Origin of the sequence: Rhizobium fabae, from assembly GCF_003985135.1 — a bacterium.
Taxonomy (GTDB): Bacteria; Pseudomonadota; Alphaproteobacteria; order Rhizobiales; family Rhizobiaceae; genus Rhizobium; species Rhizobium pisi.
This window is the reverse complement of the sequence record NZ_ML133645.1, coordinates 535084-589410: the sequence shown is the minus strand read 5'-3', so window position 1 is coordinate 589410 and position 54327 is coordinate 535084. Positions and strand designations below refer to the sequence as shown.

The 54327-nt window shown below is 60.7% G+C and carries 62 protein-coding genes and 1 tRNA gene (2 of these 63 cut by a window edge); 37 read left to right on the top strand and 26 right to left on the bottom strand.

Going from position 1 to position 54327, the window contains the following annotated elements:
• Positions 1-539 carry the final stretch of a tyrosine-type recombinase/integrase gene (locus tag EFB14_RS03050; protein ID WP_126822577.1) on the top strand. The gene continues 727 nt to the left of window position 1, outside the view, so the window shows 539 of its 1266 coding nt (coding positions 728-1266); the start codon falls outside the window, past its left edge; the stop codon is at positions 537-539.
• On the opposite strand, the gene EFB14_RS03045 is transcribed toward EFB14_RS03050, so the two are convergent.
• Positions 536-955 (bottom strand): Arc family DNA-binding protein, encoded by a 420-nt coding sequence (locus EFB14_RS03045; RefSeq protein ID WP_164737482.1) that lies wholly within the window; start codon positions 953-955, stop codon positions 536-538. The genes EFB14_RS03050 and EFB14_RS03045 overlap by 4 nt on opposite strands.
• A gap of 344 nt (positions 956-1299) precedes the next feature.
• Here EFB14_RS03045 and EFB14_RS03035 point away from each other — a divergent pair, with 344 nt between their 5' ends.
• From EFB14_RS03035 to EFB14_RS03020, 4 genes are all read left to right on the top strand, one after another.
• A complete protein-coding gene (locus EFB14_RS03035) occupies positions 1300-1488 on the top strand; it encodes a hypothetical protein (RefSeq protein ID WP_126822571.1) in 189 nt (62 codons plus the stop codon).
• A complete protein-coding gene (locus EFB14_RS03030) occupies positions 1485-1949 on the top strand; it encodes a hypothetical protein (RefSeq protein WP_126822569.1) in 465 nt (154 codons plus the stop codon). Before EFB14_RS03035 ends, EFB14_RS03030 begins: the two co-directional genes overlap by 4 nt.
• A gap of 92 nt (positions 1950-2041) precedes the next feature.
• Positions 2042-2356: a DUF6074 family protein gene (locus tag EFB14_RS03025; protein ID WP_126822567.1), complete on the top strand. Its 315-nt coding sequence runs from the start codon at positions 2042-2044 to the stop codon at positions 2354-2356.
• Entirely contained in the window at positions 2353-2676 is a 324-nt protein-coding gene (locus EFB14_RS03020; protein WP_126822565.1) for a hypothetical protein, read from the top strand. The genes EFB14_RS03025 and EFB14_RS03020 overlap by 4 nt, the downstream gene beginning before the upstream one ends.
• On the opposite strand, the gene EFB14_RS03015 is transcribed toward EFB14_RS03020, so the two are convergent.
• Positions 2673-3173: a hypothetical protein gene (locus EFB14_RS03015; RefSeq protein WP_126822563.1), complete on the bottom strand. Its 501-nt coding sequence runs from the start codon at positions 3171-3173 to the stop codon at positions 2673-2675. The genes EFB14_RS03020 and EFB14_RS03015 overlap by 4 nt on opposite strands.
• A gap of 78 nt (positions 3174-3251) precedes the next feature.
• Between EFB14_RS03015 and EFB14_RS03010 the strand changes: the two genes are divergently transcribed.
• The 9 genes from EFB14_RS03010 (at position 3252) to EFB14_RS02975 (ending at position 9672) form a co-directional block, all read left to right on the top strand.
• Positions 3252-3494: a hypothetical protein gene (locus EFB14_RS03010; RefSeq protein WP_126822561.1), complete on the top strand. Its 243-nt coding sequence runs from the start codon at positions 3252-3254 to the stop codon at positions 3492-3494.
• 29 nt (positions 3495-3523) lie between these two features.
• Positions 3524-3697: a hypothetical protein gene (locus tag EFB14_RS32800; protein ID WP_164737481.1), complete on the top strand. Its 174-nt coding sequence runs from the start codon at positions 3524-3526 to the stop codon at positions 3695-3697.
• On the top strand, positions 3690-4622 hold the full coding sequence (locus EFB14_RS03005) for a hypothetical protein (protein ID WP_245438196.1): 933 nt from the start codon (positions 3690-3692) through the stop codon (positions 4620-4622). The genes EFB14_RS32800 and EFB14_RS03005 overlap by 8 nt, the downstream gene beginning before the upstream one ends.
• Before the next feature lie 11 nt (positions 4623-4633).
• Positions 4634-4906: a hypothetical protein gene (locus EFB14_RS03000; RefSeq protein WP_126822559.1), complete on the top strand. Its 273-nt coding sequence runs from the start codon at positions 4634-4636 to the stop codon at positions 4904-4906.
• Between the two features lie 122 nt (positions 4907-5028).
• The gene (locus tag EFB14_RS02995) at positions 5029-5325 is read left to right on the top strand and encodes a hypothetical protein (protein ID WP_126822557.1); all 297 of its coding nucleotides are present in this window, start codon (positions 5029-5031) and stop codon (positions 5323-5325) included.
• 5 nt (positions 5326-5330) lie between these two features.
• Entirely contained in the window at positions 5331-8117 is a 2787-nt protein-coding gene (locus tag EFB14_RS02990) for a phage tail length tape measure family protein (RefSeq protein ID WP_126822555.1), read from the top strand.
• A 2-nt stretch (positions 8118-8119) separates the two neighbouring features.
• Positions 8120-8770 (top strand): DUF3102 domain-containing protein, encoded by a 651-nt coding sequence (locus EFB14_RS02985; protein ID WP_126822553.1) that lies wholly within the window; start codon positions 8120-8122, stop codon positions 8768-8770.
• A 168-nt stretch (positions 8771-8938) separates the two neighbouring features.
• Positions 8939-9379, top strand: coding sequence for a DUF5681 domain-containing protein (locus EFB14_RS02980; RefSeq protein WP_126822551.1), 441 nt, complete (start codon positions 8939-8941; stop codon positions 9377-9379).
• On the top strand, positions 9376-9672 hold the full coding sequence (locus EFB14_RS02975; protein ID WP_126822549.1) for a hypothetical protein: 297 nt from the start codon (positions 9376-9378) through the stop codon (positions 9670-9672). The genes EFB14_RS02980 and EFB14_RS02975 overlap by 4 nt, the downstream gene beginning before the upstream one ends.
• Positions 9673-9761: 89 nt before the next feature.
• Here EFB14_RS02975 and EFB14_RS02970 read toward each other — a convergent pair whose 3' ends face one another.
• From EFB14_RS02970 to EFB14_RS02945, 6 genes are all read right to left on the bottom strand, one after another.
• The gene (locus EFB14_RS02970) at positions 9762-10088 is read right to left on the bottom strand and encodes a hypothetical protein (RefSeq protein ID WP_126822547.1); all 327 of its coding nucleotides are present in this window, start codon (positions 10086-10088) and stop codon (positions 9762-9764) included.
• Positions 10089-10206: 118 nt separating this feature from the next.
• On the bottom strand, positions 10207-11037 hold the full coding sequence (locus EFB14_RS02965; RefSeq protein ID WP_126822545.1) for a hypothetical protein: 831 nt from the start codon (positions 11035-11037) through the stop codon (positions 10207-10209).
• Positions 11034-11996: a site-specific integrase gene (locus tag EFB14_RS02960; protein ID WP_126822543.1), complete on the bottom strand. Its 963-nt coding sequence runs from the start codon at positions 11994-11996 to the stop codon at positions 11034-11036. The genes EFB14_RS02965 and EFB14_RS02960 overlap by 4 nt, the downstream gene beginning before the upstream one ends.
• A 12-nt stretch (positions 11997-12008) precedes the next feature.
• A complete protein-coding gene (locus tag EFB14_RS02955) occupies positions 12009-12308 on the bottom strand; it encodes a hypothetical protein (protein WP_126822541.1) in 300 nt (99 codons plus the stop codon).
• 37 nt (positions 12309-12345) lie between these two features.
• Positions 12346-12906, bottom strand: a complete 561-nt coding sequence (locus tag EFB14_RS02950) for a hypothetical protein (RefSeq protein WP_126822539.1) — start codon at positions 12904-12906, stop codon at positions 12346-12348.
• Entirely contained in the window at positions 12903-13148 is a 246-nt protein-coding gene (locus EFB14_RS02945; RefSeq protein WP_126822537.1) for a helix-turn-helix domain-containing protein, read from the bottom strand. Before EFB14_RS02945 ends, EFB14_RS02950 begins: the two co-directional genes overlap by 4 nt.
• 128 nt (positions 13149-13276) lie before the next feature.
• Between EFB14_RS02945 and EFB14_RS32795 the strand changes: the two genes are divergently transcribed.
• The 3 genes from EFB14_RS32795 to EFB14_RS02935 all read left to right on the top strand — a co-directional run bounded on the left by EFB14_RS32795 (position 13277) and on the right by EFB14_RS02935 (position 14419).
• A complete protein-coding gene (locus EFB14_RS32795) occupies positions 13277-13438 on the top strand; it encodes a hypothetical protein (protein WP_164737480.1) in 162 nt (53 codons plus the stop codon).
• A 148-nt stretch (positions 13439-13586) separates the two neighbouring features.
• Positions 13587-13997: a hypothetical protein gene (locus EFB14_RS02940; protein WP_126822535.1), complete on the top strand. Its 411-nt coding sequence runs from the start codon at positions 13587-13589 to the stop codon at positions 13995-13997.
• Positions 13994-14419, top strand: a complete 426-nt coding sequence (locus tag EFB14_RS02935; RefSeq protein ID WP_126822533.1) for a hypothetical protein — start codon at positions 13994-13996, stop codon at positions 14417-14419. Before EFB14_RS02940 ends, EFB14_RS02935 begins: the two co-directional genes overlap by 4 nt.
• Here EFB14_RS02935 and EFB14_RS02930 read toward each other — a convergent pair.
• The 5 genes from EFB14_RS02930 to xylF all read right to left on the bottom strand — a co-directional run bounded on the left by EFB14_RS02930 (position 14402) and on the right by xylF (position 19252).
• Positions 14402-14791 (bottom strand): hypothetical protein, encoded by a 390-nt coding sequence (locus EFB14_RS02930; protein ID WP_126822531.1) that lies wholly within the window; start codon positions 14789-14791, stop codon positions 14402-14404. The genes EFB14_RS02935 and EFB14_RS02930 overlap by 18 nt on opposite strands.
• Before the next feature lie 154 nt (positions 14792-14945).
• A tRNA-Arg gene (locus tag EFB14_RS02925) sits at positions 14946-15022 on the bottom strand.
• Positions 15023-15837: 815 nt separating this feature from the next.
• Positions 15838-16620, bottom strand: coding sequence for an ATP-binding cassette domain-containing protein (locus tag EFB14_RS02920; protein WP_088672941.1), 783 nt, complete (start codon positions 16618-16620; stop codon positions 15838-15840).
• Positions 16621-16634: 14 nt separating this feature from the next.
• Positions 16635-17948 carry a sugar ABC transporter permease gene (locus tag EFB14_RS02915; RefSeq protein WP_126822529.1) on the bottom strand — a complete coding sequence of 438 codons (1314 nt, stop codon included), beginning with the start codon at positions 17946-17948 and terminating at the stop codon, positions 16635-16637.
• 263 nt (positions 17949-18211) lie between these two features.
• On the bottom strand, positions 18212-19252 hold the full coding sequence (xylF, locus tag EFB14_RS02910; protein WP_126822527.1) for a D-xylose ABC transporter substrate-binding protein: 1041 nt from the start codon (positions 19250-19252) through the stop codon (positions 18212-18214).
• 227 nt (positions 19253-19479) lie between these two features.
• On the opposite strand from xylF, the gene EFB14_RS02905 reads away from it, so the two are divergent.
• Complete coding sequence (locus tag EFB14_RS02905) at positions 19480-20703, top strand: ROK family transcriptional regulator (protein WP_126822525.1); 1224 nt, start codon at positions 19480-19482, stop codon at positions 20701-20703.
• A 284-nt stretch (positions 20704-20987) separates the two neighbouring features.
• On the opposite strand, the gene iolG is transcribed toward EFB14_RS02905, so the two are convergent.
• Positions 20988-21980 carry an inositol 2-dehydrogenase gene (gene iolG / locus EFB14_RS02900; RefSeq protein ID WP_126822524.1) on the bottom strand — a complete coding sequence of 331 codons (993 nt, stop codon included), beginning with the start codon at positions 21978-21980 and terminating at the stop codon, positions 20988-20990.
• Between the two features lie 175 nt (positions 21981-22155).
• On the opposite strand from iolG, the gene EFB14_RS02895 reads away from it, so the two are divergent.
• A complete protein-coding gene (locus EFB14_RS02895; RefSeq protein ID WP_126822522.1) occupies positions 22156-22437 on the top strand; it encodes a hypothetical protein in 282 nt (93 codons plus the stop codon).
• On the opposite strand, the gene EFB14_RS02890 is transcribed toward EFB14_RS02895, so the two are convergent.
• The gene (locus EFB14_RS02890) at positions 22438-22905 is read right to left on the bottom strand and encodes a hypothetical protein (RefSeq protein WP_126822520.1); all 468 of its coding nucleotides are present in this window, start codon (positions 22903-22905) and stop codon (positions 22438-22440) included. It abuts the gene before it with no gap.
• Between the two features lie 60 nt (positions 22906-22965).
• On the bottom strand, positions 22966-23970 hold the full coding sequence (locus EFB14_RS02885; protein WP_126822518.1) for a LysR family transcriptional regulator: 1005 nt from the start codon (positions 23968-23970) through the stop codon (positions 22966-22968).
• 271 nt (positions 23971-24241) lie between these two features.
• Here EFB14_RS02885 and chvE point away from each other — a divergent pair, with 271 nt between their 5' ends.
• The 8 genes from chvE to EFB14_RS02845 all read left to right on the top strand — a co-directional run bounded on the left by chvE (position 24242) and on the right by EFB14_RS02845 (position 33342).
• Positions 24242-25306, top strand: a complete 1065-nt coding sequence (gene chvE / locus EFB14_RS02880) for a multiple monosaccharide ABC transporter substrate-binding protein (protein WP_125845346.1) — start codon at positions 24242-24244, stop codon at positions 25304-25306.
• 93 nt (positions 25307-25399) lie between these two features.
• Complete coding sequence (mmsA, locus tag EFB14_RS02875; RefSeq protein ID WP_125845347.1) at positions 25400-26938, top strand: multiple monosaccharide ABC transporter ATP-binding protein; 1539 nt, start codon at positions 25400-25402, stop codon at positions 26936-26938.
• The gene (gene mmsB, locus EFB14_RS02870) at positions 26935-28146 is read left to right on the top strand and encodes a multiple monosaccharide ABC transporter permease (RefSeq protein WP_126822516.1); all 1212 of its coding nucleotides are present in this window, start codon (positions 26935-26937) and stop codon (positions 28144-28146) included. Before mmsA ends, mmsB begins: the two co-directional genes overlap by 4 nt.
• Before the next feature lie 114 nt (positions 28147-28260).
• Positions 28261-29256: an AraD1 family protein gene (gene araD1 / locus EFB14_RS02865; RefSeq protein WP_126822514.1), complete on the top strand. Its 996-nt coding sequence runs from the start codon at positions 28261-28263 to the stop codon at positions 29254-29256.
• A gap of 68 nt (positions 29257-29324) precedes the next feature.
• Complete coding sequence (locus EFB14_RS02860; RefSeq protein WP_125845350.1) at positions 29325-30758, top strand: aldehyde dehydrogenase family protein; 1434 nt, start codon at positions 29325-29327, stop codon at positions 30756-30758.
• A 62-nt stretch (positions 30759-30820) separates the two neighbouring features.
• Positions 30821-32560, top strand: coding sequence for an L-arabinonate dehydratase (araD, locus tag EFB14_RS02855; RefSeq protein ID WP_126822512.1), 1740 nt, complete (start codon positions 30821-30823; stop codon positions 32558-32560).
• A 132-nt stretch (positions 32561-32692) separates the two neighbouring features.
• Complete coding sequence (locus EFB14_RS02850; protein WP_126822510.1) at positions 32693-32935, top strand: type II toxin-antitoxin system Phd/YefM family antitoxin; 243 nt, start codon at positions 32693-32695, stop codon at positions 32933-32935.
• The gene (locus EFB14_RS02845) at positions 32932-33342 is read left to right on the top strand and encodes a type II toxin-antitoxin system VapC family toxin (protein WP_126822508.1); all 411 of its coding nucleotides are present in this window, start codon (positions 32932-32934) and stop codon (positions 33340-33342) included. The genes EFB14_RS02850 and EFB14_RS02845 overlap by 4 nt, the downstream gene beginning before the upstream one ends.
• Positions 33343-33370: 28 nt before the next feature.
• On the opposite strand, the gene EFB14_RS02840 is transcribed toward EFB14_RS02845, so the two are convergent.
• From EFB14_RS02840 to EFB14_RS02830, 3 genes are read right to left on the bottom strand one after another with little or no spacing between them, the layout of a single operon-like run.
• Entirely contained in the window at positions 33371-34195 is an 825-nt protein-coding gene (locus tag EFB14_RS02840) for a transglutaminase family protein (protein ID WP_126822506.1), read from the bottom strand.
• A 12-nt stretch (positions 34196-34207) separates the two neighbouring features.
• Positions 34208-35149 carry an alpha-E domain-containing protein gene (locus EFB14_RS02835; RefSeq protein WP_126822504.1) on the bottom strand — a complete coding sequence of 314 codons (942 nt, stop codon included), beginning with the start codon at positions 35147-35149 and terminating at the stop codon, positions 34208-34210.
• A complete protein-coding gene (locus EFB14_RS02830) occupies positions 35149-36558 on the bottom strand; it encodes a circularly permuted type 2 ATP-grasp protein (RefSeq protein ID WP_126822502.1) in 1410 nt (469 codons plus the stop codon). Before EFB14_RS02830 ends, EFB14_RS02835 begins: the two co-directional genes overlap by 1 nt.
• Positions 36559-36859: 301 nt before the next feature.
• On the opposite strand from EFB14_RS02830, the gene EFB14_RS02825 reads away from it, so the two are divergent.
• A complete protein-coding gene (locus tag EFB14_RS02825) occupies positions 36860-37762 on the top strand; it encodes a DMT family transporter (RefSeq protein ID WP_126822500.1) in 903 nt (300 codons plus the stop codon).
• A gap of 55 nt (positions 37763-37817) precedes the next feature.
• On the opposite strand, the gene EFB14_RS02820 is transcribed toward EFB14_RS02825, so the two are convergent.
• From EFB14_RS02820 to EFB14_RS02810, 3 genes are all read right to left on the bottom strand, one after another.
• Positions 37818-39557 (bottom strand): DEAD/DEAH box helicase, encoded by a 1740-nt coding sequence (locus EFB14_RS02820; protein ID WP_126822621.1) that lies wholly within the window; start codon positions 39555-39557, stop codon positions 37818-37820.
• 257 nt (positions 39558-39814) lie between these two features.
• A complete protein-coding gene (locus EFB14_RS02815; RefSeq protein WP_126822498.1) occupies positions 39815-40918 on the bottom strand; it encodes a DNA alkylation repair protein in 1104 nt (367 codons plus the stop codon).
• Positions 40919-40989: 71 nt separating this feature from the next.
• On the bottom strand, positions 40990-41307 hold the full coding sequence (locus tag EFB14_RS02810) for a hypothetical protein (RefSeq protein ID WP_125847527.1): 318 nt from the start codon (positions 41305-41307) through the stop codon (positions 40990-40992).
• Positions 41308-41644: 337 nt separating this feature from the next.
• On the opposite strand from EFB14_RS02810, the gene EFB14_RS02805 reads away from it, so the two are divergent.
• On the top strand, positions 41645-45064 hold the full coding sequence (locus EFB14_RS02805; RefSeq protein ID WP_126822496.1) for a response regulator: 3420 nt from the start codon (positions 41645-41647) through the stop codon (positions 45062-45064).
• A gap of 25 nt (positions 45065-45089) precedes the next feature.
• Here EFB14_RS02805 and mnmC2 read toward each other — a convergent pair whose 3' ends face one another.
• Complete coding sequence (gene mnmC2, locus EFB14_RS02800; protein ID WP_126822494.1) at positions 45090-45818, bottom strand: tRNA (5-methylaminomethyl-2-thiouridine)(34)-methyltransferase MnmC2; 729 nt, start codon at positions 45816-45818, stop codon at positions 45090-45092.
• On the opposite strand from mnmC2, the gene EFB14_RS02795 reads away from it, so the two are divergent.
• The 8 genes from EFB14_RS02795 (at position 45817) to EFB14_RS02760 (ending at position 51312) form a co-directional block, all read left to right on the top strand.
• Positions 45817-46995: an NAD(P)/FAD-dependent oxidoreductase gene (locus EFB14_RS02795; protein WP_126822492.1), complete on the top strand. Its 1179-nt coding sequence runs from the start codon at positions 45817-45819 to the stop codon at positions 46993-46995. The genes mnmC2 and EFB14_RS02795 overlap by 2 nt on opposite strands.
• Before the next feature lie 114 nt (positions 46996-47109).
• Positions 47110-47817: a DUF1045 domain-containing protein gene (locus EFB14_RS02790; protein ID WP_126822490.1), complete on the top strand. Its 708-nt coding sequence runs from the start codon at positions 47110-47112 to the stop codon at positions 47815-47817.
• 113 nt (positions 47818-47930) lie between these two features.
• Positions 47931-48854, top strand: a complete 924-nt coding sequence (gene puuE / locus EFB14_RS02785) for an allantoinase PuuE (RefSeq protein ID WP_126822488.1) — start codon at positions 47931-47933, stop codon at positions 48852-48854.
• The gene (gene uraD / locus EFB14_RS02780; RefSeq protein ID WP_126822486.1) at positions 48854-49354 is read left to right on the top strand and encodes a 2-oxo-4-hydroxy-4-carboxy-5-ureidoimidazoline decarboxylase; all 501 of its coding nucleotides are present in this window, start codon (positions 48854-48856) and stop codon (positions 49352-49354) included. The genes puuE and uraD overlap by 1 nt, the downstream gene beginning before the upstream one ends.
• Positions 49351-49713 carry a HepT-like ribonuclease domain-containing protein gene (locus tag EFB14_RS02775; RefSeq protein WP_125847514.1) on the top strand — a complete coding sequence of 121 codons (363 nt, stop codon included), beginning with the start codon at positions 49351-49353 and terminating at the stop codon, positions 49711-49713. The genes uraD and EFB14_RS02775 overlap by 4 nt, the downstream gene beginning before the upstream one ends.
• A 4-nt stretch (positions 49714-49717) precedes the next feature.
• The gene (locus tag EFB14_RS02770) at positions 49718-50218 is read left to right on the top strand and encodes an ureidoglycolate lyase (RefSeq protein ID WP_126822484.1); all 501 of its coding nucleotides are present in this window, start codon (positions 49718-49720) and stop codon (positions 50216-50218) included.
• Entirely contained in the window at positions 50215-50571 is a 357-nt protein-coding gene (uraH, locus tag EFB14_RS02765) for a hydroxyisourate hydrolase (RefSeq protein WP_125847510.1), read from the top strand. The genes EFB14_RS02770 and uraH overlap by 4 nt, the downstream gene beginning before the upstream one ends.
• On the top strand, positions 50572-51312 hold the full coding sequence (locus EFB14_RS02760) for a metallophosphoesterase family protein (protein ID WP_126822482.1): 741 nt from the start codon (positions 50572-50574) through the stop codon (positions 51310-51312).
• A 50-nt stretch (positions 51313-51362) separates the two neighbouring features.
• Here the strand turns inward: EFB14_RS02760 and EFB14_RS02755 are convergent, their stop codons facing one another.
• The 3 genes from EFB14_RS02755 to puuD form a co-directional block, all read right to left on the bottom strand.
• A complete protein-coding gene (locus EFB14_RS02755) occupies positions 51363-52505 on the bottom strand; it encodes an alpha-hydroxy acid oxidase (protein ID WP_126822480.1) in 1143 nt (380 codons plus the stop codon).
• A 226-nt stretch (positions 52506-52731) separates the two neighbouring features.
• Positions 52732-54042, bottom strand: coding sequence for a guanine deaminase (gene guaD / locus EFB14_RS02745; RefSeq protein ID WP_126822478.1), 1311 nt, complete (start codon positions 54040-54042; stop codon positions 52732-52734).
• Positions 54039-54327 carry the final stretch of a urate hydroxylase PuuD gene (puuD, locus tag EFB14_RS02740; RefSeq protein ID WP_126822476.1) on the bottom strand. The gene runs 950 nt beyond the window's last position, so the window shows 289 of its 1239 coding nt (coding positions 951-1239); its start codon lies off the right edge, out of view; its stop codon occupies positions 54039-54041. Before puuD ends, guaD begins: the two co-directional genes overlap by 4 nt.

Here is a 54327-nt window from a genome sequence, read left to right as displayed (position 1 = left end):
CAGATGACGAGCTGTGGCAGGGTGTTGTGGGGACAAGGCTATTCCTGCTTACCGGCTTCCGACTGAGCGAGATCGCCGGTCTAATGTGGTCGGAAGTCGATGAGGGTGGCAGTTGCTTCCGGCTCGACGATTCGAAGGAAGATGCATCGGTCCGTCCAGTTGGGCGGCCGGTCTTCGAGGCACTGGCGAAGGTGCCGAGGCGAGCCGGCAATCCATATGTTTTGCCTGGACCGCGGAGCGAGGATGGACATTACACCTCACTCGACGAGGCCATCGGGCGCTTAACGGCGAGGGCGGGCTTGGAGGGGGTGACGTCGCATACCCTCAGGCATTCTTACGCCAGCGTGGCCGGCGATCTGGGATTCACCGAAATAACCATCGCCGCACTCCTCGGTCATGCGGCCGGCAATGTCACCCAACGATATATCCACCACCTCGATAGCGTTCTTATCGCAGCGGCGAACAAGGTATCAGCCGAGGTGTATCGAATGCTGACTGGCAAGACAGCAACCGTTATCGACTTGCCGCGGCGGGCTTAGTCATCGAATGGATCTCCGGGCGCAGCTTCGACGTCAAAAGGTCGATCCTGTGCCCGCTCGTAATCCTCAATGTCCCACTCTTCAACACGTCTTGCTACCTTTTCGGCAAAGCCCGCTGTGACCGCGATTTTGTCGTTGGCGATCTCGCGGAGCGTACTCTCGATCATGTCTGTGATCTCATCGACTTGGGCCTCCAGATCACTACCACGCTTAAGCGCCGCAACCTTCTCGGCAAGGCTATCTACCCGATCTTGAAAGGTTGCCGGCGCCGGGAAGAACTGCTCCAGACAGTAGACGACGGCCTCGTTCATCGACATCCCGGCCCGATCGGCCTTTTCCTTAATGCGTTCGCGCATGCCTGGCGGCAATCTCACGATGAATTTGTCTTGGTCCTTGACCAGCTGTTTCTTAGCCACTGCCGCCCCACAGAAAAGATATGGCATTAGTGCCATACATTCGTATTGACTTAACCACCTTTATCTCCAATATGCCAGATATGGCACTAATGCCATATGAAATTGTGGAGACCGTAAATGATTTCAGAAAGACCGCGGCTGCGTCGCTCAGAAGTTCCCGGTTATCTCATGGAAAAGCACGGAATACCGATCGCTCTTGCTACCTTAAACAAGATGGCGACGGTGGGAGGTGGCCCCGCAATGCGGTACGCCGGCCGAATTCCGCTTTACGATGTCGAAGATCTAGATCGATGGGCGGCTGGTCGTCTGTCGCGTCCAGTTGCTTCGACCTCAGAGAGGGCCGCATGACCGGTGCCGATCACCAGCACAGCGAAAGCGTCGTCCAGGCAGCACAGTGGCTCGCTGAGCAGAACCCGGCGCCCCAGCCGATCATCCCTCATATTCGCCAGCGGTTCGGCCTCAGCGCCTTGGAAGCGTGCGAGGCCGCGGCTCTGTCGAACCGTTACCGCGTGCTTAGAAAGGCTCACGGATGAGCAGCAGGTTCAAGCGCAAAGGCAAATCCAAGTTCTTGATGATCGACGGCTATGTGATGCGCTCTGCAGCCTGGGCGGCTCTGACAGCCAACGATAAGGCCGTGTACCTTGAACTGAAGTGGCGTCACGATGGCCTGAACAACGGCCGGATAGGACTCAGTGCAAGAGAAGCTGCAGCGGCGATCGGCGCAGCCAGCAAAGACACCGGAAATCGAAGCTTAGACAATCTCCGGGAAAAGGGTTTCATCGCCATTTCCAAGCTCAGCGGCTTCAACGTCAAGAGCCGAGTGTCCACCGAATGGCGGCTTACCGAATACGCGTGTTCTGTCACAGGCGAACTTCCGACGAAGGATTTCATGCGCTGGAACCCTCCTGAAGAAAAAACAACAGTCCGACCACAGGGACACACAGTCCGACCACAGGGACAATGGACACCCGAGAGGAGGGCAAAACGTGCGTGACGGTACGATCAATCGGACTGTGAGGCCGATTTTCAGGGAACAACAGTCCGACCACAGGGACACATATAGTATTACCATGGAGGTAGCGACCGATGCGTGACAACGATCTTCCTCTCTTCGCCTGGCAGCCTCCCTGCAAGCTGATCATCTTCCCGATGGAAGCTCGTATCGGCAAGATCCGCGACGTCGCCCTGAAGATGCTCGACAAAACGACCGATCGGCACGCCGACTGGTATCGCAAGCAGGTCACTGAGGCCCTGCTGTTGCATCTCGAAAAAATCGGGCTCCCGGAAGATGAGCAGGACGAACAGCTCGGCGCGTTCTGGACGAAAGTCGAGCAGGAGATCGTCCGTATGGCCTACGGCCGGTCCGGCGCCGGCAGCAACGATCCGCGGGGCGCCGCATGACGGATATGCTTTTCTCGCGCAGTGAGCTGCTGGCAGCCGACGGGCTCGGGCCGTGGCCTATCCTGATGCGTCCGGACGAGATCATCAACCTCAAGACCGCAGTGCACCGCACCGGCCGGGACGAGAAGACGCTCCGCGGTTGGTGCAAAGAATTCGGCATCGGTCGACAATCAAAGCCAGGCGCGCCGCTCGATATCTCCGCGCCGGCGCTGGAGATGGTGATCCACGGCGACATAGCGGCGCTGGAATATCTCCGCGAGGGAAAGCGAACGCATCCCAGAGTCCGGCGCTATTTCGATCACCTTGGTATTATAGCTTAGCAGGGACAGCACATCCCTGGAACGCCCCCGTTCCCGCTGCAGCAGCATGCCGCACATTGAGGGATTGCATCTCTCGATATATCGAATGGGAAATGCGTTAAATCGAGCCGCTCGACACCGGCGCCGTCGAAGATCTTCGAGAGTTCCGCATTAATTGCTGTGACGATATCGGCATCAAGACTAATGTTCGACTTCACCTTGCTGGCTGAGTAATCGATGGCATAGTGGGTCGGGATAATCTTGAGAGAACCAACTGTAAATTTGATATCGGCTTTGGCGAGACAGGTGTAAACGGCTTTCAGAACATCTTCCCATCGTACCGACAGAACGCCGAAGAAGCTGTTGGCGTCAGCTTCAAGAGTGACAGTGTGACCTTCACCACAGCACATATGCGCCTCCCAAAAAGTTGCATGCTGAACAGAATACATCTTCTGGGAAACTGGCGTTTTAGCAATTAGCTTTATGTAGCTAATCCGTTTAAAAAAACGCGCATACATCTCCGGACGCTTCCAATCCTCATAGCCTGAAATCCGTGTTCTTCTGCATCTCGAAACGGAGATCCAGGAGTAGCGGGAATGCCACTTATCGATAGCAGTCAGCGCCGGCAGAAAGATCCCATCGTCAACGTCATGTTGAACGGCGGCCGGGTGACCTCTGGCTTTCGCGCCGCTCTCTTTGCCGCATCGAGCCGCGCCGGCATCAGCGTCAACGAATATGTCATCCAGGCCGCGGGCGAGAAGCTTCTTGCCACGGGTAGCCAGTTTTCGGGCGTCTTCGAACCCGGCGACATTCCGTCGCCCGCGGCGATCGACGGCTAATCCCACCTCCCAAGCAAGGAATCCAAGCAATGAAGCCCTCGCACACCACGGAAGTAAAACCCGGCGTCAACGTCGACATGTCCAAGTTCGGCCGGCAGCCCGACACTCCGGTTACGGACATGAGCCACATTGACCGCAACCTTGCCCAGGCGCGCAGGAGCGTCCGCGGCGACCTGAAGCTCGGGGGCAAGAGCGATGATTAATCAGGATTCGAAGTTCCCCGGCAAAGCGCGTTCCGACAAGGGCGCATGGATCGGCCCATGGCAACCGCAATGGCGCGATCGTGGCGAGAGCGGACCTTTCACCACGCTGCGGCAGCTCTACGGCGATATTCAGGACGCGGCCAACGGGCTGAAGGCGAAGCGCGATCTGCTGAAGCAGACGGGCAAATTCACGCCCGCCGGCATCGCCGAGCAGCTGAAGGACGTCGCACGCGGCGAGACCATTCCGGCCATCCGAACGGCAGCTGCCGAGCAGGTGCGCAAGTATCGCCTCGAGATCGAATCCCGCCGGGCCGCGATGAAGGCGTTCGACCACGATCCGAAAGACATCGTCAGCGAGATGCGGCGGCAAGAAGCACGCGCCTGGTTGCGCTCCATGAAGCCGGATGAGCGCACGAAAGCCGTCCGCAATGCCTCTGATCCTCTGATCAAGGAGGCAGCGCTTAGCGTTCCAGTGGAACTTACGGGCCTGTTGCCATCGACCCGCGATGATCTCACCCGCCAATTGCTCGAAGAGCGCTATGGCGACGAGATCGAAGCCCTGAACGAGCTTGACGCGGCAGTGTCCACCGTGGAGCGAGCCGTCGATGGCGCCCGCGATGACGTCCGCGAAGCCCTTGGCATGGTCCCGCACGATTTCAACGCGGAGTTCCGCGACGTCGAGGACGAGATCGATCGTCTTGCAGCGCTTCGGGCGACCAAGTCTCAGCAGCCCAAAATCGACATGGATTCGATCATGTCGAGCGTGAAGGCCATGAATCTCGATGAGCAGTCTCAACTGCTGGAGGCCGTCAAGATTGAGCGCAAGCGCTCTGATGACCGCGCCTTCCGTGATGCGCTTGAGAGCGTTGGCGGCCCACTGTCAGGGGCCCTCGAAGCACATTTCAGGAAACATCATCCCGGTTGAAAGGACTGACCATGGACACGAACAGCATCGCACTTACCGACCTCGCCAGAGGCCTACTTATGGCCTCCTTGGCTGACGTCGCAACCACGACTCTGCCGGTGGCCGAAATCGCCAACCGGATTGATGCCCATTACGACCGCTTCCTCGAGAAGGTGGCGAACACCGAACGACGGGGCGAGAGCGGTGCAGGCGAGCGTGAAGCCTTTGAGGTCGCCCGCGCTTTCGCCCGTGAAATTCTCCGGATCTCGCGCACCGAGGCCAACGTTTCGGCCAAGGCGGCCTAACGAGATGCGACCCCCGTCGTTCCACGGTCAGTTTCCGGTTGCCGGCCGTGGCTTCCCAGCGGCGGGGGCGCTGCCTTTGAAATTTAATCAACCGGAAATCAAGCGACTCGGGGGCTGCTGACATGAATTCAACCCAGGCGATGGCCACGTTTCGCGACAGCGTCGAAGCCTTCGGCGATGCGGCGCAGGATCAACTTGCCCGATCGGGCGCCAGCTACAGGCTCGCTCGCTCGAACATGGAAAAGACCTACCGGGAGCGGAAAGCCGAAATCGAGAAGATGGTCGAGGCATACGGCCGCCGGCCTTGGATTACCGAGGAGCACCTGGCAGTGCGCCAAGTGGCTGACCACGCCTTGTCCACCCTCGATGCGATCTACCGCGCCACGCGGGAAGCGCTCGACACACTTCACAAAGGTTGATTGCAATGTCTGTAGGCGTCTCAATTGTCATCGATCCCTCGGGCGCACAGACGGGCGGCCGCGTGGTCAGACGTGAGCTTCAGGAGATCGGCGAGGCTGCTGTGAATGCGCAGCGGATGACGGATCAACTCGGCAAGGCGCAGAAGGAAATGGCCAAGTCGGCGCAATCGTCAGCGCAGGCGTTATTTCAACAGCAGGACGCGCTGCGAGCGAAGTACAATCCGACGTTCGCCGTCATCCAACGCTACAAGGCCGCCCAAACCGAGATCCGGGATGCGCATCGCCTCGGCGCCCTTTCGGTGAACGAGATGGCCACAGCACTCTCGCGTGAGCGTCAGGCCACCCTATCCGCCATCGATGCGATCAAATCCTACAGCACCGCGGTCAAATCAATTCCGAAGGCTCCCGCGACGATCGGCGCGTCGGCAAAGGTTGGCGCAAGCCACTTCGAAACAGCGAACATTGCCGCACAATTTCAAGACATCGCGGTCACGTCGGCGATGGGCATGTCGCCGCTGCAGATCGCTCTGCAGCAAGGTACGCAGCTATCTTCGGTCCTTGGTCCCATGGGCGCGACAGGCGCCGTGAAGGGGCTGGCCATTGCGTTCACGTCGTTGCTGAACCCGGTCTCTCTGGTGACCATGGGTCTGGTTGCCGGCACGGCTGCGCTCATCCAATATTTCACCAGCGCCGAGGATGGCACGAAGCGGGTCGACACACTGTTGAAGCAACACGCGGAGAATATCGAGGCTCTGAAAGACGCCTACGGTATTGCGGCAGAGGGCCTGAAACAGATGGCTGTCGACGGCCGCTCCACGATCGCGGCGAACGCCAAGGAAACACTGGAGAATACGCTCAGTGTCGTGGCGGATGCAGCTAAAGATACGCTGCACGAAGCTCTAAGCCTCCCCGCTTCCGACTTCGCCGGAAACGTGGACGTCTTCGATCAATTCGCCAAGGCAATCAATGACCTGCGAGAAGGAGTCAAGGCCGGCAAACCCGACCTTCTGGCCTACCAAGATGCGCTCTCCGCCATTGCAGTGAGCGGAAACGCTTGGGACTCGCAAAAGGCCCTGGCTAATAATCTCAGGATGATTGACGAGGAAGCCATCAAGGCTGCCAAGTCCCTACCTGCGATGATGGAGACCGCCGCTGTCAGCGCCGGCAAGGCCGCTTCCAACGTCGAGAATCTGTATCAGCGGCTGAAGAAGCTTGCAGATCAGAATGGCGCTGATATCAGCCAGGGAATCCGGCCCATCAACACGACGGCCGATCTCATTAAGGACATTACCGGGCGTGACAGTGATCTCTTCCGGTCCTCTGCTTTCAACCGTGCTGAAGAACTTCTTTTGTATAAGCGCGCCAGCAGAGGTCTCAGGGAGCTGCAAACCGAACTCGACAAAACAAAGTCACTGTTGAATGATGCGGCGAAAACAGCGCCATCCGACATTTTCGGCATTGGTGCATCTGCCGAGAAAACATCAGGTGTGCTCGAGGCCTCGGTAGGCTCCATCCGGAAGGTCTATGAGGCGCTGAGTGCCGGAACCACAGGCGCCAAAGCCGCAAACGACAGCATCGAGAAGATCAGGCAGAGCCTCTACGCGCTCGGCGGAGATCATCAACCGATCGACGTTTTCGTTGACAGCATCGTCAATGGGAGCTTACGCGTCCAGGATCTTGAGGCGTCCATCGCGAGCCTATCCCAGGCAATTTTGAACATCCCCAACAAGACGATCTCGATCGGCATCCAGCAGTATACCGTCCCTTCCTCGGGTGGCGGAACGAAGAACGTCAACGTCCTCGGTGGTGGCGTTCCCGATATGACGATGCAGCAGTACAACGTCAACGGCAAGAATCACACGGTCTATGGCGGCAATGGTACCCCCCAATCGCCATCGTTCCCTGGCATGGTATATCTCAACAGAGGGCAACTGCTGGCAATGTCGCCGCAAGAGTTCAATACGCGCGTTGGTGTGTACTCCGGCGAAACGTATTGGGATTATCAAGCGGTTTGGGGTTACCGCGCTGAAGGCGGGCCAGTCTCTGCCGGCGGCACCTATCTCGTCGGTGAGAAGGGTCCGGAGTTGCTTAAAATGCAGGGCGGCGGGCAGGTCACCAACGCAAATAGCACGGCGGCTCTGCTCTCGGGTGGTCGTGATACGCTCTCCCTGATCGAGGATCACCTATACAACGCGGTTCAGGAACTCAGGATTCACACCAACTATTTCGAAACCTATGAGAGCGATTTCACGGAAATGGTCGCCTGCCTGAAGTCGGTCGAATCCGGGATCAAATCGGCTGCGTCAGCAGCGCGCTCGACGGCCGGCAGTTCTTACGGCTCTTCGGGCAGCGGTGGAGCATCCAAGAGCGGCGGTTACGGCAGGTCAAGCGCCAATTCCAACTCGGCGATCGTCGATTACAACTCCCCCTATATGGGACCTGGGATCACCTTCACGAACGGAACCGGCGCCATCGGTTACGCCACCTATAATATCACTCCGAGCGTACTTGGCACACAACATAACCCAGGCTTCGCCTTGGGCGGCCAGATCCTGCCAGGTGAAGATCAGAAGGTCGAATTCTTCAAGCGCAACAAGGAACGTGTCCTGATCGTCGACGACAGCAAGGTGTCGGATCAGCGCAGCGCCGGCGGCTCGTCCGGTAGCGGCAAGTCGGAACGGCCGATCAATCTTCGCGTCAATTTCAACGGCGGCAATTTGGGCGATGCGCGCTCTCGTCAAGCGATGGCTGATGAGTTCCGTCGCGCCGTCCAGCAGGTAACGAGGAGCTGACAATGACCGAAGCGCTCGTTCGCGCCATCTGTGCCGAGTACGATGTAAAAATCGTCCCAGGCAACGTGTTTCCGCGGCCCGGAGAGACGCGTGCGGTTGCCACGATGTGCCAGATCCTGGCGAAGTACGGCGAAGGCCACTACCGGCTCGTCATGACGACGCTGAGCGAAACCCGCGACAATAATGCCCTGATCGAGCAGGCGAGCCTGTGGGCCGTCTCTGACCTCATCAGGGCATGTCCTGATTGGGTGGAGAAGCGCACGTCGGAATGGCTGGAATGGTGGGACCGAATCCCGCTCGGGCCGATCATGGCGACGATCAACCAACTCCGCGGCTTCAGCCATCAGCGTCATGCCCTTGCCGGCGCCATCTATTACCGGCTCACGGCCTTCGCACAAGAGTGCATGGCATCGCAGGACACGGCCGGCCACATCAAAACCAAGGTAGGCCGCGCTCGCTCGCATGCAGAGCGAGACAAAGCAATCGATCTCGGCAGGAAGCTCATCGCCATCAAGACAGAACTGCCGCATGGTCACTTCGGGCCATGGGTGGAAGAGAAGAGCGGGATCACCCGCGGCCAGGCGCGGCGCTATATGCGGCTCGCCAGGGAGGCAGCCCAGGAAGACGGACGGAGGGATCTCGGTGTCTTGTAGCGATAACCGGAATTCTCGACAGCTTGAAAGTCCCGCAAATACGGGCTTTTTACGGCTTTGCCGGTCATCTCCAATGATTGCAAATGACAGCATCCACGGTGGTTCGGGCTGGCCGGGATTCGCTGCACGTCCGCATCATATTCGGACGCAGGAACGGTCGAGGCTAATTTGACAACGGAAAAATATACCGGTCCTCGCGACCGAAAGGGCAGGTTCTCCAAGGGCAATCCGGGCAAGCCGAAGGGTGCCAGGTCACAAACCACACTTGCCATCGAGCAGCTGCTCGGCAAGGAGGCAACGAAGCTCACTCGCAAGGCCATCAAGGCAGCGCTAGCCGGCGACAGTTCGGCGCTTAAGCTCTGCATGGAGCGTATCGCGCCTGTCCGCAAAGGCCGCGTGGTGACGGTCGACAACTTCCCCAAGGTGGCGAGTGCGGCGGACGTGCCTGGCGCCCTTGCCGTGCTCCTGCAGTCGGTTGCTAAGGGCCATCTCACAACGGACGAGGCGGACGCCATCGCCAGCCTCTGCAGCCGCTACGTGTTCGCCCTCGAGGCCGTGGAGCATGAGGCGCGATTGAAGGCACTCGAGGAAAGGATCATCCGCAAATGAAGAATGCAGAACGCCGACTGGTCCGCCTAGAGCAGAAGGCGGCAGCGGACGTCGGCCACATCAGCTGGGATTGGGCGAACGATCCATACTATCTTGGCTTGCCGGTGGAGAAGCAGGAGCAAATGGGACTCATCATGGAAAAGATCCGTCCGCACCTCCCGCACAATCCGACGGCAGCGATGATGGGGCTCAGCCTGGAAGAGCTCGATGAACTGGAAAAGTTCTATATCGCCCGCTTCGGAATCGAAGAACTGTCGCGCGTGGCTCAAGAAGCAAAACTCTTGCCCGTCTGAATGGGAACACGGCGGCGGATGGGTCAAACTGCGGTGGGCGTTCAGCGGAATCACCCGCAGAACGGCATCTCCTGCTAGCCTCGGCGCCCCTATTTCACCCGCTTGTAGCAGGCGAGCAGGACTTCGTTCGCGAACTCAGCTATTTGCTTCCCCTGCATATCTTCAGTCGAAAAAGCTGGCCGTTCATAAGCTGCAATGATCAACTGCCTAAATGCCTTCTTCAATTCGTCGATCTCCTGCTGCTTGTCGACGACTTCCATCATGACAGACATATCGATGTCTCTCTGCCTTTGTGTCATGACGGCACGCGCAGCCTCGCCGGCTGATTTGCAGATGTCCTCTTCGGCGTTTGTTGTACTGGCCGAAAGAATGAGCGACGCCACGCCAAACGCGGCGGCACAAAAGCTGTATTTCATAATGGAATCCCCCCAACTCTCCACATGCCACGAGAATGATGTCTAACGGGGGTTGTGTCTATTACGCCATTTAGGCGATCTCCCTGGATCTCCCTGCTAGCGAGAAAGACCATTATCGTTAGGGTGATGGTCGGATTCGGCCAGCTAAGGCGTAATAGATTGGCGATGGAAAGAGCCGGAAGAAACGCATTTTGACGAGAATGAGATCGTAGCCTCCGCGCTTCACTCGGGAGGCCGAAATATGATGAAGACCGTGACTTTCCTTTGGGGGCACTACTTTTTCACCACCAATCCAGGGGCGGAATCTGCCGTCGGTTCGGCCAAAAATCAGGTCGAGCAGTAGTGGCTCGAATCCTTCAATGCCGTATGCCGCCACGGCGTAGGAGTGCCCAACCTTTGCGAGAAATTGGGCGAACACGTATGGATTGATAGCAGCTATTCGAAGGGCAACGTCCTGTTCCGGATTAACTCGTCGGAAGTCGTCGACGTTGGCTGCGGTGTAAAAATCCCACGGAAGCGGCTGCCAGAGGGGATGCCCCGAAATCATGCCAGGATGGTCCATCAGAAGCCCAACGAAATGTAGGGGGTAGAGATCTGATGGGAGCGTCGTCTCGGTGTTCATATATGGCTCTGTCGCACCGGGCTGGAAGTGGCTCTTGAAAACCGGCAGTTCTGTGGGCCGATCTTTGGGGTTCCGGGTCGGCAGTCCCAAAGTGTTTCTGATCGCCCCGAAGCTATGCTTCAAAACAACCTGTTCGATCTTGCCCGTGACTGTCGAGCAGTCATTGCAACTGGCCTCTGGTAGCACCAAGGCGTGTCCCGCTAAGCCAAAAGGGATGACATGTTCTTTGCCGAGCTTCTTCGTCTCCGATCCGCAGTAGATGCAGCGCCCGACCGCAGGAAAGGTGACGCGCGGCGTCGTAATCTTCAGACCGTCATTTCCACTCACAGAAAGCCATCCCCGGCATGGTCTTTGAAGCGATCGGCGCGACGGACATAGGTTTCCACCGTCCGCGGATCGCGATGCCTGGTCACTTCCATGATTCGAGAGATGCTTGCCCGGTTCTCTGCAGCTGACGTGACGAAGCCAGCCCGCAATGAGTGACCGGACAGGCGCTCGACATCGAGGCCGGCCGCGTCGGCGTATTTCTTCACGATCAGAGCGACCGACTGTGCGGTCAGCGGCTCATCCGTGAGATGGTCGCCGCGGTTGATCCGTCGGAAGATCGGGCCGGATGTGATCCCGGCGGCCGCAAGCCAATCCTTGAGCCTGTCCGCCGGTCTTAGCGCCTTTCCATTCAGGACGGCAACCGATTGGCCCTTGGCCTCCTGGTCAGTCTTGGACTTCGGCAGGAAGACGTCGACCCCATCGTCGGAGAACGTCAGATCCTCGACGGTAATGGCGACCAGTTCGGAACGACGGAAGGCACCGGCAAAACCCAGCAGGAGCAAAGCCCTATCCCGCCTGCCCTGCAGCGTCTCAGGCTCGATTCGGGCCATCAGCGCGTGAATGACATCGACGGTCGCCGGCGCCTTCTGGCGGGGCGCTGTGCCGACGGTGCGACGGATGCCTTTCAGGATGGCAGCCACGCCAGCATTGTCCGTCGGGTTTTCCTCCCCGGCGCCGCGATGGAAGAACCGAATAGCAGCGAGCTTGCGGGCGATCGTCGGAACCTTCTTGCCGGCAGAAGCCAATGACGATGCATAGTTCGCCACGGTCGCAGGGAGGGCCGGCAGCGAGCTTTTGCCTCTCTCCGCTGTCCAGCACCGAAAATCTTCCCAATCGTGTCTGTAGGCGCGCATGGTGTTTTCTGAGAGTGCCGCGCGGCCATAGTCCAGCGCGTCGGCGCTTAGATCGGTTGCAGCGCCTAAACCCGGCTGCGGAGTCACCAGTGTCAATGCAGACATATTCCCCTCCCGTCAGACTTTGTTGACCCAAAACATCCACCTCGGGATGAAACACGAGGCGCCAGTGAAGTTCTCGACGTAGCAGTTGGGCTGCATTCCGTAGCCCTTGGCGGCCATGCAGGCGCGATGATAGTCGGTCGCCCTGGTAATCGGCTCGATCTTCTTCTCGATGATCAGCATGCTGCACTCGCCGTTTTCCTGCTCTGCCCGCGACGACGACCAGCCGAAAATAAGTAGGAGCAGAGCCACGCCTGCAACCACGGTGACGATCAGCGCTAGCGACGCCTTCAAGACCAGTTTCACAGCTCGCATCCATTCCCCCGTTTGGTAGCGATAAGAGTTCTTCTCGTTACTGACGGCCGTCTTCAATAATCGCGTTCGCCAGCGAGCCTGTGATCGTATCGTGATAGAAGCCAAAATGCTGAATGCTGAACGGCCCATCCCACCGTCCGTTCGACAGGCCTGCCTGCTTTAAATACGTCAACAGGTCGTTGGGGGATTTGTAGCAGCTCAGCGTTCTCGTCCACAAATACAGTTCGCTCAGCGCGGAAACATTGGGTGAGGCGGTGGCGATTAGGTTGAACCGCGCAACACAGTCCTCAGAAGTCTGAGCAAGCGTCCATAAGGCAAACTCAGGTGTCGCCAAGACTTTGCTTAACCTGGCGGAGTCCGTGGTCGACAGCTCTTTATTGAGCCATTCCATTACCGGGGGCGAGTTTCGCGGGATGCGCTTATCGAAGCTTTCCCAATACGCGAGAGCAGCGTTTGCAAGTGATCGACGGTCTTCCTTGGGCATGGCGGCCCGCGCGTAGTGGGTTGCTTGGATCACAGCGGCGTCCAGGTCTGTAGTGCTCGACCATGCCGAAGACGAGGCTAGCACCGTCGCCAAAGTCAAAACGAGGCGTTTCATTTGACCATCCTCACACCCGGGCCGCCCTCGATCGCATGACCAGCTTCGAGGAACAGAATGCCTGCCTCTTCGAGGACCTTCGTTACGGTTGCGACGTTTCCGGCCGAGCTTCTCTCGGGCCCGATCTTCTCGTCTTCCATTCTGCGGACCGTCGTGAGCGATAGGCCGGTCTTCTCGACGAGCTCGCTCTGAGACCAGTTAAGGAGGGCTCTGGCGGCCCGGATCTGATTGGCTTGCAACATCGGTTCCTCTTGCTACTCCTCATGCATAAACATTTTTTGCTTACGCGTAAACATTTCATGTTGACGACGGTTAACTATTCTGGTTTATTAATAAACAGAAAATGTTCATAGGCAAAGGGAAAACGATCATGAGCCGCAAATACGAAGTCACTTTCCAGGGATCGCAGGGCCAGGTCGCCAAGATCAAAGACCAGCGCGACAACGTCACCGTCGTGAAGTTCGCCCGCCGCCGTCAGGCCAAGCTCTTCCCGGGCCAGTTCGCGGGCGTCCTCGTCAAGTCCAAAGCATGAAGGATCTGATCATGATCACCGCTCTTGCAATCATCATCATCGGGTTGGTTGCGGCCTTCCTCCTCAAGGACCTCTACCTCGCCTGATCTCCTTCGGCCTTGGCCTTCGGGCCAAGTTCGAAAGTGATCTCACAACCGGAGTAATGACCATGCTTGACAAACCCGTTCAGGCCGCCGGCGAAGCCATGCTTACCCGTCGCCAACTCATTGCCGCCTCGTCCGCTGCTGCTGCCGTCGGTGTCGCCGGCATGGCGCCGATCGCAGCTCATGCGGCCGCTGCAGATCCGATCCTGGATGCAGTCTCTGCTTTCCGGGCAGGTATGGCGGACTTCAACGCCAACGCGCCGCTCGATGATGCCGGTACAAATGCATACAGTGCGATTTCGTGGAAGCCGCCGCACGCAGTCCTGACAACCTGGACGGCGCCGGCCATCAGCCGGGACGGCGCCATGGCAGCCCTTCGCCTCGCGGTCGAAGAGGAGGATACGGGCGACAGCCCTCTCGTCGGCCCGATGATGCGCGCAGCTCTCGCATACCTCGAGCAGGAGGGCGCGCTATGACGAGAATCACCCGCCGGCGGCTCCTGGGTGGCGCGGCCGCGGCATCGCTTCCTGTGCCCTTGCCAGAGGCTGCAGCGGGCATGGATGATCTCGCGATCGTCCGGATGCTGATCGACGCCCACAAAGCCGCTATCGCCCGCTGGAGCGATCTGCCAGAGATATGGAGCGACCAGGCCGCCGTGGCTATGTGGGAAAAATTGAGCTGTGAAAAGAACGAGGCCGCAGAGATGCTGTGCTTCTATCGCCCGACTAGCCTGGAAGGCGTTCACGCAAAGGCCGAATACATGTTTGGCTGCGGTGACTTTGTCGACCAAGAAGCGAACGACGATTGGACGCGCGCGGAACTGATCAGCGGCTTTCTGCCCGCACGAGCTAATGACGCTCGGATGGTTCAGGAGGGTGTCTTAGGAACGCGCTCTTGACGCGAATTCATCAACCTCTCTGTGTAGTTGCGCGGCATCCGTTATCGAGACTGCAGTGCCGCCGCCAGCCGCTTTGACAAAAACGACAAAGTATAGTCGACCATTCACCAACATTTGCGCTGACGCTCCGTCCGTATCGGCGGCTTTCGCTCCCTTGGATCTTGCGTAGCCGCGAGCAGCTTCAAAATAGAGATCCTGGAAGACCCCATAGGTCTGGCCGGCATCAATCACCTTCTTGACTCTGCTTTCGACTGCCCTGTTCCGACGGCTTTCCCTCGATGCAAATACGTAGATGGCGTAACCAACGAGTCCTAACCAGGCTGGCGTGAAAAAGAACCCCACGACGGCCAACACGATGAATATTAAAACCATCAAAATTCCCCCACGCTCCGTAGCCGCAACGTGACAGGATGCACTCTGAAGTCAAGATCAGTTGAATCATCGCAAAAAGGCTGCGTGCTGCTTCCTATGTGCTTCCTGGAGAAAATTCTGCGGAGAAACGGAAGACTGAAAGCCCTGCGAAGTATGGCGCACCCGACAGGATTCGAACCTGTGACCTTTGGAATCGGAATCCAACACTCTATCCAGCTGAGCTACGGGTGCATGCTTGAGGCGGTTTGAATCGCCTGTCCGATGCGTGGTTCTTAGCCTAGCTTGCGGCTGGCTTCAATCGCGAAATTCTCAGAAATACGGGTGCTTGTGCTTTGGCGGGGATTTTTGTTCGTCGGGCCTAGCGGCCGAAGGGTTGGTGCGCCGTCCGGTTTGCGGGTTGGGGCGTGTCTTTCGCGGATTTGAGCGTGGGGCTTCGGCTCGATGTGGCTGGGAAAAGTGAATCCGGCAGCAGGCAGAAGAGCCGATTTTCGTCCGCTTAAAAACCTCTCTGCCACTAAAGATAAGAGAAATCAGTCAGTTATCATTGGCAAAGACGTTTTTAAGAAGGGCCAACATTTTAAAAAATGGATGGGAGGGCAGAGGAGCTTCGTCATTTTGCTTTTTTTTGAAAATGTTGGGGCTCCTTAAAAACGTCCTTCCAAACCTCGCTGGCAGCCGAAATTGATGGGTAGGACGCATTTCCATTGGCGTTTGTGCGGGTTTTCCGGCCTCGATTTCGTCAAAGGGAGCAAAAAGACGCCGCCGTCTTTGCGGGCGGGACGGCGGATGGCTTGGCGATGGGGCTTGCGGCGGGCGGATTTGCATGGCGCCGGAGCCGGGGGAGGGTGTTCTTGAGACGATCGAGGCCCCCTTTAAAAACGTCCTTCCAAACCTCCCTGACAGCCGGATCTATCGGGAGGCGGCCTTTGCCGTGGAAGTTGCGCGGGTTCTTCGGCTCCGGCCATCGGCAAAAAACGCAAAAAAAACTCCGCCGGCCTTGCGGGCGGCGGAGTGTGATTTCGTGGGCGCTGACCTTGGCGCGGCGGTCAGATCTGCATGGCGCCGGGGCCGGGGATGGCTTTGGGCGGGACTTTGCCGAGGATGATCATGCCGAGAACTTCGTCCTTGGTCACGTCCTCGGTGCGGGCGTGGCCGACGACCTGGCCGTTCTTCATCACCGAGACGCGGTCGGCGAGGTCGAAGACGTCGTGGATGTCGTGGCTGATCAGGAAGATGCCGATGCCTTCCTTCTTCAGCTGCTTGATCAGCTCGCCGACCTGCGCCGTTTCCTGGGGGCCGAGCGCTGCAGTCGGCTCGTCCATGATCAGGATGCGGGCGTTGAAGAGGATCGCACGGGCGATCGCCACCGACTGCCGCTGGCCGCCCGAGAGCGCCTTCACCGGCTCCTTGAAGCGCTTGAAGTTGGGGTTGAGGCGCCCCATCACTTCGCGGGCAGAGGCTTCCATCGCGACGTCGTCGAGCGTGCCCCAGCGGGTCTTCAGCTCGCGGCCGAGATAGAGGTTGGCGGCTGCGTCGACATTATCGGCGACGGCGAGCGTCTGATAGATCGTCTCGATGCCGTATTTCTTGGCATCGCGCGGATTGCGGATGTCGGCCGGCTCGCCGTTGATCAGGATATCGCCGCTATCGCGCTTGTAGGCGCCGGAGAGGATCTTGATCAGCGTCGATTTGCCGGCGCCATTGTGGCCGAGAAGGGCGACGACTTCGCCGGGGTAAAGATCGACCGAGGCATTGTCCACCGCATGGATGCCGCCGAAGGAGATCGAGATGTTTTTCAGTTCCACGAGGGGAGTGCGTTGATCAGCCATGTCTAGGGCTCCTCTCACTTGGCACGGGAGCGGTATACGGTGTCTAGCCAGACCGCGACGACGAGGACGGTGCCGACGACGACGCTCTGCAGCGGCGTATCGACATGTGCGAGCACCATGCCCGACTGCAGCGACTGCATGACGAGCGCGCCGAGCATGGCGCCGGCGATGGTGCCGGTGCCGCCTGCCAGCGACGTTCCGCCGATGACGGCGGCGGCGATGGTGTAGAGCTCGTCGAGCGTGCCCTGCGAGTTCGTCGCGGCATTGAGGCGGGCGGTGGAGATCGCCGCCGCGATGGCCGCCAGAACGCCCATCAGCGCGAAGATGCGCACGGTGACCCAGCGGGTCTTGATGCCGGCGAGTTCCGCCGCCTCAGGGTTGCCGCCGATCGCGAAGACATAGCGGCCGAAGCGCAGCCGTGTGGCGATGAAGGTCATGATGATGCCGACGATGATCGCGATCAGCACCGGCACGGCGATGCCATACGGGATATCCAGGCCGGTTTCGGGCCAGGGAATGTTGTTGGTCTCGGCATATTTCTTGGCGATGTTGATCGGCCAGTAATAGCTGTTGGCGATCGAGACGGCGCCGAGGATGAGTACGCAGCTCAGGATGGCGAGGAAATATTCAGCCCACATCGGCCGGCGCGGGAAGCCGAAGCGGCGGCGCTGGCGGCGCGAGCCGACGATGCTGGCGATGACGAAGAGACAGGCGGCGATACCGACCACCCAGCTCCAGGTGGCGCCGATCGAGCCCTCGGCACCGCCGCCCATGATGCGGAAGGTCTGGTCCATCGGGGCAACCGTCTGGCCGCTGGTGACGAGCCAGGTCGCACCGCGCCAGACGAGCAGGCCGCCGAGGGTGACGATGAAGGAGGGAACGTTGAGAAAGGCGATGATCATGCCCTGGAAGGTGCCGATCAGGCCGCCGGCGATGAGGCCGATCAGCAGCGTGATCACCCAGGTGAAGGGGCTGTCGAAACCGATATATTCCGGCAGGATCTTGGCCTGCGTCACGCCCATGATCATGCCGCAGAGGCCGAGCACGGAACCGACCGAAAGGTCGATGTTGCGGGTGACGATGATCAGCACCATGCCCGTCGTCATGATGGCGATGTCGGTCGTCTGAACCGAGAGGTTCCAGAGGTTGCGCGGGGTCAGGAACAGGCCGCCGGTGATGATGTGGAAACCGATCCAGATGATGATGAGCGCGCCGATCATGCCGAGCAGGCGCGTGTCGATCTCAGTGGCGCGGAAGAAGCGGGTCACCGGATTGGCTTCCGCCGTTCGCGGCCCGCTTGATGCTGTGGATTTTACCATTTCGGCCATGGGTTTGCCGTTCCCCCATTTTGTGTGGACGGACGCGCCGGCGTGCCCAGGGCTGCCATCGGCGTCATCAGTCTGTTCTTCAACTGACCATCGCGATGCTTCCGGAAACCGGTCGCGTGGCGTCGCGACGCTCTTCCGGCAGGGAATGAAAGTCCGCGATGGTGTGGCGAGGCGGAAAAAACGTCGTCTATGACGTTCTCATCCGCATCCGGCGCCGCAGCGGTGTTCCGCAGCGGCGCCGGTCATTTCAGTTCAGCCCTGGCTTACTTGCAGGCAGCGACCGTGCCGGCCTTGACGCCCTGGCAGGCTTCCGCCTTGGAAATCCAGCCGGCGTCGATGACGACGTTCAGATTTTCCTTGGTGATCGCAAGCGGCTTCAGGAAGACCGAGTTCATTTCCACGTGCTTTGGTCCGCCCTTGAAGGCCTGGGCACCGTCGATCTTGCTCATGTCCTTGCCGCCGGCGAGGTCGAGAGCGATTTCAGCGGCGCGCTTGCCGAGTTCGCGGCTGTCCTTCCAGACGGAAACCGTCTGCGTGCCGAGAGCGATGCGGTTGAGTGCTGCCTTGTCACCGTCCTGGCCGGAAACCGGAACGGAACCGGCGAGGCCCTGCGCGTCGAGCGCTGCGATCGCGCCGCCGGCAGTGCCGTCGTTCGAAGCAACAACGGCGTCAACCTTGTTGTTGTTGGCGGTCAGGAACTGCTCCATGTTGCGCTGAGCGTTCTCCGGCAGCCAGCCGTCGGTATAGGCTTCGCCGACATTCTTGATCTTGCCGGCGTCGATGGCAGCCTTCAGCACTTCCTGCTGGCCCGAGAACAGGAAGTCGGCGTTCGGGTCGGAGGACGAGCCCTTGATGAAGACGTAGTTGCCTTCCGGCTTGGCCTTGAAGACGCCCTGAGCCTGCAGGCGGCCGACTTCCTTGTTGTCGAAGGTGATGTAGAAGGCGGCCGGGTTTTCGATCAGGCGGTCGTAGCCGACGACCGGGATGCCTTCAGCAGCGGCCTTCTCGATGGCCGGGCCGATAGCGTCGGAGTCCTGGGCGAGAATGATGAGCGCGTTGGCGCCCTGCGAGATCAGCGATTCGACGTCGGTGAGCTGCTTTGCGGCTGAGGACTGTGCGTCAGCGGAAATATACTTGGCGCCCTTGGCCTCGAGAGCCTTCTTGATGGCGGCTTCATCAGTCTTCCAGCGCTCTTCCTGGAAATTCGACCAGGAAACGCCAACGACGAGGTCGGCAGCCATGGCAGCGGTATGCAGAGAAACGAGAACGGCAGCACCTGCCATCAGCTTATAAATAGACTTCATAATGTCCTCCCGAGTGAGTTGCGGCCGGCCCAGCCCATGCTTCCTCCGGCCACCGCGAAAAGCTGTCCAGAAAGGTTCGGATTTTTTTCTCGACAGTCGAGAAATTTAGTGTCAGAGATTTTTTCAACTGTCAACACTGCACTACCGGCTTATTCCCCTTGCGCAACGGAGGCCGGAGATGCAGTGGAAATCAAGGGAAGAGCGAGCAGGAGGAGAGGGCGGCATTCATGCTGACCAAGTCGAGCACGGAGCTGGTCCGGCAGAGAAACAGCGTGCTCGTGCTCTCCGTGCTGCGCCGCCATGGCGCACTCGCGCATACCGAAATATCCGATTTTACCGGGCTTTCCTCGGCCACCATTTCGGCCATCACCACCGAGCTGGAAAAAGCCCAGATCATTGAAAAATCCGAGCAGCAGGCGGCAAGCGGGCGCGGCCGGCCGCGCGTGCTTCTGCGCCAGCGGCGCGACTGCGGCTATCTCATCGTCGTCATCATCTCCTCAGATGCCGTGCAATATTCGCTTGTGGATTATGCCGGCAAGCTGATCGACCGTTTCAACGAGGAGCGGTCGCACGATCCTTCGGGTGCTGCCCGCTTCGTCGCGGCGGTGCGTGCCGGGCTTTTGCGCATTCTCGATCGCTCCAGGATCACCCAGGAAAAGGTGCTGTTGATTTCGATCAGCAGCAAGGGGCTGGTCAATTCCACAGAGCCGGTTCTCCTCTGGTCGCCGATCTTCGGTAGCGACCAGATCGATTTCGAATCGGCACTCCGGCCGGAATGGCAGGCCAAGGTGATCCTCGACAACGAGACGCTGCTGGTCGCCGCAGCACTCGGCGCGCGTGAGGAGATCGCCAAGGGCGCTGATTTCCGCTCGCTGGCAGCGCTTTCGCTCGGCCACAGCATCGGGCTCGGCATCGTCCGGCGCGGGGGCCAGACAGGCCAGGAGATCTCGGCGCCGAATTTCGGGCATATGCTGCATATGGCCAACGGCGGGCTCTGCCGTTGCGGCACGCGCGGCTGTATCGAGGCCTATGCCGGTTTCTACGCAATCCTGCGCAGCGCCTTCGAAGTGCCGCTCGATACGATCCCGGCAAAGTTCGTGCCGGTGGCCGAACTCGACAAGATCGCCGCGAAGGCGCGCCAGGGCCACCGCACCTCCGCCTTCGCCTTCCGCCAGGCGGGGCTGGCGCTGGGCAACGGCCTGTCGCGCATGCTCAGCCTGACCGAGCGCATGCCGATCGCCATCACCGGCCCGGGCACACGCTATTACGACCTTCTCCGGCAGGGGATCGAGGAGGGGCTCGGCCAATCGCATGTCGTGCGCATGGAAGGCATGCCCGAGATCCGGGTTGTCGCCGACGAGCAGATCCTGGTCTTCGACGGGCATCTGAACCGGGCTCTGTCGGTGATCGACCAGGATATTGTGATGTCGGGTGTGCAGAGCGCGGAGTGAGAGCTGGTGCCGACCGATTGGCGTTGATGATTGCCGCTTACCCCTCCCCAACCCCTCCCCACAAGGGGGAGGGGCTCACGTGTGGCACCGATTGCGCCAACATCAACCTTTCTGCGGATGAAACCGTGAGATGGAAAGCAGCGGGCGCGGCAGGTTAGTCCCTCCCCCTTGTGGGGAGGGTTGGGGAGGGGTCTTCGGTTCACACACTGCAGGTGTCACCAAACGCGAAATGGCCGGGCAGAGCCCGGCCATCTCATGCGTGGCTTCCGGTCGGGAGAGGGCCGTCAGCCAATCTTGATGAGCTTGCCTTCCCGGACGGACTGGACGGCGGCATCTGCGAGAGCGAGAGCAGCCAGACCATCGGCGCCTGAGGGAGAGATCTTCGTGCCCTTTTCGATCGCGGCGATGAAGGCTGCGATCTCGTTGGCATAGGCTTCGGTATAGCGGGTCATGAAGAAATCATGCAGCGGCGGGCGGGTGTAGCCGTCGGCGTTTGCGACTTCGATCGAGACCGGGCGCTGGTTTTCGGCCGAGACGACGCCCTTGGAGCCGTGCGCCTCAATGCGCTGGTCGTAGCCATAGGTGGCGCGGCGCGAGTTGGAGATGATGGCCTGCTTGCCCGACGCGGTCTGCAGGATCACCGAAACGCTGTCGTAATCGCCGGCTTCACCGATCGCCTTGTCGACGAGGACGGCAGCGGTCGCCAGCACCGAGACCGGCTCTTCGCCGAGCAGGAAGCGGGCCATGTCGAAATCGTGGATCGTCATGTCGCGGAAAATGCCGCCCGAACGCTTGATGTAATCGACCGGCGGAGCGCCGGGGTCGCGCGAGGTGATCGTCACCATTTCGACATCGCCGATCTTGCCATCGTCGATGACCTTGCGGACCGCCATGAAATGCGGGTCGAAGCGGCGGTTGAAGCCGACCATCAGCTTGGCGCCGGTCTCTTCGACAACCTTGATGCAGGCCTTGACGCGGGCAACATCGAGATCGATCGGCTTTTCGCAGAAGATCGCCTTGCCGGCGCGGGCGAAGCGCTCGATCAGGTCGGCATGCGTATCCGTCGGCGTGCAGATGACGACGGCGTCGATATCCTTGGCCGCTTCGATCGCCTCGATGGTGCGGACTTCACAGCCATAGGCGGAAGCGATGGCTTCGGCCGCCTGCGGGAAGGCGTCCGCGACCGCGACGAGCGTCGCATTGGCGTCACCGCTGACGGCCTTCGCATGAACTTTGCCGATGCGGCCGGCGCCGAGAAGACCAAATCTCACAGTCATTTCAACCTCCCTTGAATTCGGAACAAATAAACCGAATTGCCAAAAATCTGGAATTTTCATTCCATCTTCTCTGCGCGGCGTCAAGCCCGCGGCTCTTTCACAATTGCAAGATTCGAACTAAAGACAAGCGCGACACATGCAAGAGCAGTGTGACATATGCGACCACGGGATAAAGATGCAACTGATCGATCCGAACCATCCGGCATATCGCCGCCTCTGGGTGCGTGCTGCCATCGTTGGCGTCTGCTTCGGCTGGGCCGTGGTCGAGCTCGTCACCGGCGATCCCTTCTGGGCGGTGCTTGCCGGCGGGGCGGGCGCCTATTCCTTCTATATGCTGTTCTGGACCTTCAATCCGCAGCCTCAGGTCACCGAGCCGGTCACGCAGTCTGACGCCGGGGATGAGGATGAGCCCGCGGCGACCGCCGAGAAGCCCGCAAAGGACGGACAGGCGGAATAATCAGCGGCCGATTCGCCGCAGCGCTTCGTCGATCAGCAGATTGGCCAGCGTCATCCGCTTCGTCGCATTGTCGCGGAACGGCGGGGCGACGCGATCGGGATGATTGACCCTGGCAAAGGCGCGGCGCTTCTCGCCGAGCGTCAGCGGTGTGTCGGCAGCGGAGATCGCGAGCTCGGCTGCGACCTCTGCCGGGGCGGTGTGCGCGAGATGGTCCGGCATGACCGGCTCGGGCTCAGGCGGAGGCGCCGGCTCCGGCGCGATCACGGCGGCATCGAGTTCCAGATTGTCGAAATAGGCCTGGCCGACGCGCTGCGAGGCGGCGGAAACACCCTCCATGACATCGAAAGCGAGCCCGGTGGCAAGGCCGGAGACGCGGTGGGCGGCCGGCGCCTCGGCGCCTTCCTCCATCTCGTCCTCAGCCTTCAGCCGCTCAAGGACCGATTGAAATACCGACTGTCCGAACAGCATGCGCCTTCCTTTCGACGCAGGCATTAGAAGCCGGCAAGATGGCGCAGGGCTTGCCGGGCTTCAGCCGGCCTGCTTCAGGCTCTCTTCGAGGATGATGTCGTAGAGCAGCCTTGCGCTCGGCGGTAGCGCCCGTTCTCTCGCGGTGATCAGACTGTAAGGCTTGACGTTGATGTCAAAATCGATCGGCAGCATGCGGACATCCGAGGCATTCGAACTTTGGCTGGCCAGGAACTGGGCGACGTCGATGGCAATGGGAGCAATGGCATCGGTTTCGCAGACGATGGCGCAGGTGAGAAGCAGCGAGGAGGTGTTGACGATGTTTTCGGGCAGAGCCACGCCGCGCGACAGGAAGATGTCCTCGATCGTGCGGCGCAGCAGCGTGCCCGGCGGCTGGAACACCCAGTCGTAGTCCTTGAGGTCGACAAGGCTGCTTACCTTCTGCTTCAAAAGCGGATGGCGGCTGTGCACGATCAGGCAGGCCCGCTCGATGCCGATCTCTGTCACCTCGAAGAGGCGCGGGTTGAGATCGTCGGGAATGCGGCCGATGATGAAATCGTGGCGGGCGGCGAGCAGTTCGCGGGCCAGCACGTTGCTGGTCTCCACCTGGATGTTGATCTCGATGCCGGGATAGGCCTTGCGGACCCTGTTGATCGCCGGCACCACGAGGCTCATGGCCGGCGCGGTGACCGCGCCGATGAAGACCGAGCCGCCCTTGCCGCTCTTGAGTTCGCCAATCTCCCGGCTCGCCTCGCGCAGCTCCAGGAGGATCTTCCGAGCCCGTCTGGCAAGGGCCGCGCCGAAGGTCGTCAGCACCACGCCGCGGGCGACGCGTTCATAGAGTGGCGTCTTCGTGATCGATTCCATTTCGGACAGCATGCGCGATGCGGCGGGCTGCGAGATGTTGAGGACTTCCGCAGCTGCGGAAATCTGTCCGCTATCTTCGATTGCGACGATCATGCGCAGGTGATTCAGCTTAAGTCCCGCACGTAAAAGGCTGTCATCGGCAAAACTATCGGTGTGGATATCCACCTGATCCATCGAAATGGGCTCTGAAACAATCGTCATGGTTGCAGCCTCCCCACTGCGTTCCATCAAAAGTAATACTTTTTAACGATATACCAAAATTGTTATGCACATTACCAGTTATTCTATTTGACAGTTATAGGAATCCATACCAGTTTGCCGCCGTGTGCTGGTTGGCACTCAACACGTGTGAGATCGTGGAGGAGACCTACTTCGTTTCTCACCATCTGAAGTAACTATCCAATACGGAACCTGCCACAGTTTCGGGGCGGGCGATTTTTCGTCCGCTGCTCTATTAACAAGGGAGAGAGAAATGAAATCCATTATCTCATTGATGGCCGCGGCTGCTTTCGGCGTCGCTTCGTTCGTTGCACCGGCTCTGGCCGCGGATAAGGGCACCGTCGGCATTGCCATGCCGACCAAGGCTTCTGCCCGCTGGATCGACGACGGCAACAACATCGTCAAGCAGCTCCAGGCTGCCGGTTACGGCACTGACCTGCAGTATGGCGACGACGACATTCCGAACCAGCTTTCGCAGATCGAAAACATGGTCACGAAGGGCGTCAAGGTTCTCGTCATCGCTTCGATCGACGGCACCACGCTTTCCGACGTTCTCCAGAAGGCACATGATGCCGGCATCAAGGTCATCGCTTACGACCGTCTGATCCGCAATTCGGGCAACGTCGACTACTACGCGACCTTCGACAACTTCCAGGTCGGCGTTCTGCAGGCCGGCTCCATCGTTGACGGCCTCGGCCTCAAGGATGGCAAGGGTCCGTTCAACATCGAACTCTTCGGCGGTTCGCCGGACGACAACAACGCCTTCTTCTTCTATGATGGCGCAATGTCCGTCCTGCAGCCGTACATCGACTCGGGCAAGCTCGTCGTGAAGTCCGGCCAGACCGGCATGGACAAGGTCGGCACGCTGCGTTGGGATCCGGCAACGGCCCAGGCCCGCATGGACAACCTGCTCTCGGCCAACTACACCGACGCCAAGGTCGATGCCGTCCTGTCTCCCTACGACGGTCTGTCGATCGGCATCATCTCGTCGCTGAAGGGTGTTGGTTACGGTACTGCGGCCCAGCCGCTGCCGATCGTCACCGGTCAGGACGCTGAAGTTCCGTCGGTCAAGTCGATCATTGCTGGCGAACAGCACTCGACGATCTTCAAGGACACCCGCGAACTCGCCAAGGTCACTGTTGCCATGGTCGATGCCGTCATGTCCGGCAAGGAGCCTGAGGTCAACGACACGAAGACCTACGACAACGGCGTCAAGGTCGTTCCGTCCTATCTGCTGAAGCCGGTTGCTGTCGACAAGACCAACTACAAGCAGATCCTCGTCGACGGCGGTTACTACACCGAAGACAAGCTGAAGTAATACGAGATGGCCGGAACCCGCGCTTGCGGGTTCCGGTCTTCGATTTTATGATCGCCCGGCCGCTTGACGGCCGGAGGCGCTGGAACTTTGACTATGGACAATACCATCCTTGAAATGCGGAGCATCACCAAGACGTTCCCGGGCGTCAAGGCGCTGGAGAACGTGAACCTCAAGGTTCGCCAGGGTGAGATCCACGCAGTGGTGGGCGAAAACGGGGCCGGCAAATCGACCCTGATGAAAGTGCTATCGGGCGTCTATCCCACCGGAAGCTATGAAGGCGACATCGTCTATGAAGGCGAGACGCGCAACTTCAAGGCCCTGAAGGACTCCGAAGAAATCGGCATCGTCATCATCCACCAGGAACTGGCGCTCGTGCCCTTGCTGTCGATCGGGGAAAACATCTTCCTCGGCAACGAGAATGCCAAGAGCGGCGTCATCAGCTGGGACGAGACGTTCAACCGCACGAAGCAGCTGCTCAAGAAGGTCGGCCTGCAGGAATCTCCGAACACGCTCGTGACCGACATCGGCGTCGGCAAGCAGCAGCTCGTCGAGATCGCCAAGGCGCTGTCGAAGAGCGTGAAACTGCTCATCCTCGACGAGCCGACGGCCTCGCTCAACGAAAGCGATTCCGACGCTCTGCTCACGCTGCTCATGGAGTTCCGCAAGCAGGGCATCACCTCGATCATCATTTCCCACAAGCTGAACGAGATCCGCAAGGTCGCCGACCAGATCACGGTCCTGCGCGACGGCATGACCGTCAAGACGCTCGACTGTCATGCGGACGAGATCAGCGAAGACATCATCATCCGCAACATGGTCGGCCGCGATCTCGAAGACCGCTATCCGCCGCGCTCGGTGCCGATCGGCGAAACCATTCTCGAAGTGAAGAACTGGAACGCCTACCACCAGCAGCACCGCGACCGTCAGGTCCTGCACAATATCAACGTCACCGTCCGCAAGGGCGAAGTCGTCGGTATCGCCGGTCTGATGGGGGCAGGGCGCACCGAATTCGCCATGAGCCTCTTCGGCAAGGCCTATGGCCACAAGGTTTCCGGCGAGGTGCTGATGCACGGCAAGCCGGTCGATGTCAGCACCGTGCGCAGGGCGATTGACGCAGGTCTTGCCTACGTCACCGAAGACCGCAAGCAGCTTGGCCTCGTGCTCAACGATACGATCCTGCACAATACGACACTGGTCAATTTGAAGGCGGTGTCGAATGCCTCCGTTATCGACAGTGTCAAGGAATCGCGGGTTGCGACCGACTATCGGTCGAAGTTGCGCATTCGCTCTTCCAGCATCTTCCAAGAAACGGTCAATCTTTCCGGCGGCAACCAGCAGAAGGTGGTGCTGTCGAAGTGGCTGTTCTCCAATCCGGATGTTTTGATCCTCGACGAGCCGACGCGCGGCATCGACGTTGGCGCAAAATACGAAATCTATACTATCATCAACCAGCTTGCCGCCGATGGAAAGGGCGTTCTGATGATCTCATCGGAAATGCCCGAACTGCTTGGCACTTGTGACCGCATCTACGTGATGAACGAAGGACGCATCGTCGCTGAACTGCCGAAGGGAGAAGCAAGCCAGGAAACCATCATGCGCGCTATCATGCGCTCAGGGGAGAAGAAGCAATGACACCGATCAATCAACCCATCGCTGAGCAAGGGCGTGTCGTCTCGATCGGAGACTACGTTCGCGGCAACATCCGTGAATACGGCATGTTTATCGCGCTCATCGCGATCATGGTGTTCTTCCAGTTCTCGACTGGTGGCGTTCTCTTCAAGCCGCTCAACCTGACCAACATCATTCTGCAGAACTCGTTCATCGTCATCATGGCGCTCGGCATGCTGCTGGTCATCGTCGCCGGCCATATCGATCTTTCGGTCGGGTCCGTTGTCGGCTTCATCGGCGCCATCGCCGGCGTGATGACGGTGCAATGGCACACCAATTATATCCTGGCGGGTATCATCTGCCTTGCTCTCGGCGCGCTCGTCGGCGGCGTCCAGGGCTATTTCGTCGCCTATCACAAGATTCCGTCCTTCATCGTGACGCTGGCCGGCATGCTTGTTTTCCGCGGGCTGACGCTGTTCGTCATGACGGCATCGGGAACCGGCACCAGCATCGGTCCCTTCCCGCCGGAGTTCCAGCTGATCAGCATCGGCTTCCTGCCGAACCTCTTCGATATGGGCGGCATCAACTCGACCTCGATCATCCTGACCGTTATCGGCGCCGTAACCCTCTTCTATATGGCATGGCGCAAGCGCCTGTCGAACGAGAAGCACGGCAATGACGTCGAGCCTATGGGCTTCTTCCTCGTCCAGAACGCCATCGTCACGATCGCCATTCTTGGCCTGGGTCTTCAGTTGTCGGTCTATCGCGGCTTCCCGAACGTGCTCGTCGTCATGCTGGTCCTGGTGGCTGCCTATGCCTTCATTACCCGCCGCACGACGATCGGTCGGCGCATCTACGCCATGGGCGGCAATGAGAAGGCGACGAAGCTTTCCGGTATCAACACCGAACGGCTGACGTTCCTGACCTTTGCGAACATGGGCCTGCTCGCCGGATTGGCCGGTCTTATCGTTGCGCTGCGTCTCAACTCGGCGACGGCCAAGGGCGGCTTCGGTCTTGAACTCGACGTGATCGCGGCCTGCTTCATCGGCGGCGCATCCGCCCAGGGCGGCGTCGGCAAGGTGACCGGAGCTGTCATCGGCGCTCTGATCATGGGTATCATGAACAATGGCATGTCGATCCACGGCCTTGGCACTGACTCGCAGCAGATGGTGAAGGGCGCCGTGCTTCTCGCAGCCGTGTTCTTCGACGTTTACAACAAGAACAAGGGCTGAGCTTCAAAGCGCAGCCAGGCATTCGCAGTCAGATGAAAGATGGATTCCGGCTCCTGATGGAGCCGGACAGGCGGAGCTTTTCCTGTCTTCGCTGAAACGAGAAGGATTGAAGACGTGCTTATTTCGCAAATCAAGGGTGCTAACGGAGAGATCGTCGTCGCCGTGCGCGAGCAGGGCGGCGCCGCCAAGTCGGTCAAGAATGCCGGCAGCGTCTATGCGCTGGCGATGGAAGCGGCGGACGGCGGCAAGTCGCTTGCCTCGGTCATCGAAGCCCATGGTTACGGCGATGCCGTCGATCTTGAAAAGGCCTATGCGGAAGGCCGCTTCCTTCCGCCGATCACCCATCCCGATGCGGCTCACCTGCATCTGACCGGCACCGGCCTGACGCATCTCGGCTCCGCCGCCACCCGCGATTCCATGCATAAGAAGACCACCGAGGCGGCCGAGGAAACGCTGACCGACTCGATGAAGATGTTCAAGATGGGCCTGGAGAACGGCAAGCCAAAGGCTGGCGAAAAGGGCGTGCAGCCCGAATGGTTCTACAAGGGCAACGGCCATGGCGCCGCAGCCCCCGGCGCGCCGCTCGTCTCGCCTTCCTTCGCGCTCGATGGCGGCGAAGAGCCTGAAATGGCCGGCATCTACGTGATCGCCAAGGACGGCACGCCCTTCCGCATCGGCTTTGCGCTGTCGAACGAATTTTCCGATCACGTCACCGAGCGGATCAACTATCTCTATCTCGCCCATTCGAAGCTGCGCCCGGCAAGCTTCGGACCTGAAATCCGCGTCGGCGCAGCGCCTGACGATATTCGCGGCACCTCGCGCATCAAGCGCGGCGACAAGGTGATCTTCGAGAAGCCGTTCCTGTCGGGTGAGGCGAACATGTCGCACACATTCGCCAATCTGGAATATCACCACTTTAAATATGACCTCTTCCGTGCGCCGGGAGATGTTCATGTCCATATGTTCGGCACGGCGACCCTTTCCTTTGCCGACGGCATCAAGGCCGAAGAAGGCGATGTCTTCGAGATCGAAGTCGCCGAATTCGGCCTGCCGCTCCGCAATCCGCTGAAGGTGGCCGCCGAAGAAGAGATTGCCGTCAAGCAGCTCTGATTTTTCGAGGCCTGGCTGCGACCGCGGCCGGGCCGTGATGTAAACGGTAAAGGAGGCTTGTTGAGCCCATGACCATTTATCAAAACCTGATCGCCGGCGAATGGGTCGGCTCGAACGCGACGAAGAACATCAACCCGTCGGATACGAACGAGGTCGTCGGCCTCTATGCCGATGGCAGCGCTGAAGACACGAAAAACGCCATTGCCGCCGCCAAGGCCGCCTTTCCGGCCTGGTCGCGCTCGGGCATCTGGGAACGCCACGTCATTCTGAAGAAGACCGGCGACGAGATCATGGCGCGCAAGGACGAACTCGGGGCGCTGCTCGCCCGTGAGGAAGGCAAGACGCTGCCCGAGGCAACCGGCGAAGTCATCCGCGCATCGCAGATCTTCGAATTCTTCGCTGGTGAAGCGCTGCGGCTCGCCGGCGAGGTCATCCCGTCGGTTCGTCCGAACATCGGCGTCGAGATCACCCGCGAGGCGCTCGGCGTCATCGGCATCATCACGCCGTGGAACTTCCCGATCGCCATTCCCGCCTGGAAGATCGCGCCGGCGCTCTGCTATGGTAATACCATCGTCTTCAAGCCGGCCGAACTGGTGCCCGCCTGTTCCTGGGCGATCGTCGATATCCTCAACAGGGCAGGGCTGCCGAAGGGCGTCTTGAACCTCGTGATGGGCAAGGGCTCGGTTGTCGGCCAGGCCATGCTCGAAAGCCCCGATGTTCACGGCATCACGTTTACCGGTTCCACCGGCACCGGCCGGCGTGTCGCCGCCGCCTCCATCGAGCATAACCGCAAGTTCCAGCTGGAAATGGGCGGCAAGAACCCGATGGTCGTGCTCGACGATGCCGATCTCAACGTCGCCGTCGAGGCAGCCGCCAATTCCGGCTTTTTCTCCACAGGCCAGCGCTGCACCGCATCGTCGCGCCTGATCGTTACCGAAGGCATCCACGACAAGTTCGTTGCGGCTCTGACGGACAAGCTGAAGACGCTCGTCGTTGACAACGCGCTGAAGGCCGGCACGCATATCGGCCCCGTCGTCGATGAGCGGCAGCTGAAGACCGACACCGACTATATCGAGATCGGCAAAAAGGAAGGCGCCAAGCTTGCCTTCGGCGGCGAGCTCGTTTCCCGCGACACGCCCGGCTTCTACCTGCAGCCGACGTTGTTCACCGAAGCGACCAACCAGATGCGCATTTCGCGCGAGGAGATCTTCGGACCTGTGGTCTCGGTGATCCGGGCGAAGGATTACGATGAGGCGCTTGCCATCGCCAACGATACGCCATTCGGCCTTTCGGCCGGCATCGCCACAACAAGCCTGAAACATGCGACGCACTTCAAGCGCAATTCGGAAGCCGGCATGGTCATGGTCAACCTGCCGACAGCAGGCGTCGATTTCCACGTGCCGTTCGGCGGCCGCAAGGGTTCGTCCTACGGTCCGCGCGAACAGGGCAAGTACGCTGCCGAGTTCTACACAACCGTCAAGACGGCCTACACGCTGGCTTGAGACAGAGCGAGATGACCCGGGCCGTACGAGGCGGTCCGGGGGTATCCTGAAGGACAGAGATTATGAAAAAGAAAGCGGAATGGCCGCGCAGGCTGAGATCGCAGGAATGGTACGGCGGCACGAGCCGCGACGTGATCTATCACCGCGGCTGGCTTAAGAACCAGGGATATCCGCACGACCTGTTCGACGGTCGCCCGGTGATCGGCATCCTCAACACCTGGTCGGATATGACCCCGTGCAACGGGCATCTCAGAGAACTCGCCGAAAAGGTGAAGGCAGGCGTATGGGAGGCCGGCGGCTTCCCGCTCGAAGTGCCGGTGTTCTCGGCATCCGAAAATACCTTCCGCCCGACCGCGATGATGTATCGCAACCTCGCCGCTCTCGCGGTCGAAGAAGCGATCCGCGGCCAGCCGATGGACGGCTGCGTTCTTCTCGTCGGCTGTGACAAGACCACGCCGTCGCTGCTGATGGGCGCTGCCTCCTGCGACCTGCCGTCGATCGTCGTCACTGGCGGTCCGATGCTGAACGGCTATTTCCGTGGCGAACGCGTCGGTTCCGGCACGCATCTGTGGAAGTTCTCCGAAATGGTGAAGGCCGGCGAGATGACGCAGGCCGAGTTCCTCGAGGCGGAAGCTTCGATGAGCCGCTCGTCGGGCACCTGCAACACCATGGGCACTGCCTCCACCATGGCTTCCATGGCTGAGGCGCTCGGCATGGCACTGTCAGGCAACGCCGCGATCCCGGGCGTCGATTCCCGCCGCAAGGTGATGGCGCAGCTGACCGGCCGCCGGATCGTGCAGATGGTCAAGGATGACCTGAAGCCTTCCGACATCATGACGAAGCAGGCCTTCGAAAACGCCATCCGTACCAATGCGGCCATCGGCGGATCGACGAACGCCGTCATCCACCTTCTCGCCATCGCGGGTCGCGTCGGCATCGATCTTTCGCTTGACGATTGGGACCGCTGCGGTCGCGACGTTCCGACAATCGTCAACCTGATGCCGTCGGGCAAATACCTGATGGAAGAGTTCTTCTATGCCGGTGGCCTGCCTGTCGTGCTGAAGCGCCTCGGCGAGGCTGGGCTTCTGCACAAGGATGCGCTGACGGTCTCCGGCGAAACCGTCTGGGACGAGGTCAAGGAGGTCATCAACTGGAACGAGGACGTCATCCTGCCCGCTGAAAAGGCGCTGACGTCTTCGGGCGGCATCGTCGTGCTGCGCGGCAATCTCGCGCCGAAGGGCGCGGTCCTGAAGCCTTCGGCGGCTTCGCCGCATCTCCTGGTGCACCGGGGCAGGGCCGTCGTGTTCGAGGATATCGACGACTACAAGGCCAAGATCAACGACGACAATCTCGACATCGACGAGACCTGCGTCATGGTCATGAAGAATTGCGGCCCGAAGGGCTATCCCGGCATGGCCGAAGTCGGCAACATGGGGCTGCCGCCCAAGGTGCTGAAGAAGGGCATCCTGGATATGGTGCGCATTTCCGACGCCCGCATGTCTGGAACGGCTTACGGCACGGTCGTGCTGCATACCTCTCCGGAAGCAGCAGTCGGCGGACCGTTGGCGGTCGTGAAGAATGGCGACATGATCGAGCTTGACGTGCCGAACCGTCGTCTGCATCTCGACATCTCGGACGAAGAGCTGGCGCGGCGTCTCGCCGAATGGCAGCCGAACCATGATCTGCCCAAGTCCGGTTATGCCTTCCTGCATCAGCAGCATGTCGAAGGAGCCGATACCGGCGCCGACCTCGACTTCCTCAAGGGATGCCGCGGAAATGCTGTCGGCAAGGACAGCCACTAAGCGGAGCGTACCGATCCGGAATTGAAGAAGAGGCGGGCTTTTGCCCGCCTTTTTGTTGAACTGGTCAGCGCTCAAACTTGTTCAACGAGGAAATAGTGCTATATCTTGTACAAGTGTACAGGAGAAGTAGTCATGTCTAAAGTGGTCGGCGCGGCGGAATTCAAGGCGAAATGCCTGAATCTCATCGATCAAATGCGGAACGATGATGAATCGATCGTCATCACCAAGCGCGGCAAGCCAGTTGCCGTGCTGTCGCCCGCGCGTAACACAACCGAGCGCAAGAGTATCATCGGCGCGATGAGGGGTAGCGTATTGCGCTATGACGATCCGCTGTCTCCGGCCGTTGAGCCGGAGGATTGGGACGCCCTCCGGTGATCGTCATCGATACCCATATCCTCGTCTGGGCAATGCAGGACGATGCACGCCTGGGTTCACAAGCCCGGCGCGTCATCGACGAGATGACCGAGAAAAGCCGGATTCTGATTTCGGCGATCACACCTTGGGAAATCGCGATGCTCGTACAGAAGGGGCGCCTGGCGCTCGGCGACGATGTCGGGCGATGGATCGATGATGCATTATCGCTGCCCGGACTTCAGCTCGCACCAATCGAGCCTTCCATCGCGATAGACAGCGTCCGGCTACCAGGCGAGTTTCATGCCGATCCCGCCGATCGAATCATTGCCGCTACGGCCCGTTTTCATCGCGTACCATTGCTTACCGCCGATCAGGCGATCCTCAGCTATGGTGCACGCGGCCATCTCCAAGTTCTTGCGGCGGGCTAAGCGATGGCTGGGTAGCTTGAGATGTCGCTCAGCTCTGGCTCTGGCTTTGCATCTGGCCGCTGTCCTCTACCTTCACGGTGACCGACAGCGTTTCGCCCGGCGTGCCGATGCGCATGCCTGAAATCGGCGCGGCGTCGCGGTAGCAGAGGCCGGAGGCGAGCCTGATGTAGCGCGCATCCGGGCAGATATCGTTGGCCGGATCGAAGCCCACCCAGCCGAGGCCGGGAATATGGGCTTCGGCCCAGGCATGGGTCGCCGCCTGTTCGACCTTCTCTTCCATCATCAGATAGCCCGAGACATAACGTGCCGGTACCTGCAAGGCGCGGGCGGCGGCAACGAAGATATGCGCGTGGTCCTGGCAGACGCCGCTCTTCTTCTCCAGCGCCTGTTCCGCTGTCGTCTCGGTGTTGCTGGTGCCGGGCCTATAGTCCACCGCCTCGTGGATTGCAGCCATCAGCGCATGCATGCGCGCGAGTTCGTTCTCGCCGCTGATGCTCTTGGCCAGTTCCTTCACCAGCTTGCCGGCTTTGGTCAGCGGCGTGTCGCGCAGGAAAAGCCAAAGCGGGCAAAAGCCGGTATGCGGGCCGGTGACACCGTTGCGATCCTCCGTCTCGACCTCGCCTTCCGCGAGGATGCGCGTGACGTCCTGCTTGCCTTCCAGCGAGACCAGGTTGACGTGGTTGCCGTACTGGTCGTCATATTCCACTTCGGGTGTGGCGCCTTCGACCTTCAGCGACCAGCCGATGACCTTCTGGCCCGATGTCGTCGGCGGCGTCAGCCGCAGCCGTTGCAGGGAGAAGTGCGTGGGTTCGTCGTAGCGGTATTCGGTGAGGTGGCTGATTTTCAGTCTCATTGTGTCATCCACCTAAACATAGAACCGGTAGCCGTCGGAAATTTCCGCACCGAGCTTGTTGTTGCGCGCGACGAAATCCTCCAGGAACTCATGCAGGCCCTGATCCATGATATCCCGGATCGCCCGCGTCTGCAGTGTGGTGCGGATCGCATCCGCAGTATCGTGGGCGGGAAGCCGCTCCTCGTAATCCTGGGCGAGGTAGCCGAGATTGCTGACGATCTTCTCGTAGCAATAGGCAAGCGAACGCGGCATCTGCACATTGAGGGTCAGGAAATCGGCGATGTTCATCGCCCGGTATTCGCCGTCATAGGCCCAGCTGTAGGCGCGGTGCGCGGAGACCGAGCGCAGGATCGATTCCCATTGCACGTTGTCGAGCGACGAGCCGACCGCCGAGACCGAGGGCAGCAGCACGTAATATTTCACGTCGAGGATGCGGCTCGTATTGTCGGCCCGCTCGATGAAGGTGCCGATGCGGGCAAAATTATAAAGCTCGTTGCGCAGCGTCGAACCATGGAAGGCGCCGCGGATGAGGCCGGCGCGGCGCTTGATGACGTCGATCACCTCCGGCAGGTCGGCGGCCTTCACGCGCTTTTCGAGCAGCGCTTTCAGCTCGATCCAGCATTCGTTGGTCGCTTCCCAGGTCTCGCGTGTCAGCGCGGTGCGCACCATGCGGGCATTGTTGCGGCCGGAGTCGATGCAGGACATGACGCTCGACGGATTGGCGCGATCGCGCAGGAGATAGTCGATCGCATCGGCGTTGGTCAGCTTTGCGTGGCCCTCGTCATAGGCTTCGCGCACGCCGGCACTTTGCAGCACGCCGTCCCAGTTGTCGTCGCCTGCGCTGCTGCGGGTCAGCGACATGCGCAGCCCCGCATCGATCAGCCGGGCAATATTTTCGGCGCGCTCGATGTATCGAAACATCCAGTAGAGGCCGTTTGCTGTTCTTCCGAGCATCAGTCCTCCAATACCCAAGTGTCTTTGGTGCCGCCGCCCTGGCTTGAGTTGACCACCAGCGAGCCCTGCTTCAGCGCCACGCGGGTGAGCCCGCCCGGAATGATCTGGACCTTGTCCGACACCAGCACATAGGGGCGAAGGTCGACATGGCGCGGCGCAATCCCCTTGTTGACGAGGATCGGCACGGTGGAAAGCGACAGTGTCGGCTGGGCGATGTAATTGTTCGGCTTCGCCTTCAGCTTCTCGGCGAAATCTGCGCGCTCCTTCTTCGATGCCGTCGGTCCCACAAGCATGCCGTAGCCGCCGGAACCGTGCACTTCCTTGACCACCAGTTCTTCCAGATGCTCCAGCACGTATTTCAGGCTTGATGCTTCCGAGCAGCGCCAGGTCGGCACGTTTTCGAGCAAGGCCTTGCGGCCGGTATAGAATTCGACGATCTCCGGCATATAGGAGTAGATCGCCTTGTCGTCGCAGATGCCGGTGCCCGGCGCATTGGCGATGGTGATGTTGCCGGAACGGTAGACATCCATGATGCCGGGGATGCCGAGCGCGGAATCGGCCCGGAACGTCAAGGGGTCAAGGAAATCGTCGTCGACGCGGCGGTAGAGCACGTCGATCGCCTCGTAGCCGCGGGTCGTGCGCATCTTCACCTTGCCGTCGATGACGCGCAGATCCGAGCCCTCGACCAGCTCGACGCCCATCATGTCGGCGAGGAAGGAATGTTCGTAATAGGCCGAATTGTAGATGCCGGGCGTCAGCACCGCGACGCGCGGCTTGCCGGCGCAGCCGGGTGGGGCGAGCGAGGCAAGGCTCTGGCGCAGCAGGTAGGGATAGTCCTCGACGCGCTGCACCTTGTTCTCATGGAAGAGCTCCGGGAACATCTGCATCATGGTTTCCCGGTTTTCCAGCATGTAGCTGACGCCGGAGGGTGTGCGGGCATTATCTTCCAGCACGTAGAACTGGTCCTCGCCGGTACGCACGATGTCGGTACCGACGATATGGGTATAGACGCCGCCGGGCGGGCGGAAGCCGATCATCTCGGACAGGAAGGTGACGTTATTCTCGATCAGCTCGCGCGGAACGCGACCGGCGCGGATGATCTCCTGCTTGTGGTAGATGTCGTCCAGAAAGGCATTGAGCGCTATCACCCGCTGCTCGATGCCCTGGGCGAGCTTGCGCCATTCACGGGCGGAGATGATGCGGGGAATGATGTCGAAGGGAATGAGTTTTTCGGAACTGTCGGCGTGGCCGTAGACCGCGAAAGTGATGCCGGTCTTCCGGAAGATGTTCTCCGCATCGCGGGACTTGGCAATCAGATGCGCCCTGTCTTGGTTGTTGTACCACTCAAAATATTTTTCATAAGGCGGGCGAGAACTTTCGTCCCCAGTTATCATTTCATCAAATGCCAAAGGTGCGGCTCCCCTTTTTTGTTCATTTGAATACAACGCAAATTGCAATGCAAGAACCATGCGCAGTTCGAGGAAAAGATTTTGCGGTGCGGGAAAGGGATGAAAATCCGGGCATTTGAAGTGGTGCAGCGCGATGTGTCGGACGTGCGCTCCGCAGAGTCTGCGTAAAAAATGAGCACCTGATTGTTTTTCGGTCTGGATCCATCAGCGAAATTTCAAATAAGCATCAGCGCTTCGCCTTTGACTGCGGCCACCTGGTGCCGCTATCAGCACGGGCAACTCCTTGTTCCCCGAGCTGCCCATGTCCCTTGACCGCTTTGCCCCTGCCGTTTTCGTTTTCCTCTGGTCCACGGGCTGGGTGGTGGCGAAATATGCCGCGCTGCATTCCGAGCCCTTCACCTTTCTTTCGATACGCTATGGGCTGTCGGCCTCGGCATTCCTGGCCCTCTGCCTGGTGATGCGGGCGCAATGGCCGAAAAGCCGGGCGACGTGGCTCCGCGCCATCTATTCCGGCTTCTTCCTGCACGGTTTCTATCTCGCCGGCCTCTGGTGGGCAATCGCCAATGGCGTGCCGGCCGGCATATCAGGCATCATCGCGGCGCTGCAGCCGCTTTTGACCGCGATGGCGGCGCCCTTTCTCGTCGGCGAGCGGTTGCAGAAGACGCAGCAGCTCGGCCTGGCGCTCGGCTTCGTCGGCATCGCCGTTGCCATTTCGCCGAAGCTCTTCGGTCCGGCGACCGCCGATCTCGCCCATGCCGCCCTGCCGCTGGCGATCAATCTCGTCGCCATGGGGTCCGTCACCTACGGCACGCTCTATCAGAAGAAACATCTGCAATCCGGTGACCTTAGAACCATCGCGACGCTGCAATATGTCGGTGCGCTGATTCTGACCCTGCCGCTGTCGCTGATCTTCGAGCGCCAGCATTTCGACGGCACAGCCCGGGCCTATGGCGCGCTGATCTGGTCGGTCTTCGGCCTGTCGATGGGCGGCGTCGGATTGCTGCTTTACCTTATCCGCCGGGGCCAGGTTTCCCGCGCCGCCTCGCTCATCTACCTGATGCCGCCGGCGGTCGCCCTCGAGGCTTTCATCGCCTTCGGGGAGCCGCTGACCCTGCCCTTGATGGTTGGTACCGCGGTTGTCGTGACGGGCGTCTATCTGACGAACCGCAGGGCGGCCGAGCGGCAGACGCCGGTTGAGGCGTAGGCAATAAAAAAGGCCGGGGAGAACCCGGCCTTTCTGATTTTCAGTCGATCGATGATCAGGCGCGTTCGCGGCGCTGGCCACCATTGCGGGAGCCGGAGCCACCGCGGCGGTTGCCGCCGTTGCCCTCGCGGCGTGGTTCGCCGCCCTGGGCCTGCTGCGGGCCGCGATCTTCGCCATGCTTGCGGGCCGGGCGGCCGTGGGCATGACGGTTATTGCCGCGGTGATGGCCGCTCGGTTCGCCATTGGCATGGGAGCCTTGATGCGCAGGACGCTGCGGCTTTGCCGAGGGGCGGAAGTCGGAGGTCGAGACCAGGTCGTTGTCGGGGCCAAGATTCGGGGTCGCTTCGCCGCGGCGCTGGCCGCGGAAATCCTCGTTGCGGGCGGTGCGCTCGGGACGTGGACGACGCTCGTGGCGCTCCTCGCCGCCGGCGCGGACTTCGCTACCTTCGCCTTCACGGCGCGGGCGGCGTTCCTGGCGGTTGCCGCGATGCTCGGAGCGGTTCTGCTCGCCCCGGCCTTCGCCGCGACCATTACCTTCGCGACCCTGGCCGCCGCCACGGTTGCGGTTGTTGCCATTGCCGTTGCCGCGACGGGGGCCGCCGCCGCTGATATTGGCCGGTGCTTCGCCGCTGGCGACCGTGATGTCGATACCCATCAGGCGCTCGATGTCACGCAGCAGCCTGGCTTCGTCGGGGGCGCAGAAGGCAATGGCGATGCCGTCGCGGCCGGCACGCGCCGTGCGGCCGATGCGGTGGACATAGGCGTCGGGCACTTCAGGCAGATCGTAGTTGTAGACGTGGCTGACGGCCGGGATGTCGATGCCGCGGGCGGCGACGTCGGTCGCGATCAGCGTCTTGATGCTGCCGTCACGGAAGGCCTTCAGCGCCCGTTCGCGCTGGCCCTGGCTCTTGTTGCCGTGGATCGAGGCGACGGAATAGCCGATGTTTTCGAGATGCTTCATCAGCTTCTCGGCACCGTGCTTGGTGCGCAGGAAGACGATGGCACGGCCATCGGGGTTCTCTGTCAGCGACTTGCGGAGCAGTTCCGTCTTGTCGTTCTTGCCGCCGACGAAATGGACATACTGCTCGACCTTGTCGGCAGCCTTGCCCGGAGGCGTGACTTCGACCTTGACGGGATCGACGAGATATTCGCCGGCGAGATCGGCGATCGCCTTCGGCATGGTGGCCGAAAAGAGCATGGTCTGGCGCTTCTTCGGCACCAGCTTGGCGATCTTGCGCAGATCGTGCACGAAGCCGAGATCGAGCATCTGGTCGGCTTCGTCAAGCACGAGATAGCGGACCGTGGTCAGCGTGATCGCGCGGCGATTGACGAGGTCGAGCAGGCGGCCGGGTGTTGCGACGAGGACGTCGGTGCCCTTTTCGAGCTGCAGCTGCTGCTTGTTGATCGAAACGCCGCCGACGACGACATTGATGCGCAGCGGCGACTTGCGGATGAACTTCTTCAGGTTATCGGCGATCTGGTTCACCAGTTCGCGGGTCGGTGCGAGGATCAGCGTCCGCGTCGTGCGGTTGTCGGGGCGGCGCTCGTCGGCAAGCAGCTTTTCGATGAGCGGCAGGCCGAAGGCGGCGGTTTTGCCGGTGCCGGTCTGGGCAAGGCCGATCAGGTCGCGGCCTTCGAGGAGGAGAGGAATGGCCTGTTCCTGGATCGGCGTCGGCGTTTCGATGCCGAGCTGGAACAAAGTGGCGACGATCGGCTTGGAGACACCAAGCGATTCAAAATTAGTCAAGGTATAACCTTTCGGGGCGCCACAATGACTATCGCCGGAACGCACCATGCGATCCGGTTTCATTCTGGCGTCAAGAACCCCGCGTGAAGTGGGAACTTGTGAGTTGGAAAAAGCTTTCCAGCGCTTCTGGCCGCTCTTGGGAGTGCGGCGCTCTATCGAATTGCGCTTTTGTCCCTTCTTCCTGCGTCCGTATTTTCTAGCAGGGGCACGCTCACGCGGCGGCCGGAAGGGTGAAAGCTGAGCTGCATTTGGGCCAGTTCGCGTGGAAAGTCAAGTGCAGTGCACAAGAAAGCCTCCGGTGGAATTTAGTTGGGCATGACAAGCACGAAGCTTTGCGATGCGCTTTCCGCGCCGTTGACGAGGATGGCGATGCGGTGCTCGCCTGGATAATAGCGCCGTGTCGTGATCGGCCGCATGGCGTGGCGGCGCTCGATTGCATGGTTTTGGCCGGGCGCTAGCGAGATCGTCTTGCATTTGAAGACCTTGGGCGAAAGCGAGCCGTCAGCCTTCACGTGGTGGATGGCGTAATCGATCATCAACGATTGCGTGGTCTCGCCGGCATTCGTCACGCGGATTTCGAAATCCAGCCCTTCGCCGAAGAGCACTTCGTCCTTCGCAAGCCGCAGTTCGCATGCGAGCGAAGCAGCCGCGCCGAAGCCGAAATTGGCAAGAGCCCGCGCGTGTCCTTTCTTCAGAAGCGTGCGCGAGGCGTGCTTCAGCAGCCAGCGGCGTTCGGGGGAGGCGCTCTCGATGTGGCCGCCGATGAAGGCGGCCACCAGATCCGGATGATCCTTGGCGATGTCGTTCAGGCTGTTGGCGACGGAGCGGCGCACGTAATCTTCCGGATCATCCATCAACGCGGTCAGGATGGGCAGGATCGGCGCCGGGTCCTTCACAAGCTGCGGCAGGCGCATGGCCCAGGGCAGGCGCGGTCGCGTTCCCTCGCTTGCCAGCCGGCGCACATGCCGGTCGGGATCGCCGACCCAGCCGGAGATGATGGCAAGCGCACGCTGCTGGTCGCGATGGATGAAGGGGCGGATGCCATATTCGGCCGTGAAATGCGGCGTCAGCGCCTTGAGGAGATCAAGACCGAGATCGAAATGATCGGGGCCGCGGGCGGCGATGAACTGGTTGACCGGCAGCAGCATCCAGCCGGAAAGCCCGGGCTTGCCGGCGACAGGCAAGCTTGCCTTGAGAATGGCGGCTGCCTCGGGAAAATCATCGGGAAACGTGGCAAACAGCGCGTCACGGATCAGGGATGAGCGCTCCATCAGCTCCAGGGCTGCGAGGCCGTCGGTCGCCAGATTTACGAAACGATCCCGATCGAAGGACGGCGCGTTGGCGGCAATGTGATCGGCCATATCGCCGACCAGCGCCTCGTGCAGCAGGTTCTTGAGCGGTTCCGGCATGCTGATCCTCCTTCTTTGGGAGGATTGGCCCGGCGCCACCGGGAGGTCAAGCGGCGCCGGATGCGGTTTCTCTATTCCGTGCAGACTTTGACGCGGTAGGGATCGCCCCAATCGTCATGCCGCCATTCGAGATGGCAATAGGACGGACGGTAATAGGTCCGGTAGACCGGATATGCACGATACGTGGGGTAGGCGGGGTAGGCAGGATAAACGGGGTAGGCGGGACGGGCAGCCTCGGACAGCAAGGCTCCGCCGACGACGCCGGCGGCAAGGCCGCCCCAGAAGGCGTCGCGCGGACGGGCATCGGCGGTGGTGGCAGTGGCGAGCGAGGCGCCGGCAAAGGTCAGCGCGATCAGGCCCGTTGCCATGGTCTTATGAAGAACGGACATGGTATTTTCCTTTCATGGTGGCTTCCATAAAGCCATGTCGAGACTCGGCCCGGATCGCGGCGGCGCGATGGCCGCGCAAGCGCTTCCCGCATTAAATTTTCGTCATGATTTCAACGGATGCCGGCTTAGAAGGGCATGAGGTCGGAGCTGGGATTCCGCCGGTTGCGCCGGCCTTTCAGGCTCGTGCAAGCCCGGACTGTCAATGTGAGACATCTTCAGCTTGGTAAGCCGGCTTGCAAAATTCCGCCACCAAAATTTATGGTTAAAACTTTGTTAAAAGCCTTGGCGTTATGGTCTTTGTAGTCGATATTTCATTTATTGCGGGAGCGACAATTTCTTGAAAGCAGCCGGGGAACTTCTGGAATTGGCTTGCCGCCGGATCGCTGATCTGGACACCCCGGCCTATGTCAAGAACAGCGAATTGCGCTATGTCGCCGTCAACGAGGCCTATGCCGATTTCCTGGGTCGCGAGATTTCCGATTTCATCGGCAGGCGGAGCCGCGAGCTCTTTGATCGTCCCGAAGAGGAGGATCGCGAGGACAAGGAACGCCGCGCGTTGGTGTTCGGCACCGAGGAAAACGCCATCTGCTTTGATGCCGTAGGCCGCCATCACGAGCGCATCCAGATCGAAAGCTTCTCTCCATCGCCGGATCGGGCCTATGTGCTCGGCATTTTCGAACTACGCGAACAGCCGCGCCTGGCCATCGGCGGCCAGGGGATTGTTAACAACCCCGGGATTGCGAGCAACCCTGGGATTGTGAGCAACCCTGGGATTGCCGCCGATTTCGCCCGCGTGCGTGAGGCGCTGGAAAAACTCGATCATCCAATCGGCATTTTTGCGGAAGACGGACGCCCGCTGATCGTCAATGCGAGCTATCGCAACGGCGCGAAGCCTGCTGCCGCCGGCGATTCAGCCTGGGGCGAAAGCGTCAATGAACTCGACGTTCTGCGCACTGTGCTTGAAGACCTGCCGGTTGCAGTCTTCGTGCGCGACGACGAGCACCGCCTGGTCTATGCCAACAAGTATTATGAGACCTTCAGCGGCAATTCCCGCTCCCAGTATCTGGGAATGACCGAACATGAAATGTTCGGGCCGGAAGGTGGCGAGGCGATCTACCAGGAAAACCTGCTGGCGCTGAAGCACGGCATATCGGTGGAACTCGAGAGCGAGATGCCGAGCCAGAGCGGCCACATCTATCCGGTCATCTCACGCGTCAACCGTGTCATGACGGCGGAGGGGCGAACTTATGTCGTCGGCTCCTTCTCCGACATCTCGCCCCTCAAGGAACGCGAGAAGGCGCTGATTGAGTCGCGCAAGCAGGAAGAAATACTGCATCGGGATATCGAGAGCATCCTGCGGTCGCTGCCGGTCGGCGTGCTGATCCTCGATAACGACCACCAGATTCTCTACGTCAACGACGAATTCTACAGCATCTGGGAACTGCCGCTCGACGATCGCTTCGACGGCCGCCCTTTCCTTGACGTCATCCGCCGCAACGACGAGCTCGGACGCTACGACGGCACGCAGACGCCGGAGGAAATCTACGCCTTCCGCAAGCATCTCTTCGAGGCCGAAGAGCCCGAGCCGATCGAGCTCGGCTGGGCAGGCGGCAAATCTGTGATCTTCGACAGCCGTCGCATCTCCAACGATCGCATCCTGCTCACCTATGCCGACATCTCGGCGGTGCGGGAGCGGGAAATGGAAATCCACGAGACGCGCGCCGCACTCGAGCGGCTTGGCGAAATGATGCGCGATGCGACACATGCCATGTCGCAGGGCATCGCCATCGTCCAGGACAGCGTCATCAAGATGTCCAACGAGGCGATGGCCGACATCCTGCAGATCCCACCCCACTATATCGAGCCCGGTCAGGGTTGGCTCGGCATGTTCGAATTCTGCGCGGAGCGCGGCGATTTCCACGATGCGGCGGACGAGATCCTGCAGGAATGGCGCGCCAATATCGCGGCCAGGCAGCCGATTTCCACCGTCTTCCATGTCGGCGGCGAGCGCTGGGTGAACATGGATGCAACGGTCAGCAGCGGACAGCACTGGGTGGCGCTTTTCACCGACGTCACCGAACTCAAGAGCCGCGAGGAGGACCTGCGCGAGCTTCTGTCGCGCGCCGAAGCGGCCGACCGCGCCAAATCCGAATTCCTTGCCAATATGAGCCATGAAATCCGCACGCCGATGAACGGGGTGCTTGGCATGGCGGAACTGCTTGCCAAGACCAATCTCGACACGCGCCAGAAGACCTTCATCGATATCATCGTCAAATCGGGCAATGCGCTGCTAACTATTATCAACGACATCCTCGATTTCTCGAAGATCGATGCCGGGCAGATGAGGCTGCGGAAAGCCGCCTTCGATATCACCGAAGCGGTGGAGGACGTGGCGACGCTCCTGTCCTCGCATGCCGCCGAGAAGAATATCGAGCTTCTGGTGCGGGCGGCACCGGATCTGCCTGCCGCCGTAATCGGAGACGCAGGGCGTTTCCGGCAGATCGTGACCAATCTGGTCGGCAACGCCGTCAAATTCACCGAGCGCGGCCATGTCTTCGTCGATGTCGGCTTCGAGACGATCGCCGGCGGCGAGATCATGGCGAGCATACGCATCGAAGATACCGGCATCGGCATTCCCAGCGAAAAGCTCGCATCGGTCTTCGACAAGTTCTCGCAGGTCGATGCCTCCTCGACCCGCCGGCATGAGGGGACGGGGCTCGGCCTTGCGATCACCGCCGGCCTCGTCGATCTTTTCGGCGGCTATCTCAATGTCGATAGCGAATGGGGCAAAGGTTCGGTCTTCACCGTCAACCTGCCCTTCGCGGTGGCGGCCGCCCGCCTTGAGCCGAAGCCGCTGCCGATTAACGTTCAGGGCGCGCGCATCCTCGTCGTCGACGACAACGAGGTGAACCGCCGCATCCTCACCGAGCAGCTTTCGCTCTGGGGCTTCGACGGCGTGGCCGCCGAGGGCGGCGGCACCGGCATTGCGATCCTGGAAGCTGCGGCCGATCTCGGCATCACCGTCGACGCTGTCGTGCTCGACTATCATATGCCGGATATGAACGGCGCCGATGTCGCGCGCCGGCTGCGCGCCGATCCCCGCTTCGTCGAGCTGCCGATCATCTTCCTGACGTCGATGGATATTTCGGGTACGGAAAAGGAATTCGCCGCACTGAACGGCCACGCGCATCTGATGAAGCCGGCGCGCGCCAATGTGCTGCGCAACACCGTCGTCGAAGTCGTGCGCGCCCGTCGCGTCAAGCAGGCCTCGGAAGCCGAGATCGCCCGGCTGCAGGCGGAAACGACCGTACCGGCGCCAGCGCCTGTACCTGTGCCGCAGAAGCGCGCGGCCGAATTCGTCGATGTGCTCGTCGCCGAGGACAACGAAGTCAACCAGATCGTCTTCACGCAAATCCTGCAGGGGACCGGCCTTTCCTTCCTCGTCGTCGAGAATGGCGAGCAGGCGGTCGCCGCCTGGGAGCAGCACACGCCGCGCATCATCATGATGGACGTGTCGATGCCCGTCATGAACGGCCATGAAGCGACCCGAATGATCCGGAAACGGGAACAGGGGCAGGGTCATCGCGTGCCGATCATCGGCGTCACCGCCCACGCCCTCGAAAGCGACCGCGAACTCTGCCTCGACGCCGGCATGGACGACTACATGTCGAAGCCGATCAGCCCTGAACTGCTGGAGGAGAAGATCCGGCAATGGCTGGGCAAGGACGAGCAGCAGCCGGGGCGCACCAGCTACTGATCTTTGCCGATGACGCCGGCAAACCTTACCGGGCGAGTGGCTTGACGCCGCAGAGCATTTCGCGCTTGCCGGCGAAGCCTTTGCGGCGTTCGACGGTAAAACCGGTGGCGATGAGGTTGCGGCGTACGAAGCCCGCCGCGGCATAGGTGGCGAAGGTGCCGCCGCCGGCAGTCTTTTCGGCGACGCGGCGCATCAGTTCCTCCGACCACATGTCGCCGTTGCGCGACGGCGCGAAACCATCAAGATACCAGGCGTCGAAGCCGGGTGCCGTTGCCGCGACGCCGTCGAGCGCCGCGCCGCAGACGACGCTGAGTCTGGTCTGGGCATCGAGGTCGAGCGTGACGGTATCGGTCGGCATCTGCGGCCAAGCCGCCGTCAGCGCCTCGCGCTCGGCATCGATCTCCGGCCAGTGCGACAAGGCCCGGCCGATCTCTTCGCCGCGCATCGGATGGAGTTCGAAGGAGATGAAATGCAGGTGCTGGCCGCCCGTGCGGTGGAGCTTCCATTGCCGCCAGGTCTCGGCGAAGTTCAGGCCTGTGCCGAAGCCGAGTTCGCCGATCACGAATCCCTGCCGACCGTTCCAGCGCTCCGGCAGGCCGTTGCCGGCGAGGAAGACGTGGCCGCATTCCAGCCGCCCGTCAGTCTGGCAATAAAAATGGTCGCCAAAGGCCGTGGAATAAGGCATATCGCCGTCGCGCCATTCGAGCGGCTGCGGCGCGCCTGCGCCAATCTGATCTGGATTTACCTCTGTCATGGGAAAAGCCGATAATCCTCAGCCGGTCTCAGGTCAATCATCCTCAGACTTGCTGATCGTCGGCGGCGGCATTATGGGCCTCTGGGCGGCCGTCCATGCCGAGCGCCGCGGCATAAGCACCATTCTCGCCGACGCCAGCAGATTGGGGGGAGGCGCGAGCGGCGGCCTGCTCGGCGCGCTGATGCCGCATATGCCGGACCGATGGTCCGAGAAGAAGCAGTTCCAGTTCGATGCGCTGGTTTCGCTCGAGGCAGATATTGCAGCACTCGAAGCCGAGACCGGGCTTTCCGCCGGTTATGCCAGGTCCGGGCGGTTGATTCCGCTGCCAAGGCCGCATCTCAATCGTATAGCCCGCGGCCATTCCGAAGACGCCGAACGCCATTGGCGGGCAGGCGTGCGCCGCTTCCACTGGCATGTGCTCGACAGGCCCGATGTGGACGGTTGGGTCGAGGCATCCGCCGGCGAGAGCGGTTTCGTGCATGACACGCTCGCCGGCCGTGTTGCGCCCCGCTCGTTGATGTCAGTGCTGATCGCTTTCCTCCGGCGGGCAAAACATGTGCGCATCATGGAACATGCTGTCGTCGCCGGTCTCGATCCCGATCGGGGCACGGCTGAGATCGGCGGCGAATTCATCGCTTTCCGTCACTGCATCCTGGCTGCCGGTCATCAGTCCTTTCCCCTGCTGCAGGATCTGACGCCGGGGCTGAAACAGCCGCTTGGCCAGCCGGTGAAGGGACAGGCGGCGCTGCTGAAAGCGGATATCGACCCGACGCTGCCGACGATCTTCCTCGACGGGCTCTATATCGTCGCACATGAGGGGGGACATGCGGCGATCGGCAGCACCAGCGAGAACCGTTTCGACGATCCTTTTTCGACCGATGCCCAGCTCGACGCGCTGATCGAGGCGGCGCGCGACATCGTGCCGGCGCTTCGCAACGCACCTGTCGTCGAGCGATGGGCGGGGCTTCGCCCGAAGGCGATCGACCGCGATCCGATGATCGGCTCCCACCCCGATCACTCGCGCCTGATCGCACTCACCGGCGGCTTCAAGGTCAGCTTCGGCCTTGCGCACCGCCTGGCGGAGGCGGCGGTTTGTATCGCAGGCGATGAACATTGCAGATTTTTGCTGCCGGAAAGCTTCGCGATTTCAGGCCATATCGCGGCGGCTTCACGTTAAACGTGAATTTCTCGCTGCTCTGCTTCGTTATTCTGTCATGCAAATCACCTATCTGCTAGCGCATCGACAGCGCCTGACCCAAATGGCGCTCACTTCCTTGATGGAGGAAATTGCATGCGCTATGCCATTTGCTTCACGCCTCCGGCGAGCGACCCGCTGTCGCTCGTGGCCGCCAATTGGCTTGGCCGAAACGTGTTTTCCGGCGATGTGACGGAGCCCCCGGCCGTTCGCGGCCTCGGCATTCACGAGATCGCCTTCCATACCGCCGTGCCGCGGCGCTATGGCTTTCACGGTGTTTTGAAGGCGCCGTTCTACCTGTCTCCCGATGTGTCGGAATCTCAACTCCTGCGCGATCTTATGCGTTTTTCCGGAACCGTCCTTCCCTTCCGGATGCCGCGTCTCGAAGTCGCCAGGCTCGGCAATTTCTACAGCCTGCTGCCGAATATTCCGTGTGAGCAGATCCAGTATCTCGCTTCGGCAATCGTGCAGGAATTCGACCGTTTCCGTGCGCCGCTCAGCGAAGCCGACATCGAGCGCAGCGATCCGGACGGGTTGTCGGCAGCGCAGTTCGCCAATCTGCATCGCTGGGGCCATCCTTATGTGATGGAGGAGTTCCGCTTCCACATGCCGGTGACGGGCCTCATCAACGCGATCGACATGCCGCGCATCGAGCCGGCGCTGCGGACGATCTTCGAGCCTGTGCTGAGAGAGCCGATCATGGTTTCGAACGTGGCTCTGATGATCGAGGAAGGCACCGGCGGTCCCTTCCGCGTTCATTCTCTGCATCCGATGGGCAAGGTCAGCGCGCGCAAGATCGCCTGAAAATCAACGCGCTAAGCATTTGTTCCGTAACGGTAAAATTCCGTTGCGCAGTTTCCGTCTCGACATTCCGGCTGCGGATGATACCGTTCCTCGTCTTTTCAGAAGGTGATTTGATGGTATCCGAGACTTATCCGCGCAATCTCGTCGGCTATGGGCGTCAGACGCCCGATCCGAAATGGCCGGACGAGGCACGCATCGCCGTGCAGTTCGTCATCAATTACGAGGAGGGGGGCGAAAGCTCGATCCTCGACGGCGACTCGGCTTCCGAAAACCTGCTGTCGGAGATCGTCGGTGCGGCGGCCTGGCCGGGCCAGCGCAACCTCAACATGGAATCGATCTACGAATATGGTTCACGTGCCGGTTTCTGGCGGCTCTGGCGGATGTTCACCGATCTCAAGGTGCAGGCAACCGTTTACGGGGTGACGCTGGCGATGGCCCGCAACCCTGAGGCCGTCGCCGCCATGAGGGAGGCCGGCTGGGAGATCGCCAGCCACGGCTACCGCTGGCTGGAATACAAGGATTTTCCCGAGGATCTGGAGCGCAAGCACATCCTCGAAGCCGTGCGCCTGCATACCGAACTCACCGGCGAGCGGCCTTACGGCATGTACCAGGGCAAGCCTTCCGACAACACGCTGCGGCTGGTTCAGGAGGAGGGCGGTTTCCTCTACTCCTCCGATTCCTATGCCGACGACCTGCCTTACTGGGTGAAGGGCGTCGACGGGAAGCCTTTCCTGATCATCCCCTACACGCTCGAAACCAACGACATGCGTTTCGCGACGCCGCAGGGCTTCAATTCAGGCGACCAGTTTTTCACCTACCTCAAGGACGCTTTCGACACGCTCTATGAGGAGGGCAAGGACGGCAGCCCGAAGATGATGTCGATCGGCCTGCATTGCCGCCTCGTCGGGCGCCCCGGCCGTGCTGCGGCGCTGAAGCGCTTCATCGAATATGTGCTGAAGCACGACAAGGTCTGGATTCCGCGTCGCATCGAGATCGCCGAGCATTGGCACAAACACCATCAGCCGGACGCGCTCTGATGCTGTCGCGCGAGGATTTTGTTTCCCGCTTCGGCGGCGTCTTCGAACATTCGCCTTTCATCGCCGAGCGCGCCTATGATGCCGGCAGCGTGAAGGAACCGCTGACGGCATCAGGCGTGCATGCGGTCCTTGCCGCCGTCTTCCGCGCGGCAGGCCGAGAGGAGCGCCTCGGCGTGCTCCGGGCTCATCCCGATCTTGCCGGGCGCCTGGCAATCGCTGGCGAACTCACCGAGGACAGCCGCAAGGAGCAGGCCGGCGCCGGGCTCGACCGGTTGAGCCCGGCGGAACATGCCCGCTTCACCGAACTCAATTCGGCCTATGTCGAAAAATTCGGCTTTCCCTTCATCATCGCCGTCAAGGGGCTCGGCAAGGACGACATCCTGTCGGCCTTCGAAGCGCGGATCGGCAACAACAGGGACGAAGAATTCGCGACCGCGGCTGCTCAGGTCGAGCGGATCGCGCTGCTGCGCCTGACATCAATGCTGCCGGAGGCTGAATGAAAGAGCGGCGCGCCATCGACTATCTCAATGAAATGTATGAAGCGGCATCAGAGGCGCTGTCTTTCATCGGCGGAATGGACGAGACGGCGTTTTCCGGCGACAAGCTCACCTTCAAGGCGGTTGCCTTCTGCCATTTCACCATCGGTGCTGCAGCGTCTCGCCTGTTGGTGACACATCCGGAATTTGCGACCGAGCATCCCACACTGCCATGGACGAAAATCTGCGGCACGGGCAACCGTATCCTCGAAGACGTCTTCGATCTCAATCCATCGGAGATATGGGAGGCGACTTATCGAACGCTGCCGGAGCTTCTTTCCGCAATCGATACCGTCCGCTACTGGCATGCCCAAGGCGAGTGAAACCATGTCCGAATACCTCGACATCCGCCCACTCACCAAATCCGCCTTTGCGCCTTTCGGCGAGGTGATCGAGGCCGATCCGGTCTCGATGCGGCTCATCAACGGCGGCACGACCGAGCGTTTCCACGCATTGGCCGTGGCGCAAGCGACGGGCGAGGGCGCGCGCGTCATCATCAATCTCTTTCGCGGCCAGCCACGCAGCTTTCCCTATGACGTGGACATGATGGAGCGCCATCCCTTCGGCAGCCAGAGTTTTTCGCCGATTTCGGGCCGTCCCTTTCTCGTCGTCGTCTCGGAGGACGAGAACGGACGCCCGGGCAGGCCGCAGGTGTTTCTCGCGCGCGGAGACCAGGGCGTGAACTACGGCCGCAATGTCTGGCATCATCCGCTGATGGCGCTCGGCCAAGCCTCCGATTTCCTGGTCGTCGACCGCGACGGGCCGGGCAACAATCTGGAAGAATTCTTTTTCGAAACCCCGTTCATCATCAAAGAGCCAGCCCTATGACCGGACTGACCACGCATGTTCTCGATACCGCTCTCGGCAAGCCGGCTGAGGGCTTGAGGATCGATCTATTTCGGCTCGACGGCGATATCCGCATGCATCTGACAACGGTTGTGACGAATGCCGACGGCAGGGTCGACGGCGGCCCGATTCTCGTCGGCGAGAATTTCCACGTCGGGACCTACGAATTGGTCTTCCACGCCGGCGATTATCTCCGAGCGTGCGGCACGCCGCTGCCGCATCCCGCCTTCCTCGATCTCGTGCCGATCCGCTTCGGCATTGCCGATATCACGGCGCACTACCACGTGCCGCTGCTGATCTCGCCCTATGGCTATTCCACCTATCGAGGCAGTTAGATGCGTTTTGCCGCAATCGCCGATATCCATGGCAATCACCTGGCGCTCGAGGCAGTGCTTGCGGATATTCGCGCGCAGGGCATCGAGGAGATCGTCAATCTCGGTGACTTTTTCAGCGGGCCACTGGAAGCCGGTAAGACAGCAGATTTGCTGATGCCGCTTAACCTGACCTCGGTGCGCGGCAATCACGACCGATACCTGATCGAACAGGATCCGGCCTCCATGCATGCCTCGGATGCCGCCGCCTATCGTCAATTGTCGCCGTCGCATCTCGATTGGGTTCGTAGCCTGCCGTTCGATACTGTCTATCGCGGCGAGGTCTATCTCTGCCATGCGACGCCGAAGGACGACAATCTCTACTGGCTGGAATCTGTTTCGCCTGAGGGTTTCGTCTTCCTGAAGCCGATCGAGGCGATCGAGGCTCTGGCCGAGGGCATCGACCTGCCGCTGATCCTTTGCGGCCACAGCCACCTTCCGCGCGCTATCAGGCTTTCCGACGGCCGCCTGATCGTCAATCCCGGCAGCGTCGGCTGCGCGGCCTATGACGACGAGGTGCCCTATTACCACAAGGTGGAAGTCGGCCATCCCCTGGCGAGCTACGCGATTCTGGAAAAGACGGCCGCCGGATGGATATGGCAGTTCCGAACGGTCGCCTATGACCATAAGGCGATGTCGGCATTGGCCGCCGAAAGGGGCCGGGCCGACTGGGCGAGCGCGCTGGCCGCGGGCTGGGTGAGATAGCCAGACGCCTTTGTGCGAGACGCACCGCTATTCCCTGTCAGCGCTGCAGTCTATTGCCGCCCGTCGATGATCGATGAGTTCACGTCGTTGATGTCTCGCTTGCCGCAGAGCGCCATGGTGATGTCCATCTCCTTGCGGATGATGCCGAGCGCCATCGTGACGCCTTCCTTGCCCATGGCGCCGAGCCCATAGAGGAATGGCCGGCCGATATAGGTGCCTTTCGCGCCGAGTGCCAAGGCCTTCAGCACGTCCTGGCCGGAGCGGATGCCGCCGTCGAGGTGAACCTCGATGCGGTCGCCGACGGCATCGATGATCTTCGGCAGCATGCTGATCGAGGAGGGGGCGCCGTCAAGCTGGCGGCCGCCGTGATTGGAGACGATGATCGCGTCGGCGCCGGTATCGACGGCTGCCCTGGCATCCTCCGGATCGAGTATGCCCTTGATGATCAGCGGGCCGCCCCATTGTTCCTTGATCCAGGCGACATCCGACCACGATAACTGCGGGTCGAATTGCTCGTGCGCGAATGTGGACACGGAGGCGACGTTGGCGACATTTTTCGCATGGCCGACGATGTTGCCAAAAAATCGGCGCTTCGTCTGCAGCATATCAAGGCACCAGAACGGCCGCATCGCCATCTGCCAGAGGTGCTTCGGGGTAAATTTCGGCGGCGCCGAGAGGCCGTTGCGCAGGTCCTTGTGGCGTTGGCCGAGGATCTGCAGGTCGGCCGTCAGCACCAGCGCCGAACATTTGGCGGCCTTGGCGCGACGGATGAGATCGAGGACGAAATCCCTATCCCTCATGACGTAAAGCTGGAACCAGAAGGGCCGCGTCGTCACCGAGGCGACGTCCTCGATCGAGCAGATGCTCATGGTCGACAGGGTGAAGGGAACGCCGAATTCTTCTGCCGCGCGCGCCGCCAGCATCTCGCCGTCAGCATGCTGCATGCCGGTCATGCCGGTCGGCGCAAGCGCCACCGGCATCGACACTTTCTGGCCGATCATCGTCGTTTCCAGAGAGCGGTTGCTCATGTCGACCAAAACCCGCTGGCGCAGCTTGATCTGGCTGAAATCGCTCTCATTCGCCCGATAGGTGGATTCCGTCCAGGCGCCCGAATCCGCATAGTCGAAAAACATCTTGGGAACACGGCGCTGTGCGAGTTTTTTCAGATCGGCGATGGTGAGCGGAGTGGCCATGAATGGAACCTTCACATCTGAACGCGGCTATCGGTCGTAACATGAAATTCGGAAGGGCGTGACGAGAAATCGGGCGTGTCAGGCAGCTTTTTCGCCACGGATCGGTTGGATCAGAATATCCAAGGGAATGCCGAAATGTCCATGCAACCGCCGGATCATTTCGAGCTAGGCGATCACCCTCATGTCGAAACCACGTCACGCTCCCACTTTGGGAGCAATGGGCATGTCATCGAAGTTCCGCTTTCAATGCGACGCCGGCCACATAGGTTTCGGCGATCGCCCGGTCGTCGCCCATGGTCTGCAAGAGGAAGAGTTCTTCGGGCAGCGTCTTGACCGTTTCCATCTTCAGCGCCATGGCCGGGGTCGCGGCGGCGTCGAGGACGACGAGGTCGGCTTCGGTACCGGGATCCAGCGTGCCGATCCGGTCGGCCAGCGACAGCGCCTCGGCATTGCCGCGCGTCATCAGGTAATAGCTGTCCAGCGGGTTCAGCCGCTCGCCGAGCAGCTGCTGGATCTTGTAGGCCTCGTCCATGGTCCTCAGCATGGAATAGCTGGAGCCGCCGCCGATGTCGGTCGCGACACCGATGCGGACCGGCTTTTCGCGGCGCGCCAGCGCCTTCAGCGGAAACAGGCCGGAGCCGAGGAAAAGGTTTGAGGTCGGGCAGTGGACGGCAACGGCGCCGGTCTCGCTCATCACATCGGCTTCTCGCTCGGAGAGATGGATGGCGTGGCCGAAGAGGCTTTTCGGTCCGAGCAGGCCGTAGCGGGCGTAGATGTCGGTATAGTCGATCGCCTCGGGATAGAGCTCGCAGGTGAATTTGATCTCGTCGTGGTTTTCCGAAAGATGCGTCTGGATGTGCAGGTCGGGAAATTCGCGGACGAGGGCCGATGTCGCTTCCATCTGCGCCGGCGTCGAGGTGATGGCGAAGCGCGGGGTGATGGCGACGTGGTTGCGGCCCTTGCCGTGCCAGTCCGATATCACCTGGCGCGTCTCGTCATAACCCATCTCGGGCGTGTCGAGCAGGCCCTGCGGGGCGTTGCGGTCCATCATCACCTTGCCGCCGACCATGCGCATGTTGCGCTTCATCGCCTCGGCGAAGAAGGCGTCGGCCGAGGTCTTGTGCACGGAGCAATAGGCAACCGCGGTTGTCGTGCCGTGGCGGATCAGCTCGTCATAGAAATGCGTGGCGAGCCTTTCAGCATGGGCGCTTTCGACGAAGCGGCATTCCTCGGGGAAGGTATAGGTGTTCAGCCATTCGAGCAGGTTGGCGGCATAGGAGGCAATCACCTGCATCTGCGGAAAATGCAGGTGCATGTCGATGAAGCCGGGCATGATCAAGTGCGGGCGATGGTCGATCTCGGCCGTGCCCTCGGCTGCCTTTGCCTTGACTTCGGCATAAGGGCCGGCAGCCGCGATCAGCCCGTCCTCGATCAACAGGCCGCCGTCCTCCTCGTAGAGGTAGCTTTGGCTGTCGGTGAGACCAAGCGGCGCGCGATGGAAGGATAGGAGGCGGCCGCGCAGGAGTGTTGTCGTCATTCTTTTTTGCCTTCGACTGCGCTTTCGAACCAGGCGACGAGCAGCTTGCGTTCATCAGGCGTGATATCGGTCACGTTGCCGGGCGGCATGGCATGGCTGCGGCCTGCCTGTATATAGATTTCGCGGGCATGAGCGGCGATTTCCGCGTCGTTTTCGAGTATTACGCCCTTCGGCGGCCGCACGATACCCTCATAGACGGGCTCAGCCGCATGGCACATGGAACAGCGCGTCGAGACCAGTTGCTTGACGGCTGGAAAGTGCGGGTCGCCCGCGAACTGCTGGAAC

What these genes read in the sequence shown, in the direction of transcription:
- mmsA (WP_125845347.1), top strand. Translation starts at nt 25,400, where the DNA reads ATGGACAATACCATCCTTGAAATGCGGAGCATCACCAAGACGTTCCCG.
- EFB14_RS02915 (WP_126822529.1), bottom strand. Translation starts at nt 17,948, where the DNA reads ATGGCCGAAATGGTAAAATCCACAGCATCAAGCGGGCCGCGAACGGCG.
- EFB14_RS02955 (WP_126822541.1), bottom strand. Translation starts at nt 12,308, where the DNA reads ATGCGAGCTGTGAAACTGGTCTTGAAGGCGTCGCTAGCGCTGATCGTC.
- EFB14_RS02820 (WP_126822621.1), bottom strand. Translation starts at nt 39,557, where the DNA reads ATGGTGCGTTCCGGCGATAGTCATTGTGGCGCCCCGAAAGGTTATACC.
- EFB14_RS02825 (WP_126822500.1), top strand. Translation starts at nt 36,860, where the DNA reads ATGTCCCTTGACCGCTTTGCCCCTGCCGTTTTCGTTTTCCTCTGGTCC.
- EFB14_RS02920 (WP_088672941.1), bottom strand. Translation starts at nt 16,620, where the DNA reads ATGGCTGATCAACGCACTCCCCTCGTGGAACTGAAAAACATCTCGATC.
- EFB14_RS03025 (WP_126822567.1), top strand. Translation starts at nt 2,042, where the DNA reads ATGCGTGACAACGATCTTCCTCTCTTCGCCTGGCAGCCTCCCTGCAAG.
- araD (WP_126822512.1), top strand. Translation starts at nt 30,821, where the DNA reads ATGAAAAAGAAAGCGGAATGGCCGCGCAGGCTGAGATCGCAGGAATGG.
- EFB14_RS02790 (WP_126822490.1), top strand. Translation starts at nt 47,110, where the DNA reads ATGCGCTATGCCATTTGCTTCACGCCTCCGGCGAGCGACCCGCTGTCG.
- EFB14_RS02775 (WP_125847514.1), top strand. Translation starts at nt 49,351, where the DNA reads ATGAAAGAGCGGCGCGCCATCGACTATCTCAATGAAATGTATGAAGCG.
- EFB14_RS02890 (WP_126822520.1), bottom strand. Translation starts at nt 22,905, where the DNA reads ATGCTGTTCGGACAGTCGGTATTTCAATCGGTCCTTGAGCGGCTGAAG.
- iolG (WP_126822524.1), bottom strand. Translation starts at nt 21,980, where the DNA reads ATGACTGTGAGATTTGGTCTTCTCGGCGCCGGCCGCATCGGCAAAGTT.
- EFB14_RS02835 (WP_126822504.1), bottom strand. Translation starts at nt 35,149, where the DNA reads ATGCTCGGAAGAACAGCAAACGGCCTCTACTGGATGTTTCGATACATC.
- EFB14_RS02795 (WP_126822492.1), top strand. Translation starts at nt 45,817, where the DNA reads ATGGGAAAAGCCGATAATCCTCAGCCGGTCTCAGGTCAATCATCCTCA.
- EFB14_RS03000 (WP_126822559.1), top strand. Translation starts at nt 4,634, where the DNA reads ATGGACACGAACAGCATCGCACTTACCGACCTCGCCAGAGGCCTACTT.
- puuE (WP_126822488.1), top strand. Translation starts at nt 47,931, where the DNA reads ATGGTATCCGAGACTTATCCGCGCAATCTCGTCGGCTATGGGCGTCAG.
- EFB14_RS02850 (WP_126822510.1), top strand. Translation starts at nt 32,693, where the DNA reads ATGTCTAAAGTGGTCGGCGCGGCGGAATTCAAGGCGAAATGCCTGAAT.
- EFB14_RS02760 (WP_126822482.1), top strand. Translation starts at nt 50,572, where the DNA reads ATGCGTTTTGCCGCAATCGCCGATATCCATGGCAATCACCTGGCGCTC.
- EFB14_RS02815 (WP_126822498.1), bottom strand. Translation starts at nt 40,918, where the DNA reads ATGCCGGAACCGCTCAAGAACCTGCTGCACGAGGCGCTGGTCGGCGAT.
- guaD (WP_126822478.1), bottom strand. Translation starts at nt 54,042, where the DNA reads ATGACGACAACACTCCTGCGCGGCCGCCTCCTATCCTTCCATCGCGCG.
- EFB14_RS02960 (WP_126822543.1), bottom strand. Translation starts at nt 11,996, where the DNA reads ATGTCTGCATTGACACTGGTGACTCCGCAGCCGGGTTTAGGCGCTGCA.
- EFB14_RS03005 (WP_245438196.1), top strand. Translation starts at nt 3,690, where the DNA reads ATGATTAATCAGGATTCGAAGTTCCCCGGCAAAGCGCGTTCCGACAAG.
- uraH (WP_125847510.1), top strand. Translation starts at nt 50,215, where the DNA reads ATGACCGGACTGACCACGCATGTTCTCGATACCGCTCTCGGCAAGCCG.
- EFB14_RS02945 (WP_126822537.1), bottom strand. Translation starts at nt 13,148, where the DNA reads ATGTTGCAAGCCAATCAGATCCGGGCCGCCAGAGCCCTCCTTAACTGG.
- EFB14_RS02935 (WP_126822533.1), top strand. Translation starts at nt 13,994, where the DNA reads ATGACGAGAATCACCCGCCGGCGGCTCCTGGGTGGCGCGGCCGCGGCA.
- EFB14_RS02995 (WP_126822557.1), top strand. Translation starts at nt 5,029, where the DNA reads ATGAATTCAACCCAGGCGATGGCCACGTTTCGCGACAGCGTCGAAGCC.
- EFB14_RS02950 (WP_126822539.1), bottom strand. Translation starts at nt 12,906, where the DNA reads ATGAAACGCCTCGTTTTGACTTTGGCGACGGTGCTAGCCTCGTCTTCG.
- EFB14_RS03020 (WP_126822565.1), top strand. Translation starts at nt 2,353, where the DNA reads ATGACGGATATGCTTTTCTCGCGCAGTGAGCTGCTGGCAGCCGACGGG.
- mmsB (WP_126822516.1), top strand. Translation starts at nt 26,935, where the DNA reads ATGACACCGATCAATCAACCCATCGCTGAGCAAGGGCGTGTCGTCTCG.
- EFB14_RS32800 (WP_164737481.1), top strand. Translation starts at nt 3,524, where the DNA reads ATGAAGCCCTCGCACACCACGGAAGTAAAACCCGGCGTCAACGTCGAC.
- EFB14_RS02985 (WP_126822553.1), top strand. Translation starts at nt 8,120, where the DNA reads ATGACCGAAGCGCTCGTTCGCGCCATCTGTGCCGAGTACGATGTAAAA.
- EFB14_RS03030 (WP_126822569.1), top strand. Translation starts at nt 1,485, where the DNA reads ATGAGCAGCAGGTTCAAGCGCAAAGGCAAATCCAAGTTCTTGATGATC.
- EFB14_RS03010 (WP_126822561.1), top strand. Translation starts at nt 3,252, where the DNA reads ATGCCACTTATCGATAGCAGTCAGCGCCGGCAGAAAGATCCCATCGTC.
- EFB14_RS02840 (WP_126822506.1), bottom strand. Translation starts at nt 34,195, where the DNA reads ATGAGACTGAAAATCAGCCACCTCACCGAATACCGCTACGACGAACCC.
- mnmC2 (WP_126822494.1), bottom strand. Translation starts at nt 45,818, where the DNA reads ATGACAGAGGTAAATCCAGATCAGATTGGCGCAGGCGCGCCGCAGCCG.
- EFB14_RS02975 (WP_126822549.1), top strand. Translation starts at nt 9,376, where the DNA reads ATGAAGAATGCAGAACGCCGACTGGTCCGCCTAGAGCAGAAGGCGGCA.
- EFB14_RS32795 (WP_164737480.1), top strand. Translation starts at nt 13,277, where the DNA reads ATGAGCCGCAAATACGAAGTCACTTTCCAGGGATCGCAGGGCCAGGTC.
- EFB14_RS02895 (WP_126822522.1), top strand. Translation starts at nt 22,156, where the DNA reads ATGCAACTGATCGATCCGAACCATCCGGCATATCGCCGCCTCTGGGTG.
- EFB14_RS02860 (WP_125845350.1), top strand. Translation starts at nt 29,325, where the DNA reads ATGACCATTTATCAAAACCTGATCGCCGGCGAATGGGTCGGCTCGAAC.
- EFB14_RS02970 (WP_126822547.1), bottom strand. Translation starts at nt 10,088, where the DNA reads ATGAAATACAGCTTTTGTGCCGCCGCGTTTGGCGTGGCGTCGCTCATT.
- EFB14_RS02810 (WP_125847527.1), bottom strand. Translation starts at nt 41,307, where the DNA reads ATGTCCGTTCTTCATAAGACCATGGCAACGGGCCTGATCGCGCTGACC.
- EFB14_RS02905 (WP_126822525.1), top strand. Translation starts at nt 19,480, where the DNA reads ATGCTGACCAAGTCGAGCACGGAGCTGGTCCGGCAGAGAAACAGCGTG.
- EFB14_RS02770 (WP_126822484.1), top strand. Translation starts at nt 49,718, where the DNA reads ATGTCCGAATACCTCGACATCCGCCCACTCACCAAATCCGCCTTTGCG.
- EFB14_RS02990 (WP_126822555.1), top strand. Translation starts at nt 5,331, where the DNA reads ATGTCTGTAGGCGTCTCAATTGTCATCGATCCCTCGGGCGCACAGACG.
- EFB14_RS02930 (WP_126822531.1), bottom strand. Translation starts at nt 14,791, where the DNA reads ATGGTTTTAATATTCATCGTGTTGGCCGTCGTGGGGTTCTTTTTCACG.
- uraD (WP_126822486.1), top strand. Translation starts at nt 48,854, where the DNA reads ATGCTGTCGCGCGAGGATTTTGTTTCCCGCTTCGGCGGCGTCTTCGAA.
- EFB14_RS02885 (WP_126822518.1), bottom strand. Translation starts at nt 23,970, where the DNA reads ATGACGATTGTTTCAGAGCCCATTTCGATGGATCAGGTGGATATCCAC.
- EFB14_RS03015 (WP_126822563.1), bottom strand. Translation starts at nt 3,173, where the DNA reads ATGTATGCGCGTTTTTTTAAACGGATTAGCTACATAAAGCTAATTGCT.
- EFB14_RS02940 (WP_126822535.1), top strand. Translation starts at nt 13,587, where the DNA reads ATGCTTGACAAACCCGTTCAGGCCGCCGGCGAAGCCATGCTTACCCGT.
- xylF (WP_126822527.1), bottom strand. Translation starts at nt 19,252, where the DNA reads ATGAAGTCTATTTATAAGCTGATGGCAGGTGCTGCCGTTCTCGTTTCT.
- chvE (WP_125845346.1), top strand. Translation starts at nt 24,242, where the DNA reads ATGAAATCCATTATCTCATTGATGGCCGCGGCTGCTTTCGGCGTCGCT.
- EFB14_RS03035 (WP_126822571.1), top strand. Translation starts at nt 1,300, where the DNA reads ATGACCGGTGCCGATCACCAGCACAGCGAAAGCGTCGTCCAGGCAGCA.
- EFB14_RS02755 (WP_126822480.1), bottom strand. Translation starts at nt 52,505, where the DNA reads ATGGCCACTCCGCTCACCATCGCCGATCTGAAAAAACTCGCACAGCGC.